At 60.0% G+C, this 57,671-nt stretch carries 28 protein-coding genes (1 of these 28 only partly in view); 22 read left to right on the top strand and 6 right to left on the bottom strand.

Going from position 1 to position 57,671, the window contains the following annotated elements; translation table 11 throughout:
• The first annotated feature begins 108 nt into the window (after window positions 1–108).
• Both RBB77_RS00570 and RBB77_RS00565 read left to right on the top strand, forming a co-directional pair.
• Window positions 109–1,101 (top strand): substrate-binding domain-containing protein, encoded by a 993-nt coding sequence (locus RBB77_RS00570; protein WP_353064240.1) that lies wholly within the window; start codon window positions 109–111, stop codon window positions 1,099–1,101.
• Between the two features lie 116 nt (window positions 1,102–1,217).
• A complete protein-coding gene (locus tag RBB77_RS00565) occupies window positions 1,218–2,198 on the top strand; it encodes a substrate-binding domain-containing protein (protein ID WP_353064239.1) in 981 nt (326 codons plus the stop codon).
• Between the two features lie 25 nt (window positions 2,199–2,223).
• On the opposite strand, the gene RBB77_RS00560 is transcribed toward RBB77_RS00565, so the two are convergent.
• Together RBB77_RS00560 and RBB77_RS00555 are read right to left on the bottom strand one after the other, a co-directional pair.
• Window positions 2,224–3,225 carry a zinc-dependent alcohol dehydrogenase family protein gene (locus RBB77_RS00560; RefSeq protein ID WP_353064238.1) on the bottom strand — a complete coding sequence of 334 codons (1,002 nt, stop codon included), beginning with the start codon at window positions 3,223–3,225 and terminating at the stop codon, window positions 2,224–2,226.
• Between the two features lie 86 nt (window positions 3,226–3,311).
• A complete protein-coding gene (locus RBB77_RS00555) occupies window positions 3,312–4,217 on the bottom strand; it encodes a formate/nitrite transporter family protein (protein WP_353064237.1) in 906 nt (301 codons plus the stop codon).
• 183 nt (window positions 4,218–4,400) lie between these two features.
• On the opposite strand from RBB77_RS00555, the gene ligA reads away from it, so the two are divergent.
• The gene (gene ligA, locus RBB77_RS00550) at window positions 4,401–6,542 is read left to right on the top strand and encodes an NAD-dependent DNA ligase LigA (protein WP_353064236.1); all 2,142 of its coding nucleotides are present in this window, start codon (window positions 4,401–4,403) and stop codon (window positions 6,540–6,542) included.
• Here the strand turns inward: ligA and RBB77_RS00545 are convergent.
• The gene (locus RBB77_RS00545; RefSeq protein WP_353064235.1) at window positions 6,532–7,950 is read right to left on the bottom strand and encodes a glucoamylase family protein; all 1,419 of its coding nucleotides are present in this window, start codon (window positions 7,948–7,950) and stop codon (window positions 6,532–6,534) included. The two genes, ligA and RBB77_RS00545, sit on opposite strands and share 11 nt — an antisense overlap.
• Before the next feature lie 405 nt (window positions 7,951–8,355).
• On the opposite strand from RBB77_RS00545, the gene RBB77_RS00540 reads away from it, so the two are divergent.
• The 3 genes from RBB77_RS00540 (at window position 8,356) to RBB77_RS00530 (ending at window position 12,703) form a co-directional block, all read left to right on the top strand.
• Window positions 8,356–9,354 (top strand): LacI family DNA-binding transcriptional regulator, encoded by a 999-nt coding sequence (locus RBB77_RS00540; protein ID WP_353064234.1) that lies wholly within the window; start codon window positions 8,356–8,358, stop codon window positions 9,352–9,354.
• Window positions 9,355–9,711: 357 nt separating this feature from the next.
• Window positions 9,712–11,865 carry an elongation factor G gene (gene fusA, locus RBB77_RS00535; RefSeq protein ID WP_353064233.1) on the top strand — a complete coding sequence of 718 codons (2,154 nt, stop codon included), beginning with the start codon at window positions 9,712–9,714 and terminating at the stop codon, window positions 11,863–11,865.
• A gap of 67 nt (window positions 11,866–11,932) precedes the next feature.
• A complete protein-coding gene (locus tag RBB77_RS00530) occupies window positions 11,933–12,703 on the top strand; it encodes a CPBP family intramembrane glutamic endopeptidase (RefSeq protein ID WP_353064232.1) in 771 nt (256 codons plus the stop codon).
• Here RBB77_RS00530 and RBB77_RS00525 read toward each other — a convergent pair.
• Window positions 12,628–13,503: a CPBP family intramembrane glutamic endopeptidase gene (locus tag RBB77_RS00525; protein WP_353064231.1), complete on the bottom strand. Its 876-nt coding sequence runs from the start codon at window positions 13,501–13,503 to the stop codon at window positions 12,628–12,630. The genes RBB77_RS00530 and RBB77_RS00525 overlap by 76 nt on opposite strands.
• A 160-nt stretch (window positions 13,504–13,663) precedes the next feature.
• Here RBB77_RS00525 and RBB77_RS00520 point away from each other — a divergent pair, with 160 nt between their 5' ends.
• The 16 genes from RBB77_RS00520 to RBB77_RS00445 all read left to right on the top strand — a co-directional run bounded on the left by RBB77_RS00520 (window position 13,664) and on the right by RBB77_RS00445 (window position 37,269).
• Entirely contained in the window at window positions 13,664–14,572 is a 909-nt protein-coding gene (locus RBB77_RS00520; protein ID WP_353064230.1) for a Ku protein, read from the top strand.
• An 8-nt stretch (window positions 14,573–14,580) separates the two neighbouring features.
• Window positions 14,581–17,403 (top strand): DNA ligase D, encoded by a 2,823-nt coding sequence (ligD, locus tag RBB77_RS00515; RefSeq protein ID WP_353064229.1) that lies wholly within the window; start codon window positions 14,581–14,583, stop codon window positions 17,401–17,403.
• A gap of 129 nt (window positions 17,404–17,532) precedes the next feature.
• The gene (locus RBB77_RS00510; RefSeq protein ID WP_353064228.1) at window positions 17,533–18,792 is read left to right on the top strand and encodes an efflux RND transporter periplasmic adaptor subunit; all 1,260 of its coding nucleotides are present in this window, start codon (window positions 17,533–17,535) and stop codon (window positions 18,790–18,792) included.
• Between the two features lie 39 nt (window positions 18,793–18,831).
• The gene (locus tag RBB77_RS00505) at window positions 18,832–19,551 is read left to right on the top strand and encodes an ABC transporter ATP-binding protein (RefSeq protein WP_353064227.1); all 720 of its coding nucleotides are present in this window, start codon (window positions 18,832–18,834) and stop codon (window positions 19,549–19,551) included.
• Entirely contained in the window at window positions 19,548–19,988 is a 441-nt protein-coding gene (locus RBB77_RS00500) for a hypothetical protein (protein ID WP_353064226.1), read from the top strand. Before RBB77_RS00505 ends, RBB77_RS00500 begins: the two co-directional genes overlap by 4 nt.
• A 55-nt stretch (window positions 19,989–20,043) precedes the next feature.
• Window positions 20,044–22,587, top strand: a complete 2,544-nt coding sequence (locus RBB77_RS00495; RefSeq protein ID WP_353064225.1) for an ABC transporter permease — start codon at window positions 20,044–20,046, stop codon at window positions 22,585–22,587.
• A 78-nt stretch (window positions 22,588–22,665) separates the two neighbouring features.
• Window positions 22,666–23,373, top strand: coding sequence for an ABC transporter ATP-binding protein (locus tag RBB77_RS00490; protein WP_353064224.1), 708 nt, complete (start codon window positions 22,666–22,668; stop codon window positions 23,371–23,373).
• Between the two features lie 14 nt (window positions 23,374–23,387).
• On the top strand, window positions 23,388–25,283 hold the full coding sequence (locus tag RBB77_RS00485; protein ID WP_353064223.1) for a TolC family protein: 1,896 nt from the start codon (window positions 23,388–23,390) through the stop codon (window positions 25,281–25,283).
• 19 nt (window positions 25,284–25,302) lie between these two features.
• Window positions 25,303–26,706 (top strand): sigma-54-dependent transcriptional regulator, encoded by a 1,404-nt coding sequence (locus RBB77_RS00480; protein WP_353067706.1) that lies wholly within the window; start codon window positions 25,303–25,305, stop codon window positions 26,704–26,706.
• Between the two features lie 31 nt (window positions 26,707–26,737).
• Window positions 26,738–28,111: a sensor histidine kinase gene (locus RBB77_RS00475; RefSeq protein ID WP_353064222.1), complete on the top strand. Its 1,374-nt coding sequence runs from the start codon at window positions 26,738–26,740 to the stop codon at window positions 28,109–28,111.
• 164 nt (window positions 28,112–28,275) lie between these two features.
• Window positions 28,276–29,136 (top strand): DUF1003 domain-containing protein, encoded by an 861-nt coding sequence (locus tag RBB77_RS00470; protein ID WP_353064221.1) that lies wholly within the window; start codon window positions 28,276–28,278, stop codon window positions 29,134–29,136.
• A 513-nt stretch (window positions 29,137–29,649) separates the two neighbouring features.
• Window positions 29,650–29,736 (top strand): K(+)-transporting ATPase subunit F, encoded by an 87-nt coding sequence (kdpF, locus tag RBB77_RS00465; protein WP_353067705.1) that lies wholly within the window; start codon window positions 29,650–29,652, stop codon window positions 29,734–29,736.
• A 15-nt stretch (window positions 29,737–29,751) separates the two neighbouring features.
• A complete protein-coding gene (kdpA, locus tag RBB77_RS00460) occupies window positions 29,752–31,527 on the top strand; it encodes a potassium-transporting ATPase subunit KdpA (protein WP_353064220.1) in 1,776 nt (591 codons plus the stop codon).
• Window positions 31,528–31,552: 25 nt separating this feature from the next.
• On the top strand, window positions 31,553–33,592 hold the full coding sequence (gene kdpB, locus RBB77_RS00455) for a potassium-transporting ATPase subunit KdpB (RefSeq protein WP_353064219.1): 2,040 nt from the start codon (window positions 31,553–31,555) through the stop codon (window positions 33,590–33,592).
• Between the two features lie 8 nt (window positions 33,593–33,600).
• Window positions 33,601–34,173, top strand: a complete 573-nt coding sequence (gene kdpC / locus RBB77_RS00450) for a potassium-transporting ATPase subunit KdpC (protein WP_353064218.1) — start codon at window positions 33,601–33,603, stop codon at window positions 34,171–34,173.
• Window positions 34,174–34,716: 543 nt separating this feature from the next.
• Window positions 34,717–37,269 (top strand): glycoside hydrolase family 31 protein, encoded by a 2,553-nt coding sequence (locus RBB77_RS00445; protein ID WP_353064217.1) that lies wholly within the window; start codon window positions 34,717–34,719, stop codon window positions 37,267–37,269.
• A 27-nt stretch (window positions 37,270–37,296) separates the two neighbouring features.
• On the opposite strand, the gene RBB77_RS00440 is transcribed toward RBB77_RS00445, so the two are convergent.
• Both RBB77_RS00440 and RBB77_RS00435 read right to left on the bottom strand, forming a co-directional pair.
• Window positions 37,297–37,917, bottom strand: coding sequence for an outer membrane beta-barrel protein (locus RBB77_RS00440; protein ID WP_353064216.1), 621 nt, complete (start codon window positions 37,915–37,917; stop codon window positions 37,297–37,299).
• Between the two features lie 30 nt (window positions 37,918–37,947).
• Window positions 37,948–57,671: the 3' portion of a beta strand repeat-containing protein gene (locus RBB77_RS00435; RefSeq protein WP_353064215.1), read on the bottom strand. Its footprint extends 9,961 nt past the window's final position; 19,724 of the gene's 29,685 nt are visible here — the last part of the coding sequence; its start codon lies off the right edge, out of view; the stop codon is at window positions 37,948–37,950.

Here is a 57,671-nt window from a genome sequence, read left to right as displayed (position 1 = left end):
GTGCAGAGTGATTTGGAGTAGTATCTGGCACCCGCAGGAAATATATCCTGCGCTGCTGCCCGATTTCGATATGTTTCGGCATCGGACAGGATGAGCCGGAGGACAGCCATGAATATTTTGAGGAAGCGGTATCTTTTTGCGCTTTTAGCGGTGGTGCTTCCACTGATTGCGGGATGCACCCGCCACAGCAAAAGCGAGCAGTATTACCTGATCGCCACGAATACGGCGGTGCCCTATTGGAAGGCGGCCGCGAACGGATTTGCGGCAGCTGGACTGGAGTACGGGGTTTCGGTCGATACGCGAGGGCCGGCCGGTCTGAACGCACAGGCGGAGGTCGATGAATTCAACGCGATGGTGGCAAGGAAGCCTGCGGGGATTCTGGTTTCGGTTGCGAACTCGCAGTTGATGGCACCGGCGATTGACGCGGCAATCGCAGCGGGTATTCCGGTGATCACGATCGACTCGGATTCGCCAGAGAGCAAGCGGCTGTACTTTATTGGCACCAATAATCTGGAGGCTGGGCGATTGGGCGGAAGGCGTGTGGCTGCGGTGTTGAATGGGAAAGGAAATGTCGTGTTCTTTTCTAACCCGGGGCAGCCAAACCTTGACGAACGTTTGAAGGGCTATATGGATATCTTCGCCGGGTTTCCGGGAATCAAGGTGGTGGAGAACTTCGACATTAAGGCAGACCCGGGCACGGCGTTGGATAAGGCGGGTGAGTACCTTGAACGGAAGGGGCCAGCGAGGGTAGATGCGTTTATCTGCCTGGACTCGCGTTCGGGTGTGAATGTGGCGGAGGCGTTCAAACGGCGCAATATTACGGACCGTTTGTTGGTCGCGATGGACGTGGACTCTGACACGTTGAGACTGATCGGCGATGGCACGATCGATTCGACGATCTCGCAAAAGCCGTACACGATGGCGTATCTGGGGCTGAAGGCGTTGGATGAGATTCACCACTATCCTGTGAAGCCGATGGATCAGGACTTTGCGCTGGATCCTTATTCTCCGTTTCCGGCGTTTGTGAATACCGGAGTCGCGCTGGTGGATAAGACAAATCTGAGCGCCGTGATGAAGAAGCAAAAGGAGGCGAACCAGTAGGGTCGAGCGGCAAAACGTAGCATCAGGCCCCCGGGATATACCTCTGCCGCTGTCGGAGTTTTATGTTTTTCGGCTTCGGACAGAAGTTTTGCCAGAGGATGACGATGAACCACTTCATGAGGCGACCTCTTTTTGCGCTCTTGGCGATGTTCCTTCCACTGCTTGCGGGATGCACCCGTCACAGCAAAGACGAGCACTATTACCTGGTTGCTACCAACATCAACCTGCCTTACTGGAAGGCGGCGAATGCCGGGTTTCAGAAGGCTGCGGTTCAGTATGGGGTTTCGGCCGAGATGCGCGGGACGAATACGTTCGATCCGCAGGGCGAAGTGGCGGAATTTCGCACGGTGGTAGCGCGAAAACCTGCGGGGATTCTGGTTTCGGTGGCGAGCGCGGAGCTGATGTCGCCGGAGATTAAAGCTGCGATGGACGCGGGGATCCCGGTGATCACGATGGACTCGGATGCTCCGGCGAGTTCACGGCTCTACTTCATTGGGACGAACAATCTGCAGGCGGGGAGGTTGGGCGGACAGCGGGTTGCGGCGAAGCTGAATGGTAAGGGGAACGTGGCTTTCTTTTCGATTCCTGGTCAGCCGAATATTGACGAGCGATTGAAGGGGTATAAAGACGCGTTCTCGCACTATCCGGGAATCAAGATTGTCGATGTGTTCGACATGAAGGGGGATTCCGGGCTGGCGATGGACCAGACGCGGGACTATCTGTCGCGGACGGGAGCGAACAGGATTGACGCGATCGTGTGCCTTGAGGCGGCTTCGGGGAGAGATGTAGCCGAGGCGTTTCGACGGGAGAACGTGAAGGACCGGCTGCTGGTGGCGATGGATACGGACCAGACTGTGCTCCAAGGCGTGAAGGATGGGACGATCGATTCGACCATCTCGCAGAAGCCTTTTACGATGGCGCTGGTGGGGCTGAAGGCGCTGGACGATATTCATCACTATCCAGTAACGCCAATGATGCGGGAATATGCGCTGGACTCATTTTCACCGTTTCCGACACTTATCGATACGGGAGTTACGTTGGTGGATAAAAGCAATGTGGATACGCTGTTGAACATTGGGGAAGATAAGGCGCCGTAATCTTCAGGCAGAGGCTCGTGATGGGTCAGAGCGTGACGACGATCTTACCAATCTGAGCGTTGGACTCCATGTAACGGTGGGCTTCGACGATTTCGGCGAAGGGAAAGGTCTTGTCGATGAGAGGCTTGAAGTTGCCTGCGACGATGTGGTCGAAGATGTACTTCTTGGCTTTGGGAAACTCTATGGGATCTGCAGCAACCTCAAAGAGGGTGTAAGCCCTGATGGTGAGGAATTTGCTGAGGGCAGTGAAGAGCGGGTAGGGGGTTGGTTCGGGGGCGAGAGCGCCGTACTCAAAGATGATGCCGTTTTTGGAGGCGGCTGCGGCGAGAGCTTCGACGATCTTCCCGCCAATGGGATCGAAGGTGATTCGGGCGCCCTTGCCAGCGGTGATTTCTTTTACACGGGCGACGAGGTCCTCTTCGTCGGAGACGATGACGTGGTCTGCGCCGAGTCTGAGTAGCTCTGCTTTTTTTGCGGCAGTGCGAGTTACTGCAATGCTGGTGGCGCCCTCTGCCTTTACGATTTCAATGGCGGCGACACCTACGCTGCTGCTGGCTGCTGTGATGAGAACGAAGTCTTCTTTTTTCAAGTGGCCCAACATGATGAGGCCGCCGTATGCGGTGAGGTACTGCATCCAGATGGAGGTGCCTTCTTCGTAGGAAAGTTGGGCGGGGTACTCGGCGAGTGCTGTGGCTGGAACGATAGCGACTTCGCCGTAGACACCGTGAGCATTGAGGCTGAAGAGGCCGGGAACGGTGCTGGCTGTCTTGCCGATCCATGTGGGGTCGACGCCAGGACCGACTGCTTCGATGGTGCCGGACGCCTCGTAGCCGTTCTTTGCGGGGACGATGGGAGCTTCGAGGTATTGGCCGTTGCGGAACATGACCTCGGCACGATTGAGGCCGAGCGCTTTGACGCGGAGACGGACCTCTCCCTGGGTTGGTTCGGGGAGGGGGAGTTCGTCGAACTGAAGGACTTCGGGGCTGCCGGTCTTGTGGAAACGGACGATCTTTACGGTGTCGGGCATGTGGGTTCCTTGTTCCTTCTATGCCTCGTTTGATGAAGGCGATGAGAGAAGGACTCAGAAGGACGGCAGTTGGTTTGAGCGGATCGTCAGGCTTTGAGGGACTCTTCCTGTTTGGGTTCTTCTCTGAGGAGAGGGGCGATGGCTTCGGCGTCGGCGTCGCCGCCGTAGATGACCTGGCCGTATTCGAGGAGGGTGACCATGCCTACGCCGCCGCAGATGTTGCCCGCTACGGCAGGGAGGAGCCAGATGAAGTAGCTGCTCCATGCAGCTTTGCCGATGAGGATGGCGGTGAGGATCTCGCCGCTGGTGGCGATGCAGTGGGCGAAGTTGCCGAGGCCGACGACGAAGGTCAGCATCCAGATGATCATGACGGAGCCGGTGATGGAGTGAGAGCCGGAGACAAGCCAGGCTACGGTGGCGATGATCCAACCACCCATGACGCCGCTCCAGAAGATGGTTCCGGCTGGGTTGTGGATGGCTTCGAGGCCCAGGCCGGCGAGCGCTTGAACGATCTCGGGTTTGAGGGCGTTGGTGAGGGCGGCTATGACGGAGAAGGAAAGAGCTCCGAGAACGTTCGCGGGAAGGACAGTCGCCCAGAGGCGGAGAGTTTTCCAGAAGTGCTTCTTTTCTGCGAGGACGAGGGCGACGGGATAGAGGGTGTTTTCGGTGAAGAGCTGCGATCGGCCGAGGATGACCACGATGAAGCCGAGGGGGTAGAACATCTTGCCGACGAAGAAGATGGTGTGGGTGGGAACTGTTCCGGGGGTAGTGAGGAGAGCGATGGCGATGGCGTTGCCGAGAGCGGAGAGGCCCATGAAGATGCCGCCTGCGAGGCCGGAGATGGCGAGGGAGATGCTGGAACGGCCCAGCTCCTGGCGGGCGTTGTTGGCTACCTGCTCGTAGATGTCCTGGGCGCTGGGGCGCTCTAGATTCTTTTGTGCGTCCTGGCTCGCGGGGGGCGGGGGTGGGTAGCGTCGAAGGCGGTAGGGCATGAGTGTTGGATGCAGAAAAAATGAAGGACGGAACGGCGCGCGTCCTGCCGGACGGGCCCACTGCGCGTGGGGCGGCCACTTCGTGGCGTGTGTACCTGTTTGCAACGGCGGTTTTGCCAGGGTCCTCCCGTTGGTCAGAAACGGTATCCCGACCAACGTGCATGCGTCTTTATAATTTTGCGTATGGCAACCGCTTCGACACCCGATCAAGAGATCCAAGAGCTGCGCGATCAGCTTCGCCACCACGAATATTTGTATTACGTCGAAGATTCGCCGGAGCTCACGGACGCGCAGTATGACGCCCTGATGAACCGGTTGAAAAAGCTTGAGGAGAAGCATCCTGAGCTGGTGACTGCGGATTCTCCCTCGCAACGGGTCGGGGGCAAGCCGAAGGATGGATTTGTGAAGATGCCGCACTCGCGGCCGATGTTGTCGCTCGATAACGCTTACAACGAGGAAGAGCTGCGGGCGTGGGGCCAGCGGGTGCGGGATGCGCTGCCGAGTACCGAGGCAGTGCGGTATGTGTGTGAGCTGAAGCTGGATGGTTTGTCGCTTGCGCTGCAGTATGGGCCGGGCGCGGGTGGGAGTGCGCATCTGGAGCGGGGATTGACTCGTGGGGATGGTTCGATTGGCGAGGATGTGACGAGCAATGTGCGAACTATTCGATCGGTGCCCCTGAGTATCTCGGCTGCGAAGCTGAAGGCGGCGGGGTTGCCGCAGAGCTTTGAGGTCCGGGGAGAAGTGGTATTGCCGCAGACGGCGTTTGTGAAGATGAATGAGGAACGCGAGGCGGCGGGACAGGCTCCGGCGGCGAATCCGCGTAATGCGGCGGCGGGAACGATACGGACGCTCGAGCCGAACATCGTCGCGCAGAGACGGCTGGATTTTTATGCTTACTTTTTGTTGCGGGATGGAGAGTTTTTATTGCCGCAGCAGTCGACGACGCTCGAGGCATTGAAGACATCGGGTTTTCGCGTAAACAAGTATGCGAAGGCGCTGAAGAGTATCGATGAGGTGGTGAAGTTTATCGGAGATGCAGAGCCGCTGCGCGACACGTTGGGGTATGAGATTGATGGTGTCGTGATCAAGGTGGATGCTACGGCGCAGCAGAGGCGGCTTGGGTTTACGGGGAAGGCTCCGCGGTGGGCGATTGCGTATAAGTTTGCGGCGCGTGCGGGGATTACGAAGTTGGAGGATGTTTTGTTTCAGGTTGGGCGGACGGGGAAGGTGACGCCTGTGGCTGCGCTTACTCCGGTGTTGATCGGCGGGACAACTGTGACGCGGGCTACGCTGCACAATGCGGATGAGATTGCACGTCTTGGAGTTCGTATTGGGGATTTTGTGCAGGTGGAGCGCGGCGGCGATGTGATTCCGAAGATTGTGGAGGTGGTGGAGGATAAGACGCATCCGCGGGGGGCGAAGGGGATTGTGTTTCCGGAGTTTTGTCCGGTGTGCAAAAGCCCATTGATGAGAGTGGAGGGAGAGGTTGATTGGAGATGTGTGAACAACTCCTGTCCGGCGCGAGTACGTGAGGAGTTGTTGCATTGGGCGGCGCGCGGGGTGATGAACATTGAAGGGTTGGGCGATGCGATGGTGGCGCAGTTGCTCGGGCAGGGTGCAGAGCTGGGTGGCGATGGGGAAGTTGTGACGGAGGAGGGTGCTCCGGTCGTGACGCGGAAGGCGCTGATTAGGACGATTGGAGATTTGTATCGTTTGAAACGCGAGGACCTGCTTGGGTTGGAGAGGGTGGGTGAGAAGACGGCAGACGCTTTGCTGGCGCAGATTGCGCGGTCGAAGGAAGCTGGATTGGCGCGGGTGTTGTTGGGTCTGGGAATTCGGTTTGTGGGCGAGCGGACTGCACAGTTGCTGGCGGCGCACTTCGGTTCGATGCAGGAATTGGAGGCGGCGGCCAGCCAGGATATGGAGAAAGCGGGCCCGGCGCTGGAGGCAGTGACGGAGGTAGGGCCGAAGGTGGCGCAGGCGATTGTGGAGTTCTTTGCGGTGGAGAAGAACAAGGATCTGGTGAGAGATCTGACGGCGCTGGGTCTCACGATGACGGCGGAGAAGCGCGTGACAACTTCGATGCTGGAGGGGTTGACGTTTGTGCTGACTGGAACGCTGCCGAATCTTACGCGCGAGTTGGCGAAGGAGAAGATTGAGTCGGCGGGGGGGCGGGTTTCGGGGAGCGTGAGTAAGAAGACGGACTATCTGGTGGCGGGGGAGGAGGCGGGTTCGAAGCTGGATAAGGCGAACTCGCTGGGGGTGGCCGTGCTTGATGAAGTGGGATTGCTGAAGCTGCTGGAGACGGGACCGGCTACAGGTTAGGGGGGCGGTTGGTGCTTGGAGTCACGGGTTGACTGGGGCTTGGGATGGGGACTGGTTTTGGCTCGGAGGGATTGGTCGTCTGCCGAGTGCCGCGGAATCCGCAGGCCTTCATAGCGGCGACTGGTTCGGGGTTCTGCATGAAGGTGTCCCAGACGAAGGCGCTGCGAAGATTTTCTGCCATGAGGACGCTGATGCCGAGGTCGATGCCGAGGACGTCGGGGTCGTACCAGTGGAGTTCGGGGTGGAAGGCGTCGCAGAAGCCGTAGCGGCCCCATGCGTCCTGGCCGAAGTTTTCTCGAAGGGCGCGGAGGACGCGGATGCAATCGTGCGGGAGGAAGGGGAGGGATCCGGCGGCGGCGCAGGGGACGACGGATCCGTCGACCGGACCCATGAGAGGAGGGCCGCCCCAGGCGGTGTAGCCGTGCTGCCAGTCGGAGGCGGAGACGCCCCAGTAGTCGTCAGTGTAGCCGCGTTTGAGGCCGAGGCAGAAGGCTTTGTGGGCGCGGGTGGCGGTGATGGAGTTGGAGAAGTAGTTGGCGTAGGCATCGCGCTTGCCGGCGAAGTCGAACCAGGCGTGGGAGTACTGGTGGACGAAGAGGGGGTCGCGCCCGCTGATGTAGGAGTAGGGACCAAAGGTGATGGGCGGGCGGGTGAAGGCGCTCCAGGAGTCGGGGGAGATGGGGTGGGTGGGCGAACCGATGGCGAGGAGATACATCATCATCAGCTCGGCGTAGTGGTCCCAGCGGGTGGAGATGAAGCCGGTCTCGGGATGCCAGCCCATGGAGAAGGTTTTACCGCCGTTGAGCATCCAGGGCCAGTCGACGCGGTTGTAGAGTTGCGTGGCGAGGTCGGTGATTCTGCGGTCGTTAAAGTAGGCCCGGACGGTGAGGACACCGCAGAGGAAGATGGAGGTGTCGATGGATGATACTTCGACGTTGATGAGGGGCTTACCTGTTTTGACGTCGCTGAAGTGGTAGAAGAAGCCGTGCTCGTCGGGCATCTTGTTGAGATGAAAGTCGAGCGTGGTGATGACCTGCTTTTTGATGCGATCGGTGTCGAGGTATCCGCGTTTGTCGGAGATGCAGAGGGCGGTGAGGCCGAAGCCGGTAGCGGCGATGCTTGCGGCGAAGTGCTGGTCGAACTCTCCGGTGGCGGTCTTGTTGGTGGCGCGGTCGAGGACCTGCCCGGACGCTGGGTCGGCCTGCTCGGTGAAGTAGAGACAGCCTGCTCGCTCCATCTCTTCGAGGAAGGCGAGGTCTTCGTCGCTCAGGAGCCTTGAGTAGGTGGGTTGGGCGGCCTGCTGCGCTGCGAGAGGGGAGGCTACAAGACCTGAGAGTATGGCTCCGCCGAGGAGTTTGGTCGCGCGACGTCTCGTGATTTTAGGCGGAGTCGAGGTGCTGAAACTCATCTTCTCTATCGTACGGTCTTGCCAGGGCAGCAGACTTGTCTGACTCTGTGAATCGTGTAAAAGTACCGCGGACGTTGTAGAGCGTGTCCGGTTTTTAGTGAAAGCCTGGAGTCGGACCTCCCCAGGTCGTTGGATGCCGCGCGTGCGAATGTGGATGCTGGCGCGATGTTCTGGGCAGGAAGTGCAGTGTTCAGGGAGCGTGGAGTTGCGTGGTTTGGACCTGTGTCAGGCAAACTTTTGTCTTTGGATATTGCCGTTTCAGAAAGCGAGTGTCAAGGATCGGGCGGAGGATTTAGCCACACAGAGTGTGACTTGTGACAGACTGCATGAATGCGTGGACGCGCGAAAAGATCTGCGACGCCAGAATCGAAGACACAAGAGCATAAGCCCGCGAGCCTGAAGGTATTGTCCGACCATCTTGGGTTGTCGATGGCTGCGATCTCTCGCGTCCTTAGTGGAGCGCCAGCTGCGCGTTCGATTCCGAAGGTTACGCAGGACCGGATCGTGGCGGCAGCGGAGGAGCTGAACTACCGGCCGAATCTATTTGCCCGCTCCTTGCGCAATCGACGGAGTCAGACGGTCGGCGTGATTGTGCCGGAGGTAAGCGAGGGGTACGCAACGCTTGTGTTGAGTGGGATTGAGTACGAACTGATGCAGTCGGATTACTTTTATTTTTTGATCAGCCATCATCACCGTGAAGAGATGATTCAGCGAAGTGAACGGCTGTTTCGCGACCGTGCTGTGGAGGGCGTGATCGCTGTGGATACGCTGCTGCGAGATAGGTGGGCGATTCCAACGGTGAGCGTCTCGGGCCATCATGAGCCGAAGGGCGTGATTAATATTGTGCTGAATCATCGGCTGGCCGCGGAGCTTGCTATCGATCACCTGAGCGGACTAGGGCATAAGCGGCTTGCCTTCATCAAGGGGCAGAAGTTTAGCTCGGATACGGAGTCGCGGTGGAGGGGGATTCGCCATGTGATGGAGAAGAGAGGGATGACGATTCTTCCGCAACTGGTGGCACAGCTTGAGGGAGATCAGCCGACGCATGAACCAGGGTATCTGGCGACGCAGAAGTTGCTGGCGAGTGGCGAGAGCTTTACTGCGTTGTTTGCGTTCAACGATGTGTCGGCCATTGGTGCTATCAAGGCGTTGCGAGAGGCTGGGCTGCGGGTGCCACAGGATGTCTCGGTGGTGGGCTTTGACGATGTCCAGTCGGCGGCATTTCAGAACCCTGCGCTGACGACGGTGCGACAGCCGTTGCGGATGATGGGGGTTCTGGCGGCTCAGACAGTGTTGCAACAGATTGGGTCGCGGAGCGGGGGGAATGCTACGCAACAGATCGTCGTTGACCCGGAGTTGGTGGTGCGAGAGTCAACGTGCCCTCCTGGAGCCGGTAAGAGATAGCTAGCGGTATCGGTTTGTTGAGCTTCGGGGTCGGTTCCCTGCGCCGGTAGGGCTTGAGGAGTGTGGCGAGCCTGACTCTGCGTGCGGGTAGCGACCCGGATATTGGACGTGCGGCTAACTCTTATTTCTGAAGTCCCAGGGGCCCGTTGCCGCTGAGGAAATTAGGGGAAGGAAGCAGGACTGAGTTTGTGATAGCATCCCTGCTCCTCGAGATACCGGCCTCAGAAGGGGCCGAACTCGATGGTCGCCAACGGTGGCTGCTCCTCCTCGGAGATTGTTCGGACCGCCGCCGTTGAGGAGATTCCATTTTGTAACCGATGGTGATTGATCAGCTCAGATTGTCAAGGAGAGTCTGACATGAAGGTTTATCTGGGAAACGATATTCGTAATGTGGCGGTGGTGGGCCATGCGCATAGTGGAAAGACGACCCTGATCTGCGCGTTGCTTCATGCCGCGAAGATGACGATGACACGAGGACGCATCGAGGACGGATCAGCGGTGACGGCGTACGACGAAGAAGAGGTGGCGCGGCGAACGACGATGTCGAATGCCGTAGCGTTTGCGGAGTGGAGCGGGATCAAGATCAACCTGATTGATACGCCTGGATTTCATATGTTTGTGCACGAGACACGCGCGGCGATGCTGCCGGTTGAGGTAGCGCTGGTGGTGGTGAATGCGCAGACGGGAGTGGAGGCGGTTACGGATAGAGTGTGGAAGTATGCCGCTGAGGTGAGCTTGCCGCGCGTGCTGGCGATGAATCAGGTCGATCATCCCAAGGCTGACAGCAGAGTGGGGCGGCAACGGATGATTGAACTGTTGCAGGAGAAGTGGGGACGGCAGGTTGTGCCGGTGCAGTTGCCGATCGTCGATCAGCATGGCTTCCACGGTGTTGTGGATCTGGTGACGATGAAGGCCTATCTGTATAAGCCGGATGGCGATGGGCGGGGTGAGGTTGGTGTAATTCCTGAGGCGCTGAAGGCGGACGCGAAGGCAGCGCATGAGGCTCTGGTGGAATTGGTTGCCGAGGGGAAGGACGAGCTTATGGAAGAGTTCTTTCGCGAAGGAACGATTCCGGAGCAGCATTTGATCGTTGCGCTACATGAGGCGATTCGCGAGGACAGAATCTTCCCGTTGCTGTACGTGAGCGGGTTGAGGAATGTGGGGACTGACCATCTGCTGGACTTTCTGAAGGTGTATGCGCCGGCGCCGACGGAGCGGGAACCGGTGGCTACCCGGGGCATACTGCACTCATCTTCGTCAGGTGTGAACGGGAGTGGGGTGGGCGGCGATCAGGACGAGATTGTGATGCGCAAGGTGGATGACAAGGAGCCGCTGGCGCTCTATGTGTACAAGACGATGACCGATCCGTTTGCCGGGAGAATCTCGTTCTTTAAAGTCGTAAGCGGGATGATGACGACGGATAAGACGGTGCAGAACTTCACTCGGCATGAGCCGGAGAGGCTGGCGCACCTGTCGATTATGCAGGGACGGAAGGCAGTGGAGGTGTCGGAGCTGCATGCGGGAGACATCGGTGCGGTGGCGAAGTTGCGCGTGACTTTGACTGGAGACACGCTTGGCGACAAAGCTCATGAGGTTTATCTGGAGCCGGTGCCTATGCCTGAGCCAGCGATGACGTATGCGATTGAACCGAAGTCGCGTGCGGATGAGGACAAGCTTGGGCCCGCTTTGCATAAGCTGATGGAAGACGATCCGATGGTGAAGTTCTTCCGTGACCCACAGACGAATGAGTTTCTGGTGGCTGGGGCGGGGCAGCAGCATATTGAAGCTGTTGTTTCGAAGCTCAAGCGGCGATACCACACGGATGTGACTTTGAAGGCGCCGAAGATACCGTATCGCGAGACGATTCTTGGTCGCGCGGAGGCGCAGGGACGATACAAGAAACAGACGGGAGGCCATGGGCAGTACGGCGATTGCAAGATTCGGATGGAGGCGATGCCGAGGGGCGGCGGTGTCGTGTTTGGAAACGAAATCTTCGGGGGGTCGATTCCGCGACAATATGTGCCGGCGGTTGAGAAGGGCGTTCGGGAGTCGGCGGCGCGAGGATTTCTGGCGGGATATCCCGTGGTCGATTTGAAGGTGACGGTATTCGACGGCAGCTACCATGATGTCGATTCGAGCGAGATGTCGTTCAAGATGGCGGCGCGGCTGGCGTTTCGTAAATGCATGGAGCAGGCAAAACCGGTGCTGCTGGAGCCAGTGATGCGAGTGGAGATCGAGGCGCCGGATGACTTTGCCGGGGCGTTGCTCGGGGATTTGAACGGACGGCGTGGACGCGTGCAGGGGATGGAGAGCGGCGGTGCGGGGACGACGGTGCGGGCGGAGGTTCCTCTGGCGGAGATGCTGAGCTATGGGACGACGCTTACGTCGATTACGCAGGGACGCGGGAGTTTCCGGATGGAGATGGGCCACTATGAAGTGGTGCCCGCGTTGCTGGCGCAAAAGATCCTGGCGAACGCGAAACGGCCGCTTCACGACGAGGCGGACGAATAGGAAAAATTCGGGAGCGAGCCAGCTCGTACTAACATAAAGATTCGATGAATTTGCCGGATCGTGTGCTATGAGTTTGAGTACAGCCAGCGCGTTGGATTTCTCTCGGCCAGAGGGGCCAGGTGCCGCGGGGTGGAGACGGCGCACGCTGCTTGATCTGATTGTGGGATATGGACTGATCCTGGTGGTGATCTGGACCCCGGCACCCCTGCGGCGTGTGCTGTATTTTGTGACGCTTGGGTGGATTGGGTATACAACGTGGATCTCGTTTAGCGGCTGGGACGCGATGGGAGTACGAGTCGCGGGATTTTTCCGGTCACTGTGGGTTGTGGGGGTGGCGTTATGTTTTGCGGCGTGCGCGGTGCTCTTTGCCGGGCGGATGCAGACGTTGCACGCGCCAAATACTACATTGCGACTGGTGCAGGGCTTTTGGGGCTATGCGGTGTGGTCTTTTTTTCAGCAATTCCTGCTGCAGGATTTCGTGATGCGCCGGCTGTTGAAACTGACGAACGATCGGCGAGTTGCGGTGATAGGAGCGGCGGGCCTGTTTGCGTTGGCGCATCTGCCTAATCCTGTGCTGACGGTGATGACACTGGTGTGGGGTGTGGCTTCTTGTCTTGTCTTTTTGCGCTATCGCAATCTGTTTACGTTGGGGATGGCGCACGCGATTCTCGGTATCTGCGTTGCGGTGACTTTGCCGGCGTCGGTGCAGCACAACATGCGGGTGGGGCTGGGCTACTTGCGATATCGGCCACATGGGCGGCATCATCTGAACCAGATGGACCACAAGGTGTCGACAGTGGTGTGGGTGATGGCTGAGGCTGCGACGCGGCGACTGTGACGCCAGGCTCTGCCGTAGAAGATGCCGGCGATGGCGGCGAGCAGAACGTAGCGCCAGTTGAAGTGGACGGCGCGCTTGTTGAAGTGGGAGAGGCCGAAGAGGGTGCTCGCTAGCAGAAGAGCTTGAGTTCGTCCCAGGCGTCGTTCGAGGAGATTCTGTAACCAGCCACGAAAGAAGAGCTCTTCGGGGACTGCGATGAAGAGGAACGTGAAGAGATAGGCGCCGACGAGCTTCCAGGGATGAGGCCAGATGGCGTGGACGTGGAGAAAGCCCAGGGTGAGGCCAAGGATGAGCGCGATGGGGATGTAAAAAACGCATTCGCGCAGGCCGATGCGGAGGTCGCTCAGTCGGAGGCGGAGATCGAATCCGACACCGTTCAAGTCGCGGACGAAGAGGAAACCGTAGATGCCTGCGTTGAGCAGGATCATCTTGTTGAAGACGGCGAGGTGTGGAGGCCATGCGGGCTCGAACCAGCGCAGGTCGACGGCGAGACCGAGAGTGATGAGGACGAGATAGTCTCGCCAATTGCCGTTTTGATTATTGTCGACGTATCGGGCGTGCTGCAGGAGGAGCGCGACGGCGACCGGCAGCAGAGCGTAGAGAGCGAACCAGTCCCAAAGGAAAGTGGAAGTAGCTTTGCTTACGATGAGATATGGAAGACAGAGTATGGCCGGTAGGAGAAGTCTGATTGGTGTTGGCGACCCTTGGATTTGTTTGCGGAACGCGTCGCCGGAGAAGGCTACGCAGAGAAAAGGAATCAGGGTGAGGATGGCCGCGAATATGTTGGGCAGAGTGAACATTTGGTGGGCTTCAGTATAGGGACCGAAGAGGTGTTTTATGTATGAGTAATGGCTCGTTTGAGTCTGCTACCACGTCTTAGGGGTTGTATTGGCGGGCTTTCTGGTGATAAAAGCATCTTCCGGGCCTTTGTTTGCTTCCAATCGAACTGGAGAACCCCTTATGCCACGTCCTTACTGGTCAGGTCAGATACAGATTTCGCTTGTTTCGTTTGGAGTCAAGCTCTTTACGGCGACGGAGTCGAAGAGCGAGATTCGTTTTCATCAACTGAGTCGCAAGACCGGAGAGCGGATCAAACACCAGAAGGTTTCTGCTGGCGATGAGGGGAAGGTTGAGAGCTCCGATATCGTGAAGGGTTACGAGTATCGTAAGGGCGAGTACGTCATGATCGAGCCGGAGGAGATTGAGCAGGTTCGAATTCCTTCGAAGCACACAATTGAGGTGACGCAGTTCGTCGACGCTGAGGAGCTTGATCCTGAGTTTTTTGAGAAGCCGTATTTTGTAGTGCCGGAGAATGACGTTCAGGCAGAGGCGTTCGCTGTGGTTCGCAAGGCGCTTCAGTCGATGAAGAAGATTGCGCTGGGAAAAATTGCGTTTAGTGGACGTGAACATCTGGTTGCGGTTTCGGCCGACACGGATGACAAACTGCCAGGCATGATGGCCTACACGATGCGTTATGCGGAAGAGCTTCGGGATCCTAAGGAGTTCTTCGAAGACATCAAGAAGGTGGCGGTGGATGAGGATCAGCTCTCGTTAGCGAAGGAGTTGATCAAGCGCAAGGCTTCGAAGTTTGAGCCAGAGAAGTTCAAAGATGAGTATGAAGCTGCGTTACGAGAGATGGTTGAGGCGAAGGTGAAGCACGCGCCAATTCCGAAGGATGAGCCGGTGCCGACGTCTGGCAAAGTAATTAATTTGATGGATGCGTTGCGGAAGAGTGTGCAGGGTGACGAGGCGGCGGCTGCAGCGGGCAAGAAGAAGGCTCCGGCGAAGGCTACAGCTGCGGCGGAGGCACAGAAGGGCATCGAACTGGTAAAGCCGGCGAAGGCGCATAAGCCGCGTAAATCGGCGTAGCGTTCGTCATGGCTACGAAGAAGAGAGCCAAGTCGAAGTCACCGATGAGTGCGGCGGATGCGGTAGATGAGCAGCTGGAACGCTATCGGTCGATGCGCGACTTCGATGTAACGGCGGAGCCTAGTGGGAAAAAAGAGTCAGAAAGAACTTCAAAGAACAAGGCAGCTCAGGGAACTGGGCTGCCCTTTGTGATTCAGAAACATGCGGCTACGCGGCTCCATTACGATTTTCGGCTTGGATGGAATGGGGTGTTGAAGAGCTGGGCGGTGGCGAAGGGGCCGAGTTACTTTACTGGAGACAAACGGTTGGCGGTGCAGGTCGAAGACCATCCGATGGAGTATGGCGGCTTTGAGGGGATCATTCCGAAGGGGCAATATGGCGGCGGCACGGTGATGGTTTGGGACCAGGGAACGTGGGAGCCGCAGGCGGGGCATACCGATGTGGATGAAGGGCTGCGGACAGGATCGCTGAAGTTCATCATGCACGGCACGAAGATGAAGGGGAAATGGGCGCTGATTCGCATGGGTGGCAAGGCGGCGAATGAGAGTAAGCCGAATTGGCTGTTGATCAAGGAGCACGACGAGTTCGAGCGGAAGCAGGATGACGCGGCTGTCACGGAGGAAGAGCCGAATAGTGTAGTCACGGAACGGAGTCTCGAAGAGATTGCGAGCAACGAAGATCATGTTTGGAACTCGAAGGAAACCGCGAAGGGAGATGCCTGGTATCGCAAGGAAGGCGGTGTTGAAGTTCCGAAGAAGGCCGATGTGAGAGTGGTCCTGATTGACGAGGGCGAGGCGTCTCGGAAGTCGAAGGACATTACCACTGAATTGAAGGTGCCAGCAGGAGCGCCTAAAGAGAAACTTCCACAGTTTATTACGCCGGCGCTTGCGTTGCAGGCTACGACTCCGCCGAGCGGGCCTGGATGGTTGCACGAGTTGAAGCTTGATGGCTATCGGATCCAGGCTCGCAAGGATGGCGATAAGGTTCAGCTGCTGACTAGGACTGGACTGGACTGGACGCATCGCATGAAGACGATTGGGGCTCTGGTTGGGAAGTTGCCGGTGGAGCGAGCGATTCTGGATGGTGAGGTAGTGGTGCTGGCGGAGAACGGCACGACCAGCTTTGCCGATTTGCAGGCTGCTTTTCAGGAGGGCGTAAAGAAACCGCTTAGTTATTTCGTGTTTGATCTGCTGCATCTGAATGGACACAGCCTGAGGGGTCTGCCGCTGGTTGAACGAAAGATGCTGCTTGCGACTCTTTTGGAGGGCGGCAGTGAGTTTTTGCGACTCAGTGAACATCTGGAGACCGACGGAGCAGTCGTCTTCCGGAAGGCTTGCGAGATGCATGTTGAGGGGATCGTCTCCAAACGCGCTGCCAGCAAATATTCGAGCGGCAGGGGTGGAAGTTGGCTGAAGCTGAAGTGTGTGCACGAGCAGGAGTTTGTTATTGGCGGGTTTACTTTGCCTTCGAATGGAAGTCATGGAGTTGGGGCGCTACTGCTGGGATACTACGACGATAAAAAGCTTATCTATGCGGGACGCACGGGTACAGGATTTACGGAGAAGACACATCGCGTTCTTCGGAATCAGCTTGAAGAGCTGCGTCAAAAAGAGAATCCGTTTGAGAACCCGCCGCCTGAGGCGAAACGGGGGGCGATCTGGGTGAAACCTGAGCTGGTGGCGCAAGTCAATTTTGCAACGTGGACCGCGGATAACCTCGTACGACAGTCTTCGTTCAAGGGATTGCGAGAGGATAAACCTGCCATTGAGGTTCGGCGGGAGGAGCCTACGGTTGTGCCTCGTGCGCGCGGCGCGAAGAGTGCTTCACACTCCGCGTCCGTTGGGATTGCGGCGAAGACTGAGCCTGACGAGGGAGATACTGCGAAGGCGGCTCCCGTGAAGACTGCGAAGAAGAGCGCGAAGTCTACGTTGGAGAACGCTCCAGTGAGGTTAACGCACCCCGAAAAGATTCTCGATACGGAGACCGAGCTAACGAAGCAGCAGTTGGCGGATTACTACTGGGCAATCGCGTCGCATATGCTGCCGCATATCGAGGGGCGTCCAGTGTCTCTCGTGCGCTGCCCTGACGGGAGCGAGAAGCCGTGTTTTTATCAGAAGCATGTGAACGCCATGCTGCCGCCGGGGATCACTTCGGTAAATGTGCCGGATAAGAAGACGGGGGAGATCGAGCCTTACATTACATTGTCGACGGCAGAGGCTCTGGCTGGGCTTGCGCAGATGGGCGTGCTCGAAGTGCATCCGTGGGGATCGCGTAATGACGATCTTGAGCATCCGGACCGTATCATCATCGATCTTGATCCGGATGTTGCGATTGCGTGGCCGAGGCTGGCCGAGAGCGCTGTGGAGGTTCGTAAGGAGCTTGAGCAGCTCGGTCTGGAGAGCTTTGTGAAGAGCACTGGGGGTAAGGGGCTGCATGTGGTGATTCCGGTTGTGCCGGAGTACGACTGGGCAGTGATCAAACAGTTTGCGCATGCGTTTGTGTTGAAGATGGAAAAAGACCAGCCAGGCGTGTATCTGACGAAGATGAGTAAGGCTGCGCGGAAAGACAGGATCTTCCTGGACTACCTGCGGAACGAACGAGGCGCGACTGCGGTGGCGGCCTTCTCCCCGAGGGCTCGTGCTGGCGCAGCGGTTTCGCTTCCGCTGGATTGGGGAGACCTGAAGGCGACGGAGCGGACTGTCGTGTATGTCGCGAGTTTTGCAGAATGGCAGGGAGGGCTGAAGCGCGATCCGTGGAAGGATTTTTTGAAGGTACGTCAACGGATTACTCCGAAGATGTTGGAAATCTTGAAGATATCGCCGGCAGCTTAGCTAAAATTTGCGTGTTCGATAATGGACAGTTTGTTTCGATTGCGGACGGGCGGTGGTGCGCGTTGCTCTGTAAGTATTTGAAAGCGTGTGATTGAGGATGGCCTTGCGCTTGCACTTAGACCAGACGCAATGGATATCTCCAGACCAGACATAAAGCAGAAGAAGATGCGTCGGCAGTGGATTGCAGGTGGCGGCGCTGTAGTGGTGCTTGCGGCAATTGCGTTTTTTGTCACCCGGTTGAAGCCTGCGGCGCCTGAGGTTGATCGGGCGACGGTTTGGACCGACTCAGTGAAGCGTGGGCCTTTGTTGCGTCAGGTACGGGGACCGGGTTCGCTGGTTCCTCGGGAAGACAAGATTCGGCTGATACCTTCTGAGACCGAAGCGACGGTTGTGCGGATTCGCGTGCTGCCGGGAGCGAAGGTTGAGCCGGACACGATTTTGATGGATCTTGTTGATCCACAGTTGCAGCAGGAGTTGCTGGACGCGCAGCTGCAAATGAAGGGGGCGGAGGCTGACTACATCAATACCCGTGCGAAGGTACAGAGCGACCTGATGGATCAGAAGGCAGCGGCGGCGACGGTGGGGGCGGATCATACTCAGGCTCAGCTACAGGCGCGGACGGATAAGTCGTTGTTCGATTTGGGCGTGATCAGTGGATTGACCTACAGCGCCTCGAAGGGCAAAGCCGATGAGTTGACGACGCGCAATGATCTTGAGAAGCAGCGGCTTACGCTGAATGAGAAGGCGATCGAGACGCAGCTCGCTGTGCAACAGACCAAGGTGGATCAGGCGAAGGCGCTGCTTGGGTTGAAGCAGAAGCAGCTGGATGCGTTGAGTGTGAGGGCGGGGATAAGCGGTGTGCTGGTTGAGCTGCCGCATCAGGTAGGCGAGCATGTTGCTCCGGGAACGACGCTGGCGAAGGTGGTCCAGCCGGACCAGTTGAAGGCGAGTTTGAAGATTGCCGAGACGCAGGCGAGGGATATCCAAATCGGACAGCCGGCTGAGATTGACACGCATAACGGCGTGATCAACGGCAAGGTGATGCGAATCGATCCTGCGGTATTGAACGGAACGGTAACGGTTGACGTAGAGCTTGCTGGAGCCCTGCCGCAGGGTGCTCGCCCCGACTTGAGTGTTGACGGAACGATCGATCTGGACCGGATGTCCGATGTGCTCTATGTGGGCCGACCGGCGTTCGGGAATGAGAACAGCACGATCAGCCTCTTCAGACAAGGAACGGACGGCAAGACTGCGGTGAGAGTTCCGGTGAAGGTAGGACGTGCTTCGGTGAACAGCATTCAGGTGCTGGAAGGATTGCAGGAAGGCGATACGGTAATTCTGTCGGACATGAGCCGGTGGGATAACACGGATCGGGTTCGCTTGAATTAGACAGAGCCCAGGCGACGGCCGGGATAAAGGAGAGCAGGGATGGCGACGGATACGATGATTCAGATTGAGGACTTGAAGAAGATTTTTTACACGGATGAGATTGAGACGCATGCGCTGTCGGGTGTGCATTTGAATATCAATCGTGGAGAGTATGTGGCGATGTCCGGGCCATCGGGATGCGGGAAGTCCACGTTACTGTCGATTATTGGATTGCTGGATACGCCGACCGGCGGCGGGTACACGCTGAACGGTAAAGAAGTCGCGAATCTGAACTTTGCAGATCGTTCGCGGATTCGAAACCAGGAGATTGGATTTATCTTTCAGAGTTTCAATCTGATTGGCGATCTGACTGTTGCCGAGAATGTCGAGCTGCCACTGACCTATCGCGCGGGAATGCCTGCGACAGAGCGCAAGAAGAGGGTGCAGGAGTCGCTTGAGCGCGTGAATATGGCACACCGGATGCGGCATTATCCAGCGCAGCTCTCAGGTGGTCAGCAGCAACGGGTAGCTGTGGCGCGGGCGTTGGCGGGTTCGCCGTCGATCCTGCTGGCCGATGAGCCTACGGGAAATCTTGACTCGAAGAATGGCGAGGCCGTGATGAAGCTGTTGCAGGAGTTGCACGCAGAGGGTGCGACGATCTGCATGGTGACGCACGATCCACGGTTTGCGGCACACGCAGAGCGTCAGGTGCATCTGTTCGACGGCAAGGTTGTTGCGGAGGGTGAGCTAAATCGACTCTTAGCGGAGGTAGAGGGATGATGACACTGATCGAGGACATGAGGCTGTTCCTACAGCAGATGTGCGGGGCGATTGGCATGTCGGGAACTGCGATGAATGTGGTGCCGGTGGTTGTGCTCGGCGTCGCGCTCAATGTTGCTGCTATCGGCCTGATGGAGAGCGTGAGGACGGATGAACGACCGACTTGCCAAAAGACGACGCTGCCCGCCGCTGCGCAGACAGAGCTCAAGGTAATGCGGACAGTCGTGACTTCGACGCTGAAGACGATCAGCAAAGGGCAACGGAGATGGTGTGTAGCCCGCAGCTGGGTAGCGGATCTCCAGCGCGAGGTTGCAGACTACGTGATGGGAACCACGGGTATCAGGGTTGCTCCCATGGCTTACGAATGTGCGCGTTCGACAAAAGAGATTCAAAAAAGCAAGAGCTGTCGCCTTGGAGTTGTCAGGCGGCCAGCGTAACAGACGAGGGGCCGCGATCAATCTGATGGAATGCGCGGAACGGAAGGAGCAGAAGATGAACGGGTTGATGCAGGATGTGACGTATGCACTGCGACAGTTGCGAAAGGCGCCGGGATTCACTCTGACGGCGGTTCTGACGCTTGCGCTTGGGATAGGCGCGAACGCAGCGATCTTTACGCTGGTGCATGCGGTACTGCTGCAGAACCTGCCGGTGAGCGATCCGAAGGGTCTGGTACGTCTGGGCGATAAAGATGATTGCTGCGTGATGGGAGGACGGCCCGAGGGCCAAGACTATTCGATGTTTTCGTACGATTTGTACCGACACTTGCGCGATAGCACTCCTGAATTTGAGCAACTGGCTGCGATGCAGGCGGGGATCGGTCAAGGCACTCTTACTGCGCGAAGCGGATCGGGCAACAGTTTGTCAAAGGCTTCGGCCGGTGAGTTCGTCTCGGGGAATTACTTTCAAACGTTTGGACTGAAGCCTTATTCCGGAAGGCTTCTGGAACCGTCTGATGATGCGCCGGGAGCGCCGATGGCGGCGGTGTTGAGCTATAGGGCGTGGCAACGCGACTATGCGATGGATCCTTCTGTTGTCGGGAGCACGTTTCAACTGAATACACATCCGGTGACGGTGGTAGGGATTAGTCCGTCTTCGTTTTACGGCGACCGAATGAGTGATACACCGCCTGATTTTTTTCTTCCGTTGAACGAAGAGCCAATTCTCGATGCTGGTGCATTGCTAAAGCGTCCTGAGTCAAATTGGCTCTATGTGCTTGGTCGCGTCAAGCCGGGCACGCAAATCGGTCCGCTGCAAGAAAAGATGAGTGCGTTGTTGCGTGACTGGTTGGTCCCAATAAAGTCTTATCAGGATGCGGAGGGAAAGAAGGCGCTGCCGAAGACTCACGTAATCTTGATTCCGGGTGGGATTGGGATTGCGAATATGCAGGCCGATTACAGAAGTGGCCTCGTGCTTCTGATGGGTATCTCCGCGCTGGTTCTGCTGATCGCGTGTGCGAATATTGCAAACCTTGTTCTAGTCCGCGGGATGTCCAGACGAGCTGAAACTTCAATTCGAATGGCGCTTGGTGCAGCGCGGAAGAGAATTATTCGCCAAATGCTGACCGAGAGCATCGTTCTGGCGTGCCTTGGCGGCGTTGCTGGACTTGCAGTGGCGTACGCAGGAACGCGGATGTTGCTTGCGCTAGCATTTCCGGATTCTCCGGGCCTCCCGATTCATGCGAGTCCCTCGCTTCTGGTACTGGGATTTGCGTTTGGTTTGTCGTTGATTACGGGTCTGGTCTTCGGGATCGCGCCAGCATGGATTACCTCTCACTCCGAGCCAGCGGAGGCGCTTCGAGGTGCCAATCGTTCCACCAGGGACAGTGCTTCCTTGTTGCAGCGAACGCTTGTGGTGGTCCAAGCGGCGCTGTCGCTGGTGTTGCTTGTGGGAGCGGGGCTGTTGACCAAAAGCCTGAACAAGCTTGAGCACCAGGACTTTGGATTACAGACTGAGAATCGCGTTGTGATCCATATCAGTCCGGACAATGCCGGCTACAAGCCGGATCAGTTACAGGCTCTGTATGGAGAGATGCTTACGCGACTTCGGGCGCTGCCGGGAGTGGAACGGGTGGGATTGTCGCTTTACACTCCGCTCGAAGGTGATAATTGGGGTGAGGGAGTTACGATTCAAGGGCATCCTGAGCCAGGGCCGAACGATCGTATCGGCGCGTCGTGGGATCGCGTGACGCCGGATTTCTTTCAGGTGATAGGGCAGCAGGTCCTACGAGGCCGCGGAATTACCGACCAGGACACGGCTACTTCGCCGATGGTGGCCGTTGTGAATCAGACTTTTGTGAAGAAGTTTTTTGCGAAGAACGAAGACCCGATCGGAATACACTTCGGCCTGGATGGAGCCAAGAGCGCGGGTGAAATCGAGATTGTTGGCGTGGTTTCAGATGTGAAGTATGTCGATCCACGTGAGCCTGTTCGGCCAATGTACTTCCGACCCTTTCTGCAACATGCGCCGTTGTCGGACAATGCGGATGTGCGGTCACTCTTTGCAGGCGCGATTATGCTGCAGATGAGAGGTCCTTCGGAAGGATTGGAGGCACAGGTTCGACGGACACTTGCAAGTATCAACCCAAACCTCACAGTTACCGATTTCAAGACCTTTGGCACTCAGATTGAAGGCCAATTTGGCCAGGAGAGGTTGATTGCGCGGTTGACGCTGATGTTTGGAGCGTTGGCATTGGTGTTGGCTTCGGTCGGTTTGTATGGTGTGACGGCTTATACCGTTGCACGGCGAACCTCGGAGATCGGGATACGGATGGCGCTCGGCGCTGGACGCGGCAAAGTGGTGAGTATGGTGTTGCGTGAGGCCATGCTGCAGGCTGGAGTTGGGCTTGTGATCGGATTGCCGGTGGCGTTGCTGTGCGTTCGCTTTATGAAGACACAACTGTACGGAACTGGCGGGCAGGACCCCGTGATCTTTGCAGGAGCGATTGTAGTGTTGGTTGTTTCGGCGTGCGTCGCTGGGTTGATCCCGGCGCGGCGTGCGGCCTCCACTGACCCGGTCAAGGCTCTGCGGACTGAGTAGCGAAGCCAAACGGCATTGACTGTTGCGGCTGTTGATCCCCCGAGCCGGCTCGACGAAAGTTTTGAAACGGAGCAGAGAATGATTGAGTTGAAACAACTGGAACGGAGTTACAAGACGGGCCATACAGAAACGTGGGTGCTGCGGCGCATCAATCTTACGATCCGTGAGGGCGAATTTGTAACTGTGATGGGTCCATCTGGAGCGGGTAAATCTTCGCTGCTAAATGTACTGGCTATGCTGGACGATCAATGGAGAGGAGAGTTCTATTTCGCTGGTGAGGCGGTTCACGCGATGAATCGGAAGCAGAGAGCCGAACTCGCGCGGCGAAGAATTGGGATGGTGTTTCAGAGTTATCACCTGCTGGACGATCTGACTGTAGCGGAAAATATCGATCTGCCGTTGTCGTATAAGGATATTCCGAAGTCTGAGCGACAGGCTCTGGTGGCGGATACGTTGGATCGCTTCAACATTGTGGGGAAGAAAGATTTGTTCCCGAACCAGCTCTCGGGTGGACAGCAGCAGTTGGTGGGAATTGCGAGGGCCGTTATTCATAAGCCAAATCTTTTGCTGGCCGATGAGCCCACGGGCAATCTGCACTCAGAACAAGCAAATGAGATTATGCAATTGTTTCGCAAGCTGAATGAGGAAGGTACGACGGTAGTGCAGGTGACGCACTCGGAGACGAATGCGGGGTATGGCACGCGGACGATTGAACTGCGCGATGGGTGGCTCTCGCGGGATACGGCAGGTCTTGTGGCAGCTGAAGGGGCGGGGGTGCGAGCGTGAAGGGGAGTTCTTCAGTGCTTCGTTGCTTCAGCATGCTGGTTTTGCTGGAGGTGCCTTTGTTGGCACAGGTGCAGCAGGCAACCGTTACCCAGACCGTACCTGCGGCGACCCAGCCCGCGTTGCGCCTGGATATTCCGCATTCCGACAATCCGTTGAACTCGTTCCGCGCCACACTGGTTCCCAAGCCGAATCTGGCGAACTCGCCGCGGATCGATGCTCTGGTGAAAGATGGTGTGCTTGAACTGAGTTTGAAGGATGCGATCTCGCTGGCACTTGAAAACAATCTCGATATTGCGATCGCTCGATACAATATTCCGATCGCGGCAGCCGATGTTTTGCGCACACAGGCGGGCGGTTCGTTTCGCGGAGTCAATACGGGCGTAGTTCAGAATACGCCTGGTGGTGGAGTGGGCGGCTTCGGTCCAGGGCCGAGTGGAGCGGGAGCCGGAGGCACTTCAGGGGGTGCTGGCGGTGCGGGTTCTGGAGCATCCGGGCTTGTCTCGTCAACCCTCGGTGCGGGTACGAACGTTGCTTCGTATGATCCCGCGATTTCGGGGACCTTCAGTATCGAACACTTTGCGGAGCCACTGTCGAATACCGTCGTTTACGGAGTTCCAGAGCTGCAGCAAAATACAACGACGGGGAATATCGGCTACACGCAGGCCTTTCCGACTGGGACGTCGATATCGGCGGTCTTCGACAACAACCGTGGAACGACAAACAGTCCGGAGAGCTTTCTTGTCCCAGCGCTGAACACTTACTATCACATTGCGCTGCAGCAGCAGCTGTTGGCAGGTTTCGGCCTCGGGCCAAACCTACGATTTTTGCGGATCGCCAAGAATAATCAGCGGATCTCGGACGAGGCGTTCAAATTGCAGGTAGTGACGACGGTGACGCAGATCGCGAATATGTATTGGGATCTGGTGGCCGCGTACGAGGACGAAGGCGTGAAGAGCCGGTCGCTCGAATTTGCTCGTCAGACGCTGGAGAGCGGACGCAAACAACTTGCACTGCAGGCGATTCCTGCGATGGATGTGATGAAGGACGAGGCAGAAGAGGCGAGCCGCGAACAGGACCTGACAATTGCGAAGACGACCTTGCAGTTTCAGGAGTTGCTAATAAAAAATGCGCTCACGAAAAACCTTGACGATCCTAATTTAGAAGCGATGCCGGTACGTCCGACCGATCAGAGCGCGATGACGGACACGACCCCGCAGGGTCCGACTGAAGATATGACGGCGCGTGCGCTGAAGGACAGACTGGAGTTGGGCGAGTCAGATATCGATCTTGAAAACAGACGGTTGAGCCGTGATGCGGCGCGCAATGCATTGCTGCCTTCGGTCGCCTTGACTGCGTATTATGGAGGCTCGGGGTTGGCGGGTTTGCAGAACCCTGCGTCGGGTACGATCTCGACTTCGCCACCGGACTTAGCCGGATCGTTGAGAACTGCCTTCAACAATAGCGCTCCTGACTATTATGTTGGTGTGACGGTGAATGTGCCGCTTCGCAATCGCGTCGCGAAGTCGGACCAATATCGAGCTGAGTTGGAGACGAGGCAGTCGGAGCTCCGGTCGGAGCAGTTGAAGAAGCAGATTCGCATCGAGGTTCGGAACGCTCAATATGCGTTGGAGCAGAGTGAGGCTCGGGTGGTTTCAGCCCGCAAAGGACGCGATCTGGCACAGAAGACTTTTGACATCACCGCGAAGGAGCAGGAGCTAGGGGCGGGGTCGAACTACCAGACTCTGACGGCGCGGCGCGATCTGGCAGCGGCGGAGTCAACGCTGGTTGCAGCGATGACGGCGTATCAGAAGGCTAAGATTGAGGTGGATCGCGCGGTCGGTTCTACGCTGGAAGCAAACGATATTTCGATAGAATCAGCGAAGACGGGCATCGCCCCTAGTGGGCAGTAGCGCGCAGGAGCAGGTCACCATGCTGGCGGAGCGAATTGTTAAGAACGAATCGGGGGCGGAAGATGCAGAGGCGTCGTGCAGGCTCCTGATCGCGGATGATCAACCCCATATACTGGAGGCGCTCCGGCTATTGTTGAAGCCGGAAGGTTATCAGTTGGAGATGGTTCGAACACCGGCGTTGGTGCTCGACGCCCTGGCGCATGAGAGCTTCGATGGCGTGCTGATCGATCTTAATTACACGCGGGATACGACCTCTGGCCAGGAGGGACTGGATCTGGTGGCGAGAGTTAAGGAGATCGATGCGCAGCTTCCGGTCGTGGTAATGACGGCGTGGGGCAACATTGATCTTGCGGTGGAAGCGATGCGCCGTGGTGCGGGAGATTTCATTCAGAAGCCGTGGGAGAATGCGCGGCTGCTGAGTATTCTGCGTACTCAAATGGAGTTGCATCGCAGTCAGAAGAAAATGCGGTGGTTGGAGGCGGAGAATCGGATCCTGCGGGCACCCGGAGCTCCGGATTTCATTGCAGCTGCGGCTTCGATGCGACCTGTGCTGGAGACGATGGCTCGGGTGGGTCCATCGGATGCGAATGTGTTGATTACGGGCGAGCATGGCACGGGGAAAGAAATTGTGGCGCAGACCCTGCATCGGTTGTCTTCGCGTGCGGAGAGAACACTTGTCGCTGTGAACACGGGAGCGTTGCCTGAGGGGACGTTCGAGAGTGAGCTGTTCGGACATGTGAAGGGCGCTTTTACTGACGCTCGTGCAGATCGCATCGGACGATTTGAACTGGCGAGCGGGGGAACGCTTTTTCTTGATGAGATTGCGAATATTCCGGTTCGGCAGCAGGCGAAGCTGCTTCGAGTGTTAGAGACGGGAGAACTGGAGCGCGTAGGATCTTCAAAGACGCAGAAGGTAGATGTACGGATGCTCTCTGCAACTAATGCAGAACTGCGGGCAGAGTGTGCAGCCGGGCGGTTCCGTGAAGATCTGTTGTTTCGGTTGAACACAGTTGAAATAAGCCTGCCACCGCTTCGGGAACGGCGTGAGGACATACCGCCACTGGCCGGGCACTTTATGGCACGATATGCTGCACGTTATCGCAGACCGATTCAGGGGCTGGAGCCGGCTGCACTGCAGATGATGCTGCAGTACGGCTGGCCGGGTAATGTGCGCGAGCTCGACCATACGATCGAACGCGCGGTTCTGATGGCGCGGGGAGTGCATATTGAACCCGCGGACCTGGGGTTAAATACGCAGCGGGGAGGGGCACAGAGCATGGATGAGATGAGCCTTGAGTCAGTCGAGGCAATCTTGATTCGCAAGGCGCTCGCCCGTGCAGGTGGTAATGTGAGCCATGCGGCTGATGCGCTTGGATTGAGCAGAGGTGCGCTTTATCGCCGTATCGAGAAATATGGTCTCTGAAGATCCAGATGAGGAGATATCCGGCGGTAGCGTGAGGCGGACCCGTATGCCGCTGGGGAGATCGGCACGACGGCTGAGTTTTGAAAAGAGACTGCGCCTGTGGCTCTATCTTCCTGGGCTGTTGCTGCTGCTTCTGTGCTGGCTTCAGCTACGACAACATTCAGTCGAGACTCTTCTGCAGATTATCGTTTTGCTTGGCCTCACGCTTGGATGGGCTTTTGCTGTATCCGTTCTGATGGAGCAGATCATTCGGCCGCTGCAGACGCTGGCGAACGTGGTGGCAGCGTTGCGGGAGGACGATTTTTCTTTCAGGGCCAGGGGAGGTAGGAGAAATGATGCGATGGGCGACCTGGCGCTTGAGATCAATCGACTTGCGGGAATGCTGCAGGCGCAACGTGCGGGCGCATTAGAGGCCATGGCGCTGGTCGAGCGCGTGATGGATTCGATGCAATCTCCGGTGTTAGCGTTCGATCCCGAGGGAAGATTGAAGCTTCTGAATGCAGCGGGGGAGAACGCATTCCGGTTGCAAGTACAGATAGCGCTTGGGCACACAGCAGCGGAGTTGAATCTGGCACAGCTACTCGAGGTAGCGGACGAGGACGTGATGTCTCTGGGGAGCGGGCAGCAGTCGGTGCGGTGGGTGGTGAAAAGAACAGGCTTCCGGCTTCGCGGCATTCCGCATACGCTGTTCGTGCTGTCGGATGTGAGCGCTGCATTAAGGGAAGAGGAGCGACTCGCCTGGGAGAGGTTGATTCGCGTTCTGGGTCACGAGATCAACAATTCGTTGACGCCCATCAAGTCGATCGCTGGGAGTCTGCGTGGACGGATCGCTACGTTGAACAATGCACCTGGGGAAAGTGCCGACTTTGAGCGAGGCCTCGAGGTCATCGAGAATCGTGCGGAGTCGCTGAATCGGTTTCTGCAGGCATATCGGCAGTTGATGGGGCTGCCGGCGCCCCGACTGGCGTCAGTGTCGGTAGCGGCCTTGGCGCAAAGGGTCGCGCTGTTGGAGAGGCGGGTCGTCGTGACCGTTGAAGGAGCGGCAGATGTTGTGGTGCAGGTGGATGCTGACCATATTGAACAGGCACTGATTAATCTAGTACGCAATGCGGCCGACGCTGCGCTGAGTCCAGATGAGATTGGTGAGGGTGAACCACACGTAGAAATCGTGTGGGGTACTGCAGGCTCAGAGGTCATTATCGAGGTACTGGACAACGGCCCGGGGCTGACCAACCCGAACAACCTGTTCGTTCCGTTTTATACGACCAAGCCGGGTGGAACTGGAATTGGTTTGGTTCTCGCGCAGCAGATTGCTCAGGCGCATCGAGGATCGGTGCAACTGGCGAACCGCAGGGGTGGTCACGGTGGGTGCCGGGCTGAACTTCGATTGCCGATTGCCGGATGATGACCCGGGTGCTGTCGATTTGAATTTACTTTGAGCCGTCCCTCTTCCAGAGTTCTCGCTGTGGAGCGCTATACGCTCTTTTGAGAGCGACTGAGACAAAGATAATATGTCGAGTGCATGTTTCGCGTGCAAAATAGCACAGGATCCAAATGAGGTGAACCATCATGGCTTGCAAGGCGGAAGAACTAAGACAGATACCTCTGTTTGCGCTGCTTGACGACGAAGAGATAGCGGTTTTGGCAGCGCAAGTTCAGATTAAAAAGTTTGCTGCGCGGCAACGCATCTACAAGCTGGACGAACCCGGAAGACATGCGTATGTGATGATGTCAGGCGCAGTGCGGGTGACAACGGTAGACCGGGATCATCAGGAGGTGCTCGTGGATGAACCGCGCGATGGCGAGTTTTTCGGCTTTGCCTCGATGCTTGAAGATACACCACATCAAACCACGGCGCTGGCGATGGAAGAGACAACCTGTGTCCAAGTGAGCCGCGACGATATCGCTGCATTGTTGCAGCAGAAGCCGATGGCGGGAATGGATATGCTAACTGTCGTAAGCCGTCAATTTCATGCGTCACAAGCGCTGATACGGCTTCGAGTCAGCCGAAACTCGAATGAAGTGATCGAAGAGGAGATGGGCTTTGGAGACCGCATCGCCGACTCTGTCGCGCGATTCGGTGGGTCCTGGACCTTCATCATCTTATTCGGAGTTGCGCTTTCAATTTATGCTTCCGCAAATGTGGCCTTGAAGGGGAGAGCGTGGGACCCCTATCCATTTATTTTGCTCAATTTGTTTCTGTCGATGCTGGCAGCTATCCAGGCACCGGTGATTATGATGAGCCAAAATCGTCAGGACACGAAAGACAGAGTGCGTGGCGAGTTGGACTATGACGTGAATCTTCGTGCTGAATCCGAGATCCAAAACCTATCGAGCAAGTTGAATCTTCTCACGGAAAAAATCGGCGATGTTGATGATCTATTGCGGGAGCAGCTAAAGCTGAATAATCAGCCCGATCGAGTTCCGTAGTGGCGAGCGGATATAGACCGGACGGCGTTGATGGGAGCGCGTAGGCGATCGACCGGGCTCATCGCGGGAGCTGCTCAGATTCAAATGCACAAGTCAATTGCAGCAAGTGATAAAGGACCTAACTAGTGCGATCTCAAAGATCCTGGGGCCCCAGCACGCGACAGTTGCCCAGGTGAGTGCGGTCAAGGCCGAAGGCTTTGACAAACGCGATCAGATGGCTGTGGTTGTCAGGCTCCGCACCACATACGACTTCTTTACGAGCTTTCTACACTTTCTTTATGTGTCGGCTGCTTGAATAAGGACGACGTGCGGAAGCGCGAAGTTTTCGTCCTGTGCAGGTGGCTCAATTTTGGTGACTGATCGAGACTCTGTGGTGGATTAGGACGTAAGACTTCCGGTTGGAGGCAGGACCATGTGGGATTTGGGATGTATAGGTGCCAGCGTGCTGTTTTTCCTGGTCGCGATCAGCTACACGATGGGGTGTGATCGGTTGGGGATCAAGGAGAAGCAGGGATGATCGAGACATTGCTGCTTGGCCTTGTAACCCTATCGTTACTGATCTATCTGGTGTATGCGCTGCTGCGCCCTGAAAAGTTTTAAGAGGAAGTAGTTATCATGACAGCGAACGGTTGGTTTCAGATTTTCTTCTTTTTTGCACTGGTGCTGGTCTGTGCAAAGCCTCTGGGTTTGTATATGGCTCGCGTCTTCGAGCATGAACGGACCCGGGCAGATGTTATCTTTCGCCCGATCGAGCGACTGATTTATCGGCTGACCGGCGTCGAGGAAACCCATGAGATGGCATGGACTGAGTATGCGGTTGTCATGCTGCTCTTCAGTCTGGTCACGATGCTTGCAACTTATGCAATTGAGCGCCTGCAGCAGTTGTTGCCTCTCAACCCTCAGCATCTCGCGGCTGTGGCTCCAGATCTTGCGTTGAACACCGCGGCCTCTTTTACGACGAATACGAACTGGCAGTCGTATGTGCCTGAGACGACAATGAGCTATCTGACCCAGATGCTCACGCTTGCTTACCATAACTTCTTTTCAGCGGCCGCCGGTATGGCATTGGCCGTTGCGCTAATTCGAGGAATTGCAAGACGAGAGTCGAAAACTCTAGGAAATTTCTGGGTCGACGCAACACGCGCATCCTTATGGGTGTTGTTGCCTGGCTGTCTAATCTATTCACTGCTGCTGATCTCTCAAGGTGTAGTGCAGAATCTTCGTCCTTACGATCAGGCAAAGCTTGTGCAGTCGCAGACTACAACCGCGACCGGTGCAGATGGTAAGACAGTGACGCAGACCCTGACGACGCAGAGCATTGCTCAAGGCCCGGTTGCTTCGCAAGAGGCGATCAAAATGCTTGGAACAAACGGGGGAGGTTTTTTCAATGCAAACAGCGCTCACCCATTTGAGAACCCTACTCCGCTCTCTAACCTAATGCAGATGTTCTCAATCTTTGTGATACCTGCTGGGCTAACAGTCACTCTAGGACGGATGACGCGAGCGCCGAAGCATGGCTGGGCTGTGTTTGCTGCGATGGCTGTACTCTTTCTTGTTGGCGTATTCGTGGCGTACTACGCAGAGGCGCAGTCGAACCCACTCCTCCACTCAGTCGACCAGCGTGCTTCGTTAACGCAGGCCGGCGGCAATATGGAAGGCAAAGAGGTACGTTTCGGCGTCGCCAATTCTGCTTTGTTTGCGACTGTAACAACTGACGCCAGTTGCGGTGCTGTGAACTCGACGCACGATTCCTTCATGCCGCTGGGTGGTCTGGTCCCGATGGTTAACATCATGCTGGGTGAGGTGATCTTCGGTGGTGTGGGAGCCGGACTCTATGGCATGCTGATCTTCGTCGTCCTGGCTGTCTTTATTGCCGGGTTGATGGTGGGGCGCACACCCGAATATTTAGGAAAAAAGATCGAATCCTATGACGTGAAGATGGCCATGCTGTACGTGCTCATTTTTCCGCTTTCGATCCTTGGTTTTTCAGCAGTGGCGCTCATGATGCCGAATCTTGGGCTCTCTTCCCTTGCGAACGCCGGGCCGCACGGTCTTTCGGAGATTCTTTACGCCTACACCTCGGCGACTGGAAATAACGGATCTGCTTTCGCAGGGCTCAATGCGAATACTCACTGGTACAACCTGTCGTTGGCCGCAGCGATGTTGATCGGCCGATTCCTGATGATCGTTCCGATGCTTGCTATCGCGGGCAGTCTCGCGAAGAAGAAGCTTGTTCCGCCATCTCTAGGAACCTTCCCTGTGCATACACCCCTCTTTACAGTGTTGTTGGTGGGTGTGGTTGTCATTGTGGGGGCACTTACCTTCTTCCCCGCACTCTCGCTCGGTCCTATTCTTGAGCACTTACTGATGCACGCTGGCAAAAGCTTCTAGTCCAGAAGAGAAAAGCAGACAAACAATGGCAAATACCCGCAAACGCTCCTTATGGGACACCAAAATTGTACGTCGCGCGTTGATTGACGCTCTAGTCAAGCTGAGCCCGCGCACGATGATGAAGAACCCGGTCATGTTCGTCGTTGAGATCGGCAGCGTGATTACTACGATCTATCTGCTTCGCGATACTTTGTCGCATCGCGGTTCGTTTCAATTCGATTTGCAGATTACGCTGTGGCTTTGGTTTACGGTGCTGTTCGCAAACTTTGCCGAGGCGATGGCGGAGGGCCGCGGAAAGGCCCAGGCAGACGCGCTACGGCGTGCAAAGTCGGAGACGACCGCAGTGCGGCTTCGCACGGATGGAAGCACGGAGGAGGTCCCCAGTTCGCATCTGCGAGCCGGGGATCAGGTTCTCGTTGTTGCCGGTAATATGATTCCCGGCGATGGCGAAGTGATAGAGGGCGTTGCTTCGGTGGATGAGTCGGCGATTACGGGTGAGTCTGCGCCGGTAATTCGGGAGGCTGGTGGAGACCGGTCGGCGGTGACGGGTGGAACGCGGGTGTTGTCGGACCAGATCAAGGTGAGGATCACGTCGAATCCTGGCGAGACGTTCCTTGATCGTATGATTGCGCTGGTTGAGGGTGCCGAGCGACAGAAGACGCCGAACGAGATCGCTCTGAATATCCTGCTTGCCGGGTTGACGATCATCTTCCTGCTTGCAGTCGTGACGCTTCAGCCTATTGCGATCTATTCCAATGCGCCGCAGACGGTGTTTGTGCTGATCTCGTTGCTGGTGTGTCTCATTCCGACGACGATCGGCGGCTTGCTCTCGGCGATTGGGATTGCTGGGATGGATCGTCTGGTTCAGCACAATGTGCTGGCGATGTCTGGGCGAGCTGTGGAAGCAGCTGGTGATGTAAACACACTTCTGTTAGACAAGACGGGAACGATTACGCTGGGCAATCGTCAGGCTGCTGAGTTTATACCTGCGCCTGGTGTGAGCAAGGATCAGCTTGCAGATGCAGCACAGTTGTCTTCGCTTCCGGATGAGACACCGGAAGGACGAAGCATTGTGGTCTTGGCGAAGGAATTGTATGGTCTTCGCGGACGAGAGTTGAGCGAGTTGCAGGCGGAGTTTGTGCCGTTCAGCGCGGTGACGAGAATGTCGGGCGTGAACCTTGATGGGCGAATTATTCGGAAGGGTTCGACGGATGCTATCGCTGCGTTTTTGAAAGAGAACGGAGGAAGTTTGCCGGATGAGGTTCGGGCGGCGGTTGAGACGGTTGCTCGCAGCGGGGGGACGCCGCTGGTGGTGGCTGAGAATCGGCAGGCGCTGGGTGTGATCCACCTGAAGGACATTGTGAAGGGCGGGATGAAGGAGCGGTTTGCGCAGCTTCGGTCGATGGGGATTCGGACGATCATGATTACGGGGGACAATCCTCTGACTGCGGCGGCTATCGCGCGCGAGGCAGGAGTTGACGACTTTCTGGCAGAGGCGAAGCCGAAGGACAAGATGGACCTCATTCGCCGCGAGCAGGCTGAAGGCAAACTGGTCGCGATGACAGGCGACGGTACGAACGATGCTCCTGCGCTTGCTCAGGCCGACGTGGGTGTTGCGATGAACACCGGAACGCAGGCGGCGAAGGAGGCGGGAAATATGGTCGATCTCGACTCGAACCCGACGAAGCTGATCGAGATTGTGGAGATCGGCAAGCAGTTGCTGATGACTCGTGGCGCGCTGACTACGTTCTCGATTGCGAACGACGTTGCGAAATACTTTGCGATTATTCCCGCGATGTTTGCGGCGACGTTCCCGGTGTTGAATGCGCTGAACATCATGCACCTGAAGACACCGGAGTCCGCAATTCTCTCTGCGGTGATCTTCAATGCTCTGATTATTGTCGGCTTGATTCCGCTGGCTCTGCGGGGCGTTGGTTATAAGGCTATGTCGGCGGAGGCGTTGTTGCAGCGCAATCTGTTTATCTATGGTGTCGGTGGCCTTGTAGCTCCTTTTCTCGGGATCAAGATTATCGACCTCATCATCACTGCCATTCACCTGGCGTAAGGAATTTTATGCGTCGCAATCTGATCACCGCTGTGCTTTATACCGTTGTGACTACTGTGCTGTTCGGTCTGGTTTATCCGTTTGTCGTGACCGGGCTGGCGCAGGTTCTGTTTCATGACAAGGCTAACGGGCAGCTCATCTATAAGAATGGGCAGTTGGTTGGGTCTCGGATTATCGGTCAGTCGTTTACGGCTCCGCAGTACTTTCATTCCCGTCCTTCGGAGGCCGGCAATGGATACGATGCTGCGAACTCGGGCGGATCGAATCTTGGACCGACGAGCAAGAAGCTAGTTGACCGGGTGGCCGGGGACGTGGCGACGTTACAGCTCGATCATCCTGGTGTCGCTGTGCCGATCGACCTGGTTACTGCTTCGGGATCGGGTCTCGATCCTCACATTACGCCGGCTGGTGCGGAGTTTCAGGTGGCTCGTGTTGCTCGGGAGCGGCACTTGAGCGAGGATGCGGTGCGGCGGCTGGTGGCGCAGCATACCGAAGGGCGGCAGCTTGGGTTCCTCGGGGAGCCGCGCGTGAATGTGTTACTGCTCAATATGGATCTAGACGATATGGCTCCTTCGAAGTAGGCCAGCCTACCTCGATCAGTTCATCTGACTTAAGGGGGTGCCCCCCCCGGGGGTGTCCCCCCCCGGGGGGTGTCCCCGCTAAGTCGTTTATCCTCAGGCTTATACGATTTTTGATCGTTGCAAAATCGTCATTCCAGATGGGTTAGACGCAAATTCGTCTTTCCAGACGACTTATCGGCTTTCAATAAAAAACCCCGGAGCTGTTCCGGGGCTTTCTTGTTTGTGTACTCAGTATAACGGTTTGACCCTAACTAATACGCCACGCTAATCTGCGCGATGGGCGCGGGTTTTAGTGATTTGGGGACTTGACAAGTTTTTTCATTAGTCGCGACTAGACCGCTTGGGGGAGACAAGCGGGCGGGTCGGCCGTGTTTCCTGTACCGATTTTTGTTAGGCGCTCGAGGTTTGTTCGTCATCGCGGTGGTCTTTTGTGATGCGGAGATGACGCACAATGGCGAGGTTGGACGTGAGTGCATAATGTTGCCTTGGGACTCGAACGTTTTTAGAGTCTGACTCTCGCTTCTGAAGGCTGAAAGAAAAAATATGCATAGACCTCGATTCGGACAACTGGCCGTCGCTCTGGGTTTCTTTTGTTGTGTGTTGAATATGCCGTGTCTGCTGGCGCAGAGCGCCAAGACCGAAGCCTCGGATTTGACATCTCTGGGTCGTGTGACGGGTGCGACGGCGCTGCCTAACGGTGTGGATGTGAGAGATGGTAAGGCGCGAATTGAAATAACTGCTTTGCGAGAGGATGTTCTGCGGGTTCGAGTTTCGAAGGCGGAGAAGATGCCGGAGGATGCTTCGTGGGCTGTGCTTGCGGGTGCTCGCACAAGCTCGGTCGCGACAGCTTATTCAGCGAAGGGAGACAAGGTTGGTTTTCAGACGACGGTGTTGGAGGTGTCGGTGGACCGGGCGACCTCACGACTGACGATCAGCGATCGAAGCGGTGCGGTTTTGTTGCAGGACGCGGAGCCGGTCGAGTTTCATGGCGATCGATTCCGAGTCTACAAGCGGATGCCGGAGCAAGAGCATTACTTTGGCCTGGGCGATAAGATTGGTCCGCTCGATCGCAGAGGCGGCACGTACCAGATGTGGAACACGGATCAATATCGTTTTCAGGAGAGCAGCGATCCTCTCTATAAAGCAATTCCGTTTTTTCTCGCGGACAACGCCGGCAGATCGTATGGTTTGTTTCTGGACAATACGTGGAGGACGAGCTTCGACTTCGGAAAAGAGGACGTGAATACTTACTCGTTCGGGGCCGATGGCGGACCGGTTGACTACTACTTTATCTATGGTCCGAAGCCGAAGCAGGTGGTGGAGGGGTATGCGTGGTTGACTGGACTGACGCCTCTACCTCCGAAGTGGTCGCTTGGCTTTCAGCAGTCGCGGTATTCGTATATGACTGAGGCGCGGGCGCGTGAAGTGGCGGATCGTATGCGTGCGGACAGGATTCCGTGCGATGCGCTCTATCTCGATATCGACTTTCAGGTGGGGAATGCGCCGTTCACGGTGAACAAGGAGACGTTTCCGAAGTTTCCTGAATTCGTTCAGGAGTTGAAGGACAAGCACTTCAACCTGGTGTTGATTACGGATCTTCATATTGCGGATCGAGCGAACCAGGGGTATGCGCCTTACGATACAGGGGCTGCAGGAGATCACTTCGTGAAGAATCCGGATGGATCGGTCTTTGTGGGGAAGGTGTGGCCGGGCCCTTCGGTCTTTCCGGACTTCACGAGGAAGCAGTCGCGTGAGTGGTGGGGAACTCTTTACAAGCAGTTTTATGACGAAGGAGTTGCCGGGTTCTGGAATGACATGAACGAGCCTTCGGTGTTTGAAGTGGCTTCAAAGACGATGCCGTTGGATGTGGTGCATCGGATCGATGAGCCGGGATTTTTGCCGAGGTCTGCGAGCCACGCGGAGATTCACAACGTTTACGGGATGGAGAACTCGCGTGGAACATATGAGGGTTTGTTGAAGTTGAAGCCACAGCAGAGGCCGTTTGTTTTGACGCGTGCGACCTACGCGGGTGGTCAGCGCTATGCTGCGACGTGGACTGGCGATAACTCGAGCACGTGGAATCATCTTCGCTTGAGTACGCCGATGCTTTTGAATCTTGGCCTGAGCGGGTTTTCGATGGCGGGCGACGATATTGGCGGCTATGCGGGTTCGTCAACGCAAGATCTGCTGACGAAGTGGATTGAGGTGGGGGAGTTTAATCCGATCTATCGCGACCATACGGAGAAGTTTACGGCTGACCAGGAGCCGTGGGTTGGGGGTCCAGAGGTAGAGGCGGTTCGGCGTCGGTATATCGAGGATCGATATCGGCTGCTGCCGTATCTGTACACGCTGGCGGAGGAGAACTCGCGTACCGGTGTGCCGATGATGCGGCCGTTGTTTTTGGAGTTTCCGGATGCGACCGCGGATAAGCATCCGCTAGATCTTGATGCGGGGAATCAGTTTATGCTGGGGTCGAATTTATTGATTGCCCCTGCACCTTATCCGGAGGCACCCGATAGTTATGCGGTGACGTTTCCTCCGGTTGGCTGGTACGACTATTGGACTGGGGCGAAGATCGCCAGTGCGCCGCGCGAAGCAGTTGCGGTGAGCACTGGCGCGGCGCTCGGAGTGGGGGCGTTGCAGTCGATCAAGATTACGCCGGAGATTAATGTGCTGCCGGTGTTTGTGCGGGCAGGTTCGATTCTGCCGTTTGCGCCGTTAGTGCAGAGCACGCAGGAGAAGCCGAATGGTCCGCTTACGTTGAAGGTTTATCCGGGAGACAGCTGTGAGGGTTCGCTGTACCAGGATGATGGGATCAGCTTCGCGTACAAAGAGAAGGATTTTCTGCGCGTGAAGTACAGCTGCGATTCGGCGGACGGTGGGTTGCGTCTACGTGTGGGAGCGCGGGAGGGGAGCTTTCAGCCGTGGTGGAATGAGGTCGAGGTGACGGTCTTCGATTGGAAGTCTGCGCCGGGGAAGGTTACGTATGGCGGGGAGGCGATTTCGAAGTTCCGCTTCGATGAGTCGGCGCACTCGCTTACGATCACGCTGCCGGAGAAGGCGGAGGGCGGGGAGTTAGAGATCGCTGCGAAGTAGTTTTCGTCTACTGATGTTTCGTGAGTTCTAGTGAAAGCGGTAGGCGGCGCCGATTCCCAGGACCTGTGGGGTGAGGTCATTGGGCGGGAAGCCGAACCATTTTTGAAACTCATATTCCACTCGGATGTTGACCGAGTATAGGAGCCGATAGTCGACTCCTACGCCGACCGCTGCCATGTTGTAGGCGAGGTTTGCGGCGTTGCCTTGTGGGGGGCCACCGGGGGTCAGGCTGGGGACCTCCGGATAATTGAAGATGCCGCGTCCGTACATGCCCTTCGCGAAGGGTTCGATTCTGTGAAAGTGCAAGACGTAGCGCGGCCCGATTTCAAAAGTACGTTCATAGATATTTGTGGCGGGATTGGGGTCATTGATCTGGTGGAACGCGGCTTCGATTCCATAGTGGTATTTGAAGTCGAAGTTGACGTAAGCGCCGCCTCCTTTGATCTTTTGCGGAACGTAGTCAGAGTCGGCGTAGTTGAATTCGCCGCCAGCCTGAAGGACTCCGGCGCTGGTGGCGGTGGGGAGCGCCTGGGCGTGGAGGCGGACACCGGCGAAGCTGATCAGGCAGAGCAGGGCAGAGATCTTGAGTCCGGGGAGGAGATCTGCTGCCAGCTTTGCGAATTTCTTTGAGGAGGCTTTGTTGCTCATGCGGGTGTTCTCTCTTGAAGCTTATGGTTTTTACTGTGGGGACTGATCGATGTGGTATTCCACATTTACAGTGTGCTGTATTCCGTTGCTGTTGGCCGTTACAACTATTGGGTAAGTGCGGTCGAAGTAACCTGAGCCGCAACCAGTGAGGGTCCCGATGGCTCCGAGCGAGGAGAGGATGAGGAGCGAGTGGATGATGAGGCGAGTGAGTTTGCGGCTGGAGCGACGCGAGTAGCGCAGGCCGAGGAGAGGGAGGAGGAAGAGGCCGAGTGCGATGTGCGAGAGCCGGCGTGAACGATCCTGCTGCGATTCGACGGAGGCGAGCTTGCGGGTGGCGACGGTGAGGGTGATGTCGGTTGGGCCAGCGTACTGGTCGATGCTCGACGGCGAGAAGGTGTAAGTGGCCAGGATGGGGCCGCTTGGGCTGGCGGAGAGATTGATGGTTCCGGGGTAGTAGCCGCCGACGGGGGTTACGTGGAAGGTGTACTGGCGGGTGGTACCGTAGATGCCTTCGACCGTCTGGGCGCTGGTGAGGACGATGGTGAAGTCGAGCGGTTCGATGGTGATGGTGGTAGCACCTGATGCGGCAGAGGCGGTGCTGGAGGTGAAATCAACGTCTCCGCTGTAGACGGCCGTGATGGTATGGACGCCTACGGTGAGACCCGTGGTGGTGAAGGTCGCGACATCGCTGGTGCTGAGGGTAGCTGTGTTGAGTGGGTTGCCGTTGTCAAAGAAGGTGACTGTTCCAGTCGGTATTCCGGAGGTTGTGGAGGCGACGTTAGCGGTGAAGGTTACCGGTAGAGCGAAATGGATGTCGGTTGTGCTGAGGCTCAGCGTGGTGACGGTGGGTGCTTTGTTGATGGTGAGCATTCCGTTATTCACGGTCTGCAGGTAGTCGGTGACATTGGTTCCGGTTGCTGCGGGGATGATCGGATACTGCCCTGGTTGAGAGAGCGTGCTTGCGGAGTTGGAGAAGATCTCGGTGAAGGTATCTCCATCCAATTGTCCGGTGATGGTGCCGGTGAAGACTGGGTTGGGCTCGCCGTAGAGCTTGGTGAAGCTGTTAGCAGTGATGATGAGCGTGGCCTGATTGATGGTGAGGGTTCCGTTGGAGTAGATGACGTTGTAGTCGCTGAGGTTAGTGCCGCTGGCTACAGGCACGATGGGATAGGTTCCGATTGCCGAAGCGATCGTAGCCGTGGTGCTTTCGGTGACGGTGAATGTGTCGCCGTCGACTGCTCCTACGGTAGTGGCCGTGAATGTCGGGTTGGGCGTGCCATATTCGCGGCCAGCGTTTGCGGCTGTGACTGTCAGCGTAGCTTGAGTGACGGTGAGAATTCCGTTGTTGTAGATGACGTTGTAGTCAGCGAGATTTGTGCCAGTGGCGACGGGCACGATGGGGTAGTTGCCGATCGGAGAGGAAGGAGTTGCGGTCGTGCTTTCGGTGAAGACGAAGGTGTCGCCGTTGACCGCACCGATGGATGTCGCAGAGAAGGCAGGATTTGCAGAGCCATAGATGCGGCTGGCGCTTCCTGCTGTAACGGTCAAGGTTGCCTGGCCGATGGTGAGAGTTCCGTTGTTGTACACGACGTTGTAGTTGCTGAGGTTTGCTCCAGCGGCTACAGGAACGATTGGGTAGGTGCCTACGGGCGACGCGGTGGTGGCGGTGGTGGTTTCGGTGTAGGTGAAGGTGTCGCTGTTCTCGACTCCCGTTGCTGAGGCAGTGAAGGTGGGGTTAGGAGATCCGTAGGTGCGGTTGGCGTCGGCAGCGGTGACGGTCAAGGTCGCTTTGCCTACTGTCAGGGTTCCGTTGACATAGACGACGTTGTAATCGGTGAGGTTGGTGCCTGCGGCTGTGGGAACGATCGGATAAGTGCCAACAGGGGACGCTGCAGTTGCCGTAGTTGTTTCACTGAAGCTAAAGGTGTCACCATTCTGCGCGCCGGTTGCGGATGCGTTGAACGCGGGGTTTGGAGCACCGTACGTACGGTTCGCATCGGCAGCGGTGACAGTGAGGGTGGCCTGGGTGATAGTGAGAGTTCCATTGTCGTAGACGACGTTGTAGTCGCTGAGGTTGGTGCCCGATGCCAGCGGAACGATAGCGTACGTGCCAACAGGAGAGGTCGCAATGGCCGAAGTGCTTTCGCTGAAGCTAAAGGTATCGCCGTTTACTGCGCCAGCCGCACTAGCAGAGAAGGCTGGGTTCGCGGCGCCGTATGTTCTGGTGGCGTTCGCGGCTGTGACCGTGAGGGTGGCTTGAGTGACGGTGAGAGTTCCGTTGTTGTAGACGACGTTGTAGTCAGCGAGATTTGTGCCGGTGGCTGTGGGAACGATTGCATAAGTTCCTACCGGCGAGGCTGGGGTGGCAGAAGTGGTCTCGGAGAAGGTAAAGGTATCGCCATTGACAGCGCCGGTGGCGGAAGCTGAGAAGGTTGGGTTGGCTACACCGTAGGCGCGGCTGGCGTCCGCCGCGGTGACGGTGAGGGTTGCCTTTCCGATGGTGAGAGTTCCATTGACGTAGGTCACGTTGTAGTCGTTGATGTTGGTGCCTGTGGCTACCGGGGTGATGGCGTAGGTGCCAGGCGCAGACGCTATGGTTGCCGGGGTGCTTTCAGTGAAGGTGAAGGTGTCGCCGTTCTGTGCTCCGGTGGCGGAAGCAGAGAAGGTCGGGTTGGCTACACCGTAAGTGCGGTTTGCGTCAGCTGCAGTGACGGTGAGGTTTGCCTTGCCAATGGTGAGAGTGCCGTTGACGTAGGTCACGTTGTAGTCGTTGATGTTGGTGCCTGTGGCTACCAGGGTGATGGGGTAGGTGCCAGGCGCAGACGCTATGGTTGCCGGGGTGCTTTCAGTGAAGGTGAAGGTGTCGCCGTTCTGTGCTCCGGTGGCGGAAGCTGAGAAGGTCGGGTTGGCTACACCGTAAGTGCGGTTTGCGTCTGCTGCAGTGACGGTGAGGTTTGCCTTGCCGATGGTGAGAGTGCCGTTGACGTAGACGACTGTGTAGTTACTGATATTAGCGCCGGTTGCAGTCGGAACGATTGAGTAGGTGCCGATAGGAGAACTCTGCGTGGCAGTAGTAGTTTCGGAGAAGGTGAAGGAGTCGCCATTCTGTGCTCCGGTGGCTGATGCAGAGAAGGCCGGGTTAGGAGCTCCGTAATTGCGGCTTGCGTTGGCGGCTGTGACCGTCAGTGAGGCCTGCCCGATCGAGAGAGTTCCATTGACGTAAACGACGGTGTAGTTCGAAAGATTTGCTCCGGAAGCCGTGGGAACAATGGGATAGTTTCCGACTGGGGAACTCGTCGTGGCAGAGGTGGTCTCGGAGAAGGTGAAGGTATCGCCATTGGCAGCGCCGCTGGCAGACGCGGAGAAGGTTGGGTTTGGAGCGCCGTAGGCTCGGCTGGCGTCGGCTGCTGTGACGGTGAGGGTTGCCTTGCCGATGGTGAGGGTGCCGTTGTTATATACGACGTTGTAGTCGTTGATGTTGGTGCCTGTGGCTACCGGGATGATGGCGTAGGTGCCCGGTGCAGACGTTATGGTTGCCGGGGTGCTCTCGGTGAAGGTGAAGGTGTCGCCATTCTGCGCGCCGGTTGCGGAGGCAGAGAAGGCCGGGTTGGCTACACCATAGTTACGGCTGGCGTCGGCTGCTGTGACGGTGAGGGTTGCCTTGCCGATGGTGAGGGTGCCGTTGTTATATACGACGTTGTAGTCGTTGATATTGGTGCCTGTGGCTACCGGGATGATGGCGTAGGTGCCCGGTGCAGACGTTATGGTTGCCGGGGTGCTCTCGGTGAAGGTGAAGGTGTCGCCATTCTGCGCGCCGGTTGCGGAGGCAGAGAAGGTTGGGTTGGCTACACCGTAGTTACGGCTGGCGTCGGCTGCTGTGACGGTGAGGGTTGCCTTGCCGATGGTGAGGGTGCCGTTGTTGTATACGACGTTGTAGTCGTTGATGTTGGTGCCTGTGGCTACCGGGATGATGGCGTAGGTGCCAGGTGCAGAGGTTATGGTTGCCGGGGTGGTTTCGGTGAAGGTGAAGGTGTCGCCATTCTGCGCGCCGGTTGCGGAGGCAGAGAAGGTTGGGTTGGCTACACCGTAGTTACGGCTGGCGTCGGCTGCTGTGACGGTGAGGGTTGCCTTGCCGATGGTGAGAGTGCCGTTGACGTATACGACGGTGTAGTTGCCGATGTTGGCGCCTGTCGCGGTCGGGATGATGGCGTAGGTGCCAGGTGCGGACGCTATGGTTGCCGGGGTGGTTTCCGTGAAGGTGAAGGTATCTCCGTTTTGCGCACCGGCTGCAGATGCGGAGAAGGCCGGGTTGGCTACGCCATAGTTACGGCTGGCGTCAGCTGCGGTGACAGTGAGAGTGGCTTTGCCGACAGTGAGTGTTCCGTTGACGTAGGTGACGGTGTAGTTCGATAGATTCGCGCCAGATGCGACGGGGACGATTGGATAGGTTCCGATTGGCGATGACGTTGTTGCAGTCGTGGTCTCAGTGAAGGTGAAGGTGTCGCCGTTTTGGGCGCCAGCTGCAGATGCGGAGAAGGCCGGGTTAGCGGCGCCGAATGGACGGCTGGCATCGGCGGCGGTTACGGTGAGGGTGGCCGAGGTGATGGTCAATGTTCCGTTGACATAGACGACGTTGTAGTCGTTGATGTTGGCACCGGTGGCAACGGGAACGATCGAGTAGCTGCCCGTGGGTGAAGTGGCTGTGGCGGTGGTGCTCTCGGAGAAGGTGAAGGTGTCGCCGTTTTGGGCGCCGGCTGCGGATGCGGAGAAGGGCGGGTTCGGGGCTCCGTAGGCTCGGGTGGCGTTGGCAGCGGTGACGGTGAGAGTTACTTTGCCTATGGTGAGGGTTCCATTGGTGGCGACAACGGTGTAATTCGAGAGAGCGGTACCGACTGCAGTGGGAACGATGGGGTATGAGCCTGCAGGGGAAGTCGTCGTGGCGGTGGTGGAGAAGCTCTCGGTGAATGTATCTCCATTGACCGCTCCGGTAATGGTTCCTGTGAAGGTCGGATTGGCACTTCCGTAGGGCCGGTTGAAGCTATCAGCGGTGACGGTGAGGACGGCGGGGGTGATGGTGATCTGGGCGGAGGCGGACTGACCGGCGTAGTCGGTGGTGTCGGTGGGGGTGAAGGTGGCGATGACGGCGACCGCAGGGCCGACGTTCAACACACCGGCGGGGCTATAGGTGAAGCTTCCGGGGATGGTGGAGGTGGCCTGGAGGGTGGCGGATCCAAGGGCGGTGCCGTAGACGGCGGTCTGGTTCTTCCAGGTGATGGTGTAGGCGGAGGCGGTGGCCTGGGTGATGGTGAGGGTTCCGTTGACGTAGGTGAAGGTGTAGTTCTTGGCGGCGAGGGTGCCGGCGGCGGCGGTGATGGGGTAGCTGCCGACCGGGCTGGTGACGGTGTCGGTGGAGGTGAGCGATGCGGAGCCGGTGGTGGCCGAGGCGGTGGTGTCTCCGTTGACGAAGCCGGTGAGGGTGGCGGAGTAGGCGGGGTCAGCGGCCCCGAAGGCGCGGGTGGCGTTGTTGGCGGTGACGGTGAGGACGGCGGGGGTGATGGTGATCTGGGCGGAGGCGGACTGACCGGCGTAGTCGGTGGTGTCGGTGGGGGTGAAGGTGGCGATGACGGCGACTGCCGGGCCGACGTTCAACACACCGGCGGGGCTGTAGGTGAAGGAGCCGGGGATGCTGGAGGTGGCCTGGAGGGTGGCGGATCCGAGGGCGGTGCCGTAGACCGCGGTCTGGTTCTTCCAGGTGATGGTGTAGGCGGAGGCGGTGGCCTGGGTGATGGTGAGGGTTCCGTTGACGTAGGTGAAGGTGTAGTTCTTGGCGGAGAGGGTTCCTGCGGCAGCGGTGATGGGGTAGCTGCCGACGGGGCTGGTGACGGTGTCGGTGGAGGTGAGCGATGCGGAGCCGGTGGTGGCCGAGGCGGTGGTGTCTCCGTTGACGAAGCCGGTGAGGGTGGCGGAGTAGGCCGGGTCAGCGGCGCCGAAGGCGCGGGTGGCGTTGTTGGCGGTGACGGTGAGGACTGCGGGGGTGATGGTGATCTGTGCGGAGGCGGACTGTCCGGCGTAGTCGGTGGTGTCGGTGGGGGTGAAGGTGGCGATGACCGCGACCGCGGGGCCGACGTTCAACACTCCGGAGGGGCTATAGGTGAAGCTGCCGGGGATGCTGGCGGTGGCCTGGAGGGTGGCGGATCCGAGGGCGGTGCCGTAGACGGCGGTCTGGTTCTTCCAGGTGATGGTGTAGGCGGAGGCGGTGGCCTGGGTGATGGTGAGGGTTCCGTTGACGTAGGTGAAGGTGTAGTTCTTGGCGGCGAGGGTTCCTGCGGCGGCGGTGATGGGGTAGCTGCCGACCGGGCTGGTGACGGTGTCGGTGGAGGTGAGCGATGCGGAGCCGGTGGTGGCCGAGGCGGTGGTGTCTCCGTTGACGAAGCCGGTGAGGGTGGCGGAGTAGGCGGGGTCAGCGGCCCCGAAGGCGCGGGTGGCGTTGTTGGCGGTGACGGTGAGGACGGCGGGGGTGATGGTGATCTGGGCGGAGGCGGACTGACCGGCGTAGTCGGTGGTGTCGGTGGGGGTGAAGGTGGCGATGACGGCGACTGCCGGGCCGACGTTCAACACACCGGCGGGGCTGTAGGTGAAGGAGCCGGGGATGCTGGCGGTGGCCTGGAGGGTGGCGGATCCGAGGGCGGTGCCGTAGACCGCGGTCTGGTTCTTCCAGGTGATGGTGTAGGCGGAGGCGGTGGCCTGGGTGATGGTGAGGGTTCCGTTGACGTAGGTGAAGGTGTAGTTCTTGGCGGAGAGGGTTCCTGCGGCAGCGGTGATGGGGTAGCTGCCGACGGGGCTGGTGACGGTGTCGGTGGAGGTGAGCGATGCGGAGCCGGTGGTGGCCGAGGCGGTGGTGTCTCCGTTGACGAAGCCGGTGAGGGTGGCGGAGTAGGCCGGGTCAGCGGCGCCGAAGGCGCGGGTGGCGTTGTTGGCGGTGACGGTGAGGACGGCGGGGGTGATGGTGATCTGTGCGGAGGCGGACTGTCCGGCGTAGTCGGTGGTGTCGGTGGGGGTGAAGGTGGCGATGACGGCGACTGCCGGGCCGACGTTCAACACACCGGCGGGGCTGTAGGTGAAGGAGCCGGGGATGCTGGAGGTGGCCTGGAGGGTGGCGGATCCGAGGGCGGTGCCGTAGACCGCGGTCTGGTTCTTCCAGGTGATGGTGTAGGCGGAGGCGGTGGCCTGGGTGATGGTGAGGGTTCCGTTGACGTAGGTGAAGGTGTAGTTCTTGGCGGAGAGGGTTCCTGCGGCAGCGGTGATGGGGTAGCTGCCGACGGGGCTGGTGACGGTGTCGGTGGAGGTGAGCGATGCGGAGCCGGTGGTGGCCGAGGCGGTGGTGTCTCCGTTGACGAAGCCGGTGAGGGTGGCGGAGTAGGCCGGGTCAGCGGCGCCGAAGGCGCGGGTGGCGTTGTTGGCGGTGACGGTGAGGACGGCGGGGGTGATGGTGATCTGTGCGGAGGCGGACTGTCCGGCGTAGTCGGTGGTGTCGGTGGGGGTGAAGGTGGCGATGACCGCGACCGCGGGGCCGACGTTCAACACTCCGGAGGGGCTGTAGGTGAAGGAGCCGGGGATGCTGGAGGTGGCCTGGAGGGTGGCGGATCCAAGGGCGGTGCCGTAGACCGCGGTCTGGTTCTTCCAGGTGATGGTGTAGGCGGAGGCGGTGGCCTGGGTGATGGTGAGGGTTCCGTTGACGTAGGTGAAGGTGTAGTTCTTGGCGGAGAGGGTTCCTGCGGCAGCGGTGATGGGGTAGCTGCCGACGGGGCTGGTGACGGTGTCGGTGGAGGTGAGCGATGCGGAGCCGGTGGTGGCCGAGGCGGTGGTGTCTCCGTTGACGAAGCCGGTGAGGGTGGCGGAGTAGGCCGGGTCAGCGGCGCCGAAGGCGCGGGTGGCGTTGTTGGCGGTGACGGTGAGGACGGCGGGGGTGATGGTGATCTGGGCGGAGGCGGACTGACCGGCGTAGTCGGTGGTGTCGGTGGGGGTGAAGGTGGCGATGACTGCGACCGCAGGGCCGACGTTCAACACACCGGCGGGGCTATAGGTGAAGCTTCCGGGGATGGTGGAGGTGGCCTGGAGGGTGGCGGATCCAAGGGCGGTGCCGTAGACGGCGGTCTGGTTCTTCCAGGTGATGGTGTAGGCGGAGGCGGTGGCCTGGGTGATGGTGAGGGTTCCGTTGACGTAGGTGAAGGTGTAGTTCTTGGCGGCGAGGGTGCCGGCGGCGGCGGTGATGGGGTAGCTGCCGACCGGGCTGGTGACGGTGTCGGTGGAGGTGAGCGATGCGGAGCCGGTGGTGGCCGAGGCGGTGGTGTCTCCGTTGACGAAGCCGGTGAGGGTGGCGGAGTAGGCGGGGTCAGCGGCCCCGAAGGCGCGGGTGGCGTTGTTGGCGGTGACGGTGAGGACGGCGGGGGTGATGGTGATCTGGGCGGAGGCGGACTGACCGGCGTAGTCGGTGGTGTCGGTGGGGGTGAAGGTGGCGATGACGGCGACTGCCGGGCCGACGTTCAACACACCGGCGGGGCTGTAGGTGAAGGAGCCGGGGATGCTGGCGGTGGCCTGGAGGGTGGCGGATCCGAGGGCGGTGCCGTAGACCGCGGTCTGGTTCTTCCAGGTGATGGTGTAGGCGGAGGCGGTGGCCTGGGTGATGGTGAGGGTTCCGTTGACGTAGGTGAAGGTGTAGTTCTTGGCGGAGAGGGTTCCTGCGGCAGCGGTGATGGGGTAGCTGCCGACGGGGCTGGTGACGGTGTCGGTGGAGGTGAGCGATGCGGAGCCGGTGGTGGCCGAGGCGGTGGTGTCTCCGTTGACGAAGCCGGTGAGGGTGGCGGAGTAGGCCGGGTCAGCGGCGCCGAAGGCGCGGGTGGCGTTGTTGGCGGTGACGGTGAGGACTGCGGGGGTGATGGTGATCTGTGCGGAGGCGGACTGTCCGGCGTAGTCGGTGGTGTCGGTGGGGGTGAAGGTGGCGATGACCGCGACCGCGGGGCCGACGTTCAACACTCCGGCGGGGCTGTAGGTGAAGGAGCCGGGGATGCTGGAGGTGGCCTGGAGGGTGGCGGATCCGAGGGCGGTGCCGTAGACCGCGGTCTGGTTCTTCCAGGTGATGGTGTAGGCGGAGGCGGTGGCCTGGGTGATGGTGAGGGTTCCGTTGACGTAGGTGAAGGTGTAGTTCTTGGCGGAGAGGGTTCCTGCGGCAGCGGTGATGGGGTAGCTGCCGACGGGGCTGGTGACGGTGTCGGTGGAGGTGAGCGATGCGGAGCCGGTGGTGGCCGAGGCGGTGGTGTCTCCGTTGACGAAGCCGGTGAGGGTGGCGGAGTAGGCCGGGTCAGCGGCGCCGAAGGCGCGGGTGGCGTTGTTGGCGGTGACGGTGAGGACTGCGGGGGTGATGGTGATCTGTGCGGAGGCGGACTGTCCGGCGTAGTCGGTGGTGTCGGTGGGGGTGAAGGTGGCGATGACCGCGACCGCGGGGCCGACGTTCAACACTCCGGAGGGGCTATAGGTGAAGCTGCCGGGGATGCTGGCGGTGGCCTGGAGGGTGGCGGATCCGAGGGCGGTGCCGTAGACGGCGGTCTGGTTCTTCCAGGTGATGGTGTAGGCGGAGGCGGTGGCCTGGGTGATGGTGAGGGTTCCGTTGACGTAGGTGAAGGTGTAGTTCTTGGCGGCGAGGGTGCCGGCGGCGGCGGTGATGGGGTAGCTGCCGACCGGGCTGGTGACGGTGTCGGTGGAGGTGAGCGATGCGGAGCCGGTGGTGGCCGAGGCGGTGGTGTCTCCGTTGACGAAGCCGGTGAGGGTGGCGGAGTAGGCGGGGTCAGCGGCCCCGAAGGCGCGGGTGGCGTTGTTGGCGGTGACGGTGAGGACGGCGGGGGTGATGGTGATCTGGGCGGAGGCGGACTGACCGGCGTAGTCGGTGGTGTCGGTGGGGGTGAAGGTGGCGATGACGGCGACTGCCGGGCCGACGTTCAACACACCGGCGGGGCTGTAGGTGAAGGAGCCGGGGATGCTGGCGGTGGCCTGGAGGGTGGCGGATCCGAGGGCGGTGCCGTAGACCGCGGTCTGGTTCTTCCAGGTGATGGTGTAGGCGGAGGCGGTGGCCTGGGTGATGGTGAGGGTTCCGTTGACGTAGGTGAAGGTGTAGTTCTTGGCGGAGAGGGTTCCTGCGGCAGCGGTGATGGGGTAGCTGCCGACGGGGCTGGTGACGGTGTCGGTGGAGGTGAGCGATGCGGAGCCGGTGGTGGCCGAGGCGGTGGTGTCTCCGTTGACGAAGCCGGTGAGGGTGGCGGAGTAGGCCGGGTCAGCGGCGCCGAAGGCGCGGGTGGCGTTGTTGGCGGTGACGGTGAGGACGGCGGGGGTGATGGTGATCTGTGCGGAGGCGGACTGTCCGGCGTAGTCGGTGGTGTCGGTGGGGGTGAAGGTGGCGATGACGGCGACTGCCGGGCCGACGTTCAACACACCGGCGGGGCTGTAGGTGAAGGAGCCGGGGATGCTGGAGGTGGCCTGGAGGGTGGCGGATCCGAGGGCGGTGCCGTAGACCGCGGTCTGGTTCTTCCAGGTGATGGTGTAGGCGGAGGCGGTGGCCTGGGTGATGGTGAGGGTTCCGTTGACGTAGGTGAAGGTGTAGTTCTTGGCGGAGAGGGTTCCTGCGGCAGCGGTGATGGGGTAGCTGCCGACGGGGCTGGTGACGGTGTCGGTGGAGGTGAGCGATGCGGAGCCGGTGGTGGCCGAGGCGGTGGTGTCTCCGTTGACGAAGCCGGTGAGGGTGGCGGAGTAGGCCGGGTCAGCGGCGCCGAAGGCGCGGGTGGCGTTGTTGGCGGTGACGGTGAGGACTGCGGGGGTGATGGTGATCTGTGCGGAGGCGGACTGTCCGGCGTAGTCGGTGGTGTCGGTGGGGGTGAAGGTGGCGATGACCGCGACCGCGGGGCCGACGTTCAACACACCGGCGGGGCTATAGGTGAAGCTTCCGGGGATGGTGGAGGTGGCCTGGAGGGTGGCGGATCCAAGGGCGGTGCCGTAGACGGCGGTCTGGTTCTTCCAGGTGATGGTGTAGGCGGAGGCGGTGGCCTGGGTGATGGTGAGGGTTCCGTTGACGTAGGTGAAGGTGTAGTTCTTGGCGGCGAGGGTTCCGGCAGCGGCGGTGATGGGGTAGCTGCCTACGGGGCTGGTGACGGTGTCGGTGGAGGTGAGCGATGCGGAGCCGGTGGTGGCCGAGGCGGTGGTGTCTCCGTTGACGAAGCCGGTGAGGGTGGCGGAGTAGGCCGGGTCAGCGGCGCCGAAGGCGCGGGTGGCGTTGTTGGCGGTGACGGTGAGGACGGCGGGGGTGATGGTGATCTGGGCGGAGGCGGACTGTCCGGCGTAGTCGGTGGTGTCGGTGGGGGTGAAGGTGGCGATGACCGCTACTGCCGGGCCGACGTTCAACACACCGGCGGGGCTATAGGTGAAGCTTCCGGGGATGGTGGAGGTGGCCTGGAGGGTGGCGGATCCAAGGGCGGTGCCGTAGACGGCGGTCTGGTTCTTCCAGGTGATGGTGTAGGCGGAGGCGGTGGCCTGGGTGATGGTGAGGGTTCCGTTGACGTAGGTGAAGGTGTAGTTCTTGGCGGCGAGGGTGCCTGCGGCAGCGGTGATGGGGTAGCTGCCTACGGGCGAGGTGACGGTGTCGGTGGAGGTGAGCGATGCGGAGCCGGTGGTGGCCGAAGCGGTGGTGTCTCCGTTGACGAAGCCGGTGAGGGTGGCGGAGTAGGCGGGGTCAGCGGCGCCGAAGGCGCGGGTGGCGTTGTTGGCGGTGACGGTGAGGACGGCGGGGGTGATGGTGATCTGGGCGGAGGCGGACTGACCGGCGTAGTCGGCGGTGTCGGTGGGGGTGAAGGTGGCGATGACCGCTACTGCCGGGCCGACGTTCAACACACCGGCGGGGCTATAGGTGAAGCTTCCGGGGATGCTGGCGGTGGCCTGGAGGGTGGCGGATCCAAGGGCGGTGCCGTAGACCGCGGTCTGGTTCTTCCAGGTGATGGTGTAGGCGGAGGCGGTGGCCTGGGTGATGGTGAGGGTTCCGTTGACGTAGGTGAAGGTGTAGTTCTTGGCGGCGAGGGTTCCGGCAGCGGCGGTGATGGGGTAGCTGCCGACCGGGCTGGTGACGGTGTCGGTGGAGGTGAGCGATGCGGAGCCGGTGGTGGCGGAGGCGGTGGTGTCTCCGTTGACGAAGCCGGTGAGGGTGGCGGAGTAGGCGGGGTCAGCGGCGCCGAAGGCGCGGGTGGCGTTGTTGGCGGTGACGGTGAGGACGGCGGGGGTGATGGTGATCTGGGCGGAGGCGGACTGACCGGCGTAGTCGGTGGTGTCGGTGGGGGTGAAGGTGGCGATGACCGCTACTGCCGGGCCGACGTTCAACACACCGGCGGGGCTATAGGTGAAGCTTCCGGGGATGCTGGCGGTGGCCTGGAGGGTGGCGGATCCAAGGGCGGTGCCGTAGACGGCGGTCTGGTTCTTCCAGGTGATGGTGTAGGCGGAGGCGGTGGCCTGGGTGATGGTGAGGGTTCCGTTGACGTAGGTGAAGGTGTAGTTCTTGGCGGCGAGGGTGCCTGCGGCAGCGGTGATGGGGTAGCTGCCTACGGGCGAGGTGACGGTGTCGGTGGAGGTGAGCGATGCGGAGCCGGTGGTGGCGGAGGCGGTGGTGTCTCCGTTGACGAAGCCGGTGAGGGTGGCGGAGTAGGCGGGGTCAGCGGCGCCGAAGGCGCGGGTGGCGTTGTTGGCGGTGACGGTGAGGACGGCGGGGGTGATGGTGATCTGGGCGGAGGCGGACTGACCGGCGTAGTCGGCGGTGTCGGTGGGGGTGAAGGTGGCGACGACGGCGACCGCGGGTCCGACGTTCAACACACCGGCGGGGCTGTAGGTGAAGGAGCCGGGGATGGTGGAGGTAGCCTGGAGGGTGGCGGATCCAAGGGCGGTGCCGTAGACGGCGGTCTGGTTCTTCCAGGTGATGGTGTAGGCCGAGGCGGTGGCCTGGGTGATGGTGAGGGTTCCGTTGACGTAGGTGAAGGTGTAGTTCTTGGCGGCGAGGGTGCCTGCGGCAGCGGTGATGGGGTAGCTGCCTACGGGCGAGGTGACGGTGTCGGTGGAGGTGAGCGATGCGGAGCCGGTGGTGGCGGAGGCGGTGGTGTCTCCGTTGACGAAGCCGGTGAGGGTGGCGGAGTAGGCGGGGTCAGCGGCGCCGAAGGCGCGGGTGGCGTTGTTGGCGGTGACGGTGAGGACGGCGGGGGTGATGGTGATCTGGGCGGAGGCGGACTGACCGGCGTAGTCGGCGGTGTCGGTGGGGGTGAAGGTGGCGACGACTGCTACTGCCGGGCCGACGTTCAACACACCGGCGGGGCTATAGGTGAAGGAGCCGGGGATGGTGGAGGTAGCCTGGAGGGTGGCGGATCCAAGGGCGGTGCCGTAGACGGCGGTCTGGTTCTTCCAGGTGATGGTGTAGGCGGAGGCGGTGGCCTGGGTGATGGTGAGGGTTCCGTTGACGTAGGTGAAGGTGTAGTTCTTGGCGGCGAGGGTGCCTGCGGCAGCGGTGATGGGGTAGCTGCCTACGGGCGAGGTGACGGTGTCGGTGGAGGTGAGCGATGCGGAGCCGGTGGTGGCGGAGGCGGTGGTGTCTCCGTTGACGAAGCCGGTGAGGGTGGCGGAGTAGGCCGGGTCAGCGGCGCCGAAGGCGCGGGTGGCGTTGTTGGCGGTGACGGTGAGGACGGCGGGGGTGATGGTGATCTGGGCGGAGGCGGACTGACCGGCGTAGTCGGCGGTGTCGGTGGGGGTGAAGGTGGCGATGACCGCTACTGCCGGGCCGACGTTCAACACACCGGCGGGGCTATAGGTGAAGCTTCCGGGGATGCTGGAGGTGGCCTGGAGGGTGGCGGATCCAAGGGCGGTGCCGTAGACCGCGGTCTGGTTCTTCCAGGTGATGGTGTAGGCGGAGGCGGTGGCCTGGGTGATGGTGAGGGTTCCGTTGACGTAGGTGAAGGTGTAGTTCTTGGCGGCGAGGGTTCCGGCAGCGGCGGTGATGGGGTAGCTGCCTACGGGCGAGGTGACGGTGTCGGTGGAGGTGAGCGATGCGGAGCCGGTGGTGGCGGAGGCGGTGGTGTCTCCGTTGACGAAGCCGGTGAGGGTGGCGGAGTAGGCCGGGTCAGCGGCGCCGAAGGCGCGGGTGGCGTTGTTGGCGGTGACGGTGAGGACGGCGGGGGTGATGGTGATCTGTGCGGAGGCGGACTGACCGGCGTAGTCGGCGGTGTCGGTGGGGGTGAAGGTGGCGACGACTGCTACTGCCGGGCCGACGTTCAACACACCGGCGGGGCTATAGGTGAAGGAGCCGGGGATGCTGGAGGTGGCCTGGAGGGTAGCGGATCCAAGGGCGGTGCCGTAGACGGCGGTCTGGTTCTTCCAGGTGATGGTGTAGGCGGAGGCGGTGGCCTGGGTGATGGTGAGGGTTCCGTTGACGTAGGTGAAGGTGTAGTTCTTGGCGGCGAGGGTTCCTGCGGCGGCGGTGATGGGGTAGCTGCCGACCGGCGAGGTGACGGTGTCGGTGGAGGTCAACGCGGCCGAGCCGGTGGTGGCCGAGGCGGTGGTGTCTCCGTTGACGAAGCCGGTGAGGGTGGCGGAGTAGGCCGGGTCAGCGGCCCCGAAGGCGCGGGTGGCGTTGTTGGCGGTGACGGTGAGGACGGCGGGGGTGATGGTGATCTGGGCGGAGGCGGACTGACCGGCGTAGTCGGTGGTGTCGGTGGGGGTGAAGGTGGCGATGACTGCGACCGCAGGGCCAACGTTCAACACACCGGCGGGGCTATAGGTGAAGGAGCCGGGGATGGTGGAGGTAGCCTGGAGGGTGGCGGATCCAAGGGCGGTGCCGTAGACGGCGGTCTGGTTCTTCCAGGTGATGGTGTAGGCGGAGGCGGTGGCCTGGGTGATGGTGAGGGTTCCGTTGACGTAGGTGAAGGTGTAGTTCTTGGCGGCGAGGGTGCCTGCGGCAGCGGTGATGGGGTAGCTGCCTACGGGCGAGGTGACGGTGTCGGTGGAGGTGAGCGATGCGGAGCCGGTGGTGGCGGAGGCGGTGGTGTCTCCGTTGACGAAGCCGGTGAGGGTGGCGGAGTAGGCCGGGTCAGCGGCGCCGAAGGCGCGGGTGGCGTTGTTGGCGGTGACGGTGAGGACGGCGGGGGTGATGGTGATCTGGGCGGAGGCGGACTGACCGGCGTAGTCGGCGGTGTCGGTGGGGGTGAAGGTGGCGATGACCGCTACTGCCGGGCCGACGTTCAACACACCGGCGGGGCTATAGGTGAAGCTTCCGGGGATGCTGGAGGTGGCCTGGAGGGTGGCGGATCCAAGGGCGGTGCCGTAGACCGCGGTCTGGTTCTTCCAGGTGATGGTGTAGGCGGAGGCGGTGGCCTGGGTGATGGTGAGGGTTCCGTTGACGTAGGTGAAGGTGTAGTTCTTGGCGGCGAGGGTGCCGGCGGCGGCGGTGATGGGGTAGCTGCCTACGGGCGAGGTGACGGTGTCGGTGGAGGTGAGCGATGCGGAGCCGGTGGTGGCGGAGGCGGTGGTGTCTCCGTTGACGAAGCCGGTGAGGGTGGCGGAGTAGGCCGGGTCAGCGGCGCCGAAGGCGCGGGTGGCGTTGTTGGCGGTGACGGTGAGGACGGCGGGGGTGATGGTGATCTGGGCGGAGGCGGACTGACCGGCGTAGTCGGCGGTGTCGGTGGGGGTGAAGGTGGCGACGACTGCTACTGCCGGGCCGACGTTCAACACACCGGCGGGGCTATAGGTGAAGGAGCCGGGGATGCTGGAGGTGGCCTGGAGGGTAGCGGATCCAAGGGCGGTGCCGTAGACGGCGGTCTGGTTCTTCCAGGTGATGGTGTAGGCGGAGGCGGTGGCCTGGGTGATGGTGAGGGTTCCGTTGACGTAGGTGAAGGTGTAGTTCTTGGCGGCGAGGGTTCCTGCGGCGGCGGTGATGGGGTAGGAGCCGACTGGCGAGGTGACGGTGTCGGTCGAGGTCAGGGCCGCGGAGCCGGTGGTGGCCGAGGCGGTGGTGTCTCCGTTGACGAAGCCGGTGAGGGTGGCGGAGTAGGCGGGGTCAGCGGCGCCGAAGGCGCGGGTGGCGTTGTTGGCGGTGACGGTGAGGACGGCGGGGGTGATGGTGATCTGGGCGGAGGCGGACTGACCGGCGTAGTCGGTGGTGTCGGTGGGGGTGAAGGTGGCGATGACTGCGACCGCAGGGCCAACGTTCAACACACCGGCGGGGCTATAGGTGAAGGAGCCGGGGATGGTGGAGGTAGCCTGGAGGGTGGCGGATCCAAGGGCGGTGCCGTAGACGGCGGTCTGGTTCTTCCAGGTGATGGTGTAGGCGGAGGCGGTGGCCTGGGTGATGGTGAGGGTTCCGTTGACGTAGGTGAAGGTGTAGTTCTTGGCCGCGAGGGTTCCGGCAGCGGCGGTGATGGGGTAGCTGCCGACGGGCGAGGTGACGGTGTCGGTGGAGGTGAGCGATGCGGAGCCGGTGGTGGCGGAGGCGGTGGTGTCTCCGTTGACGAAGCCGGTGAGGGTGGCGGAGTAGGCGGGGTCAGCGGCCCCGAAGGCGCGGGTGGCGTTGTTGGCGGTGACGGTGAGGACGGCGGGGGTGATGGTGATCTGGGCGGAGGCGGACTGACCGGCGTAGTCGGTGGTGTCGGTGGGGGTGAAGGTGGCGATGACTGCGACCGCAGGGCCAACGTTCAACACACCGGCGGGGCTATAGGTGAAGGAGCCGGGGATGCTGGAGGTGGCCTGGAGGGTGGCGGATCCAAGGGCGGTGCCGTAGACGGCGGTCTGGTTCTTCCAGGTGATGGTGTAGGCGGAGGCGGTGGCCTGGGTGATGGTGAGGGTTCCGTTGACGTAGGTGAAGGTGTAGTTCTTGGCCGCGAGGGTTCCGGCAGCGGCGGTGATGGGGTAGCTGCCGACGGGCGAGGTGACGGTGTCGGTGGAGGTGAGCGATGCGGAGCCGGTGGTGGCGGAGGCGGTGGTGTCTCCGTTGACGAAGCCGGTGAGGGTGGCGGAGTAGGCGGGGTCAGCGGCCCCGAAGGCGCGGGTGGCGTTGTTGGCGGTGACGGTGAGGACGGCGGGGGTGATGGTGATCTGGGCGGAGGCGGACTGACCGGCGTAGTCGGTGGTGTCGGTGGGGGTGAAGGTGGCGACGACGGCTACTGCGGGTCCGACGTTCAACACACCGGCCGGGCTATAGGTGAAGGAGCCGGGGATGGTGGAGGTGGCCTGGAGGGTGGCGGATCCGAGGGCGGTGCCGTAGACCGCGGTCTGGTTCTTCCAGGTGATGGTGTAGGCGGAGGCGGTGGCCTGGGTGATGGTGAGGGTTCCGTTGACGTAGGTGAAGGTGTAGTTCTTGGCGGCGAGGGTTCCGGCAGCGGCGGTGATGGGGTAGCTGCCTACGGGCGAGGTGACGGTGTCGGTGGAGGTCAACGAGGCGGCGCCGGTGGTGGCCGAGGCGGTGGTGTCTCCGTTGACGAAGCCGGTGAGGGTGGCGGAGTAGGCCGGGTCAGCGGCGCCGAAGGCGCGGGTGGCGTTGTTGGCGGTGACGGTGAGGACGGCGGGGGTGATGGTGATCTGTGCGGTGGCGGACTGACCGGCGTAGTCGGCGGTGTCGGTGGGGGTGAAGGTGGCGACGACTGCTACTGCCGGGCCGACGTTCAACACACCGGCGGGGCTATAGGTGAAGGAGCCGGGGATGCTGGAGGTGGCCTGGAGGGTAGCGGATCCAAGGGCGGTGCCGTAGACGGCGGTCTGGTTCTTCCAGGTGATGGTGTAGGCGGAGGCGTTGGCCTGGGTGATGGTGAGGGTGCCCTGGACGTAGGTGAAGGTGTAGTTCTTGGCGGCGAGGGTTCCTGCGGCGGCGGTGATGGGGTAGCTGCCGACCGGCGAGGTGACGGTGTCGGTGGAGGTCAACGCGGCGGAGCCGGTGGTGGCGGAGGCGGTGGTGTCTCCGTTGACGAAGCCGGTGAGGGTGGCGGAGTAGGCCGGGTCAGCGGCGCCGAAGGCGCGGGTGGCGTTGTTGGCGGTGACGGTGAGGACTGCGGGGGTGATGGTGATCTGTGCGGAGGCGGACTGTCCGGCGTAGTCGGTGGTGTCGGTGGGGGTGAAGGTGGCGATGACCGCGACCGCGGGGCCGACGTTCAACACTCCGGAGGGGCTATAGGTGAAGCTGCCGGGGATGCTGGCGGTGGCCTGGAGGGTGGCGGATCCGAGGGCGGTGCCGTAGACGGCGGTCTGGTTCTTCCAGGTGATGGTGTAGGCGGAGGCGGTGGCCTGGGTGATGGTGAGGGTTCCGTTGACGTAGGTGAAGGTGTAGTTCTTGGCGGCGAGGGTGCCGGCGGCGGCGGTGATGGGGTAGCTGCCGACCGGGCTGGTGACGGTGTCGGTGGAGGTGAGCGATGCGGAGCCGGTGGTGGCCGAGGCGGTGGTGTCTCCGTTGACGAAGCCGGTGAGGGTGGCGGAGTAGGCGGGGTCAGCGGCGCCGAAGGCGCGGGTGGCGTTGTTGGCGGTGACGGTGAGGACGGCGGGGGTGATGGTGATCTGGGCGGAGGCGGACTGACCGGCGTAGTCGGTGGTGTCGGTGGGGGTGAAGGTGGCGATGACGGCGACTGCCGGGCCGACGTTCAACACACCGGCGGGGCTGTAGGTGAAGGAGCCGGGGATGCTGGAGGTGGCCTGGAGGGTGGCGGATCCAAGGGCGGTGCCGTAGACCGCGGTCTGGTTCTTCCAGGTGATGGTGTAGGCGGAGGCGGTGGCCTGGGTGATGGTGAGGGTTCCGTTGACGTAGGTGAAGGTGTAGTTCTTGGCGGAGAGGGTTCCTGCGGCAGCGGTGATGGGGTAGCTGCCGACGGGGCTGGTGACGGTGTCGGTGGAGGTGAGCGATGCGGAGCCGGTGGTGGCGGAGGCGGTGGTGTCTCCGTTGACGAAGCCGGTGAGGGTGGCGGAGTAGGCGGGGTCAGCGGCGCCGAAGGCGCGGGTGGCGTTGTTGGCGGTGACGGTGAGGACGGCGGGGGTGATGGTGATCTGGGCGGAGGCGGACTGACCGGCGTAGTCGGTGGTGTCGGTGGGGGTGAAGGTGGCGATGACTGCGACCGCAGGGCCAACGTTCAACACACCGGCGGGGCTATAGGTGAAGCTTCCGGGGATGGTGGAGGTGGCCTGGAGGGTGGCGGATCCAAGGGCGGTGCCGTAGACGGCGGTCTGGTTCTTCCAGGTGATGGTGTAGGCGGAGGCGGTGGCCTGGGTGATGGTGAGGGTTCCGTTGACGTAGGTGAAGGTGTAGTTCTTGGCGGCGAGGGTGCCGGCGGCGGCGGTGATGGGGTAGCTGCCGACCGGGCTGGTGACGGTGTCGGTGGAGGTGAGCGATGCGGAGCCGGTGGTGGCCGAGGCGGTGGTGTCTCCGTTGACGAAGCCGGTGAGGGTGGCGGAGTAGGCGGGGTCAGCGGCCCCGAAGGCGCGGGTGGCGTTGTTGGCGGTGACGGTGAGGACGGCGGGGGTGATGGTGATCTGGGCGGAGGCGGACTGACCGGCGTAGTCGGTGGTGTCGGTGGGGGTGAAGGTGGCGATGACGGCGACTGCCGGGCCGACGTTCAACACACCGGCGGGGCTGTAGGTGAAGGAGCCGGGGATGCTGGAGGTGGCCTGGAGGGTGGCGGATCCGAGGGCGGTGCCGTAGACCGCGGTCTGGTTCT

The sequence above is a fragment of the Tunturibacter psychrotolerans genome (assembly GCF_040359615.1).
GTDB classification, from domain to species: Bacteria; Acidobacteriota; Terriglobia; order Terriglobales; family Acidobacteriaceae; genus Edaphobacter; species Edaphobacter psychrotolerans.
The sequence above is the reverse complement of the archived record's forward strand: the minus strand, read 5'-3'. Positions and strand labels throughout refer to the sequence as shown.

Bases quoted from the DNA above. Each gene is read 5' to 3' on its own strand.
- kdpB (WP_353064219.1), top strand. From the start codon at position 31,553: ATGGCAAATACCCGCAAACGCTCCTTATGGGACACCAAAATTGTACGT.
- RBB77_RS00560 (WP_353064238.1), bottom strand. From the start codon at position 3,225: ATGCCCGACACCGTAAAGATCGTCCGTTTCCACAAGACCGGCAGCCCC.
- RBB77_RS00440 (WP_353064216.1), bottom strand. From the start codon at position 37,917: ATGAGCAACAAAGCCTCCTCAAAGAAATTCGCAAAGCTGGCAGCAGAT.
- kdpA (WP_353064220.1), top strand. From the start codon at position 29,752: ATGACAGCGAACGGTTGGTTTCAGATTTTCTTCTTTTTTGCACTGGTG.
- kdpF (WP_353067705.1), top strand. From the start codon at position 29,650: ATGATCGAGACATTGCTGCTTGGCCTTGTAACCCTATCGTTACTGATC.
- ligA (WP_353064236.1), top strand. From the start codon at position 4,401: ATGGCAACCGCTTCGACACCCGATCAAGAGATCCAAGAGCTGCGCGAT.
- RBB77_RS00445 (WP_353064217.1), top strand. From the start codon at position 34,717: ATGCATAGACCTCGATTCGGACAACTGGCCGTCGCTCTGGGTTTCTTT.
- RBB77_RS00570 (WP_353064240.1), top strand. From the start codon at position 109: ATGAATATTTTGAGGAAGCGGTATCTTTTTGCGCTTTTAGCGGTGGTG.
- RBB77_RS00565 (WP_353064239.1), top strand. From the start codon at position 1,218: ATGAGGCGACCTCTTTTTGCGCTCTTGGCGATGTTCCTTCCACTGCTT.
- RBB77_RS00480 (WP_353067706.1), top strand. From the start codon at position 25,303: ATGCTGGCGGAGCGAATTGTTAAGAACGAATCGGGGGCGGAAGATGCA.
- RBB77_RS00555 (WP_353064237.1), bottom strand. From the start codon at position 4,217: ATGCCCTACCGCCTTCGACGCTACCCACCCCCGCCCCCCGCGAGCCAG.
- ligD (WP_353064229.1), top strand. From the start codon at position 14,581: ATGGCTACGAAGAAGAGAGCCAAGTCGAAGTCACCGATGAGTGCGGCG.
- RBB77_RS00495 (WP_353064225.1), top strand. From the start codon at position 20,044: ATGAACGGGTTGATGCAGGATGTGACGTATGCACTGCGACAGTTGCGA.
- RBB77_RS00470 (WP_353064221.1), top strand. From the start codon at position 28,276: ATGGCTTGCAAGGCGGAAGAACTAAGACAGATACCTCTGTTTGCGCTG.
- RBB77_RS00545 (WP_353064235.1), bottom strand. From the start codon at position 7,950: ATGAGTTTCAGCACCTCGACTCCGCCTAAAATCACGAGACGTCGCGCG.
- RBB77_RS00520 (WP_353064230.1), top strand. From the start codon at position 13,664: ATGCCACGTCCTTACTGGTCAGGTCAGATACAGATTTCGCTTGTTTCG.
- RBB77_RS00530 (WP_353064232.1), top strand. From the start codon at position 11,933: ATGAGTTTGAGTACAGCCAGCGCGTTGGATTTCTCTCGGCCAGAGGGG.
- fusA (WP_353064233.1), top strand. From the start codon at position 9,712: ATGAAGGTTTATCTGGGAAACGATATTCGTAATGTGGCGGTGGTGGGC.
- RBB77_RS00500 (WP_353064226.1), top strand. From the start codon at position 19,548: ATGATGACACTGATCGAGGACATGAGGCTGTTCCTACAGCAGATGTGC.
- kdpC (WP_353064218.1), top strand. From the start codon at position 33,601: ATGCGTCGCAATCTGATCACCGCTGTGCTTTATACCGTTGTGACTACT.
- RBB77_RS00510 (WP_353064228.1), top strand. From the start codon at position 17,533: ATGGATATCTCCAGACCAGACATAAAGCAGAAGAAGATGCGTCGGCAG.
- RBB77_RS00490 (WP_353064224.1), top strand. From the start codon at position 22,666: ATGATTGAGTTGAAACAACTGGAACGGAGTTACAAGACGGGCCATACA.
- RBB77_RS00525 (WP_353064231.1), bottom strand. From the start codon at position 13,503: ATGTTCACTCTGCCCAACATATTCGCGGCCATCCTCACCCTGATTCCT.
- RBB77_RS00505 (WP_353064227.1), top strand. From the start codon at position 18,832: ATGGCGACGGATACGATGATTCAGATTGAGGACTTGAAGAAGATTTTT.